Source organism: Mesorhizobium sp. dw_380 (assembly GCF_018588885.1).
In the GTDB taxonomy this organism is placed as follows: Bacteria; Pseudomonadota; Alphaproteobacteria; order Rhizobiales; family Rhizobiaceae; genus Mesorhizobium.
Map to the genome: position 1 here is coordinate 1 of NZ_JAFFIW010000040.1, position 54,941 is coordinate 54,941.

Consider the following 54,941-nt stretch of genomic DNA (forward strand, 5'->3'; position numbering starts at 1 on the left):
GCGGGGGGCGGACGCGCGGTGGAGGGGCGGCCTGGGGGCGGAGGGGGGGCGGGGGCGACCGGATGTCAGGGAGGGGTACTGGGGAGGGGCGCGGGTCGCAGCGGACGGCGGAGTCGGCGGGAGTGTGGACTGTGCGCGGCGCGGGGAGGGGGGGGTCGATCACGGAGGCGGAGGGGGGTGGGGGAGCGGTGCAGCCCCCACCCCGTCTCGCGAATTTTGCTACGCAAAAATCGTTCGCCGACCCTCCCCACGAGGGGGAGGGTAAAGTGCTCAATGCCTGAAGTGCCTGACGCCCGTGAACACCATGGCGATGCCGTGCGCATCGGCGGCGGCGATGACATCGTCGTCGCGCATCGAGCCGCCCGGCTGGATGACGGCGGTGGCGCCGGCTTCGATGGCCGACAGCAAGCCGTCAGCGAAGGGGAAGAACGCGTCGGAGGCGACGACCGAACCCTTGGTGAGCGGTTCGGCAAGGCCCGCCGCCTCTGCTGCGTCGAGCGCCTTGCGGGCGGCGATGCGCGAGGAATCGACGCGGCTCATCTGGCCGGCGCCAATGCCGACGGTGGCACCATCCCTGGCATAGACGATGGCGTTCGACTTGACGTGCTTGGCGACGCGGAAGGCGAATTTGAGGTCGGCCATCTCGGCCGGCGTCGGTGCACGCTTGGTCACGACTTTCAGCTCGAGGTCGTCGACCACGGCATTGTCCCTGCCCTGGACGAGGAGGCCGCCGGCGACGGATTTGACCGTCGTGCCGGGCGAACGCGGATCCGGCAAGCCGCCTGTGACCAGCAGGCGCAGGTTCTTTTTGGCCGCGACGATTGCCGCCGCCTCGTCAGTCGCGCCGGGCGCGATGATGACCTCGGTGAAGGTCTTCACGATCTCCTCGGCCGCCTCGGCATCGAGGGTGCGATTGAGAGCAACGATGCCGCCGAAGGCCGAGACCGGGTCGCAGGCGAGCGCCTTGGCGTAGGCTGATTTCAGCGAGGTGCCCTCGGCAACACCGCACGGGTTGGCGTGCTTGATGATGGCGACAGCGGCGGAGCGGGCAGGATCGAACTCGCCGGCCAGTTCGAAGGCGGCGTCGGTGTCGTTGATGTTGTTGTAGGACAGCTGCTTGCCCTGCAGCTGGCGCGCCGTGGCGACGCCCGGCCGCTTGTCGCCATTGACATAGAAGCCGGCGCCCTGATGAGGGTTTTCGCCGTAGCGCATCACCTCGGCCAGCCTGCCGCCGAAGGCGCGCCAGGTCGGATGCTCGACCTCCAGCGCCTCGGCGAACCAGCCGGAGATCGCCGCGTCATAGGTGGCGGTGCGGGCAAAGGCCTTGGCCGCCAGCTTCTTGCGGAAATCCAGCGACAGCGAGCCGATGTTCATCTCCAGCGCGTTGAGCACCGAGGCGTAGTCGCTTGGATCTGTGACGATGGCGACATAGGCGTGGTTCTTGGCCGAGGCGCGGATCATCGCCGGGCCACCGATGTCGATGTTCTCGACGATCGCGGCATAGTCGGCGCCGGATCGGCGGACTTCCTCGAACGGATAGAGATTGGAGACGACCAGATCGATCGGCTCAATGCCGTATTTGCGCATCGCCTCCGCATGTTCGGGGTCGTCGCGCACGCCAAGCAGCGCGCCATGCACCGATGGATGCAGCGTCTTGACACGGCCGTCCATGATCTCGGGAAAGCCGGTGAGCTCGGAAACATCACGCACCTCCATGCCGGCCTCGGCGATCGCCTTGGCGGTGCCGCCGGTCGAGACCAGTTCGACGCCGGCGGCGGCCAATGCCCTGGCGAAGTCGATCAGGCCGGTCTTGTCGAAAACGGAGAGCAGGGCACGGCGGACGGGAACGAGGTCCGGGGCGGGAATGTTCTTGGCGGCGACGGCCATGGGCTGGCGGCCTTTCACGGCTGGTGTGATGGATGCCCGCGCCGTAGCACATGAGGCCCGGAAATCAAGCGCCGCGCAGCATTCGGCGGTTTGATATGCAATTGACGGCATCCAGTATAGGCTCATCTCCTCGCGATGGAGGAAAACCGATGGCATTTGTCCGTATTGGCCAATTCAGGGCGTTGCCGGATACGACGGAGCGGTTACGGGCTGTCTACGAAGCCGAGGCGATCCCCGCCATCCGCGCCGCAAACGGCAATATCAGCGCTGTGCTGCTGCAGCAGCACCAGGCGCGCGACACGTTCATGGCGATCACCGTCTGGGGCACGGCCGAGGACGCAGAGCGCTATGACCGCAGCGGCGAGGCGGCGGCGATGGTCGGCAAGATCCGCTTCGCCTTCGCCGGTCCGCCGACGCTCAGCACCTATGACGCCTTCGGTATCCCGCAGCAGGCTTGAGCGGGCCGACTGGCTTCGCGGCGGCTCAGTTGTTTTCCGGATAGCCGGCGATGCTGGTGCGCGTCAGCTGCCAATGGACTTCGGACACGTCGGAGGCCTTGAAGGCGAGCACGATCTGACGGCTGCGGCGCGGGCCGCCAAGACCGGCGAAATAGATCGATTCCTCGACCTCGGGCACCACTTCGCTTGACGTGAACACCCAGCTGTCGGCCTGATCGGCGGCCAGTACCAGGCGGTCGTGCTCGTCCTGCAAAAGGTTGATGTCGGGATGGACGTGGAAGCGAACGGTGATGAAGTCCCGCCCATTGTTGCGGATCGCGGCATTGCCGGGCCGCTGGAACCGGTCCCTGCCGGCCAGCACATTGCCGTTCGACGACAGCTTCAGCTCGCGCTCATGCAGGAAGCCGAAACGCTGGATATAGCCGTCATGGCGGGCGATGAAGCCCTGGATGCCCTTCTGGTCGATGCGCTTGCACTGGACATGCTGCGGGCCGCCGATCAGCGGCGAGCCGAGCAGATCGTTGACCCGCAGCGAGTGGCTGAACCGTGCCGACGAGGTGTCGTTGATGGTAGCGGTCGAGTGCGCGGCGGTGGCGCGGGCCAGCGGCCGGAACTCGGCGGCGCCATAGGTGTCGATGCCGGCGTTGACGATGTAGTGCTGGCGGCCGGACGACAGTTCGAAGGCGAGGCAGCCGGCGTGCGCGGCGTTGGAAACATCGACCGGCGGCGGCAGGCCGGTGTCGGCGATGACGGTGACGCCGCCCATGGACAGGCGCTCATAACCCGAATGCGGCGCGTGCAGCAGCGGCGCGCCAGCCGTGTCGTCATGGCGCAGGATGGTGGCGATGCGGTCGTGGATGGTGGCGCCCATGCCGTTGAAGCGGGCGAGGCTGCCGTCCTGGTGGCGGAAGAAGCGCAGCGCCGGCAGCATGCGGTCGATGGCGCCGATCAGCGCCTGTGGCGGGGCTTCCGCCTGGTTGGCGTAGGTCTGGCGCAGCGGCAACAGGTCGGCGAGGATTTCCAGCACCGTCATCGGATTGCGCGAGATATGGCCGCCGTCGGCGAGGATCTGTCGGTTGAGCTCCTCGGCAAGGCTGCGGGTGGCGCCGCGCAGCGCCGAGGCCGTCGCCGGCAAAGAGAGTGCCGCGAAGGCCAGCGCGATGCGGGCCCGCAGCCGGTCCTTGCCGTCGGGCATCTCGCGCGCCATCGACCTGAGGTAGCGGATCTGCATGGCGAGCGATTTCAGGAAGGCGCGATAGAAGGGAAACTCGGCGCCCTGCAGCACGATGGAAGAATGCTGCAGCCAGGCGATGATGCGCTTGGCCGCCGTGCCTGGTTCCCAGGCGATGCCCGAAATATGGCTGCCATGCATGACGATCCAGTCGGAAACCAGGGCGCGGGCATTGGCGGCGGCAAGCTCGGTGCCGGCGGCGCGCATGTGGCGCAGCCAGCGGAAGCCATGCAACGTCTTTTGCCAGCCGTGATTGGGGACATTGATCTGGAAAGGCGACTTGCCGCCGGTCTCGACCAGGTGTCCCGACAGGGGATAGCGGCCGTAATAGATTTCGAGCGCGATCTGCGGATCGGCGAGGCGCAGGTCCGGCGGCGCGATCAGGACGCGTTCGGGCGTGCGGCCGGAATAGCGCCAGCGATAGACCGGGCCGGCGCGCAGGCGCCGGCGCGTCTTGCGCCAAAACTCCTTCGCGACCAGCGTCCACAGACGCGTCGTGCTGCTGGCAGCCAGTGCCAAAACCCCTCCTGGTCGTCCTCTACCCCAGCATAAGTTTATATGATTCAAGAACTTATGCGAAGGCGAATTCCTTAGAACGGCGCCGAGTCCCCTGCTTTTGGACCGGGTCCTCCCTAAAAAAGTCTGCAAATCCCTGTGGTTAGGTCCTGGTTCGACGCATACGCGCGGCGAAGAAGCCGTCCAGCCCCGAACGCTCCGGCGCACCGAGATCGAGGTCGGCGGGTGTTGTGCGCAGCGTGCCTTGCGCCGTCAGGAACGAATCGACCCCGGCGATCTCGCCTTGCCGCAGCGGATCATCGACGACCGCCGCGGTGTCCTTGAGAAAAGCGCGATGCAGGTCTTCGCCTTCGAGCGGGTCGAGCGAGCAATTGGAAAAGACGATCCGGCCGCCGAGCCTGACCAGCGTGACGGCGCGGGCGAGCAGCCGGCGCTGCAGGTCGGCGAGTTTTTCGACATCGGCCGCGGTCTTGGTCCAGGGCACGTCGGGATGCCGGCGCACCGTGCCGGTCGACGAGCAGGGCGCGTCAAGCAGCACGGCGTCGAACAGGTCCGCCGGCTCGTATTTGAGCAGGTCGGCCTGGACGATTTCGGCGGAGAGGCCGAGCCGGTCGAGATTCTGCGCCAGCCGCGCCAGCCGGTTCTTCGAGGTGTCGACCGCGGTGACCTTGGCGCCGGCCAGGATCAGCTGAGCGGTCTTGCCGCCGGGCGCGGCACAGAGATCGGCGACGCGCAGTCCGCTGACATCGCCAAACAGCCGGGCGGGAAGGCTGGCCGCCGCATCCTGGACCCACCAGGCGCCCTCCGCGAAGCCGGGCAGTTCGGTGACGGCGCCGGCAAGCTTCTCCACGCGCACCGTACCGGTCGGCAGGACAATGCCGCCGAGCTTTTCGGCCCAGAGTTCGGGATCGGCCTTGACCGAAAAGTCGACCGGCGCTTCATGCCGATGCGCGGCGAGGATCTGCCTGGCCTTGTCCGCGCCGTAGGCGGCCTTCAGCCGGTCGGAAAACCATTTTGGCGCTTCGTCGGTGGTAGCGAGGACGGCCGGCAGTTCCGTGTCCTTGGCACGCGCCAATGTGCGCAGCACGCCGTTGACCAGGCCCGAGAAACGCTGCGTGCGCGGATCGGATTTGGCATGGGTCACCGCCAGGTCGACGGCGGCGCTGTCGGGAACGTCGAGGAACAGGATCTGCGCTGCTGCCACATGCAAGATATGGGACAGAGCGGTGGCGTTGGGCGGCAGCGGTTTTTCCAGGCGCCGGGCCAACAAACCCGTGATGGTCATGCGATAGCGCAGCGCGGTGACCAGGATGGCGCGCACCAGGCCACGGTCGCGCAGATCGAGCGCCTTGTATTGCGGGTGGCCGTTCTCGTGGTCGGTCAGGCCGTCGAGCGGCGTTCTTGCATCGATGACGGCGGCAAGCAAACGCGCCGCCGCCTTGCGGGCGGCGAGGCCGGCGACGAATTCGCCGCCGTCATTGGATTGCTGATCGCCTGAGCCTGTGCGTCGAGGTGTTTTGTCCGCCACGCTCACGACCACCGGCCTTTGGGCCCGGTCGGGTTGCGACCCCACGGATTGGGCTTCGGCCTGGCCGGCTCCGCCGGCTGTTCCGGCTGCGGGGCCGGGCCCCATGGCCCGGACGGCCGATGTTCGTCCGCCTGCCGCGGCGCGGGAGCCTGGCGCGGGGCAGGCTGCGTGCTGCCGCTCCGTTGAGCCATCGCCTGCAAGGCAGCGATGCGGTTTTCGGTGCTCGGATGGGTGGAGAACAGATTGTCCATGCGCTCGCCGTGCAGGGGATTGATGATGAAGAGATGTGCCATCGCCGGATTGCGCTCGGCATCGGGGTTGGGAATGCGTTCGGCGCCGCGGGCGATCTTGTCAAGTGCGGATGCCAGCCAGAGCGGGTGTCCACAGATTTCGGCGCCTCGCCGGTCGGCTTCGTATTCGCGGGTGCGGCTGACCGCCATCTGCACGATCATCGCGGCGAAGGGTGCCACGATCATCGCAGCCAGCACGCCGACAAAGCCGAACGGGTTGTTGTCGCGGTTGCCGCCAAGGAAAAAGGCGAAATTGCCGAGCATCGAGATGGCGCCGGCAAAGGTGGCGACGATGGTCATTGTCAGCGTGTCGCGGTGCTGGACATGGGCGAGTTCGTGCGCCATGACGGCCGCGACCTCTTCGTGGGTCAGCCGCTGCAGCAGGCCGGTGGAAGCGGCAACGGCCGCATTCTGGGGGTTGCGGCCGGTGGCGAAGGCATTCGGCTGCGGATTGTCGATCAGATAGGTCTTGGGCATTGGCAGCCCCGCCTGCTTGGCCAGCGCCTGGACGATGGCGTAATATTCCGGCGCGTTCTTCTCGTCGACCTCGACGGCGCGGTTCATCGACAGCACCATCTTGTCGGCGTTCCAGTAGCTGAACAGGTTGGTGCCGGCGGCGATCAGCAGCGCGATCATCATGCCGCCCGAACCGCCGATCAGGAAGCCGACGCCCATGAACAGCGCCGTCATCGCGGCAAGAAGCATGGCGGTGCGAATGGTGTTCATCGTCTGCTCCTGTCAAAACGCGGTGAAAGGGGGTCGATCCCCGTGAGCTCATCGCTATATGATGGGAAACGCCTGCCCCTGTTTCAATCCGCCTGAGATATCGCATGAACGACGAAACCAGTAAAACGTCCACCGACCCGGACGACCAAGTGCCGCAAAGGGAGCTGTCGCCCGCCGCCCGCCGCGCGCTGGCTGAAGCCGAGGCAAGGCGGCAAGATTATCGCCGCAAGGAAGCCGCGCTACCCCGCGAAATCGGCGGCCGTGGTGGCAAGGAACCCGGGCGCTACGGCGACTGGGAAATCAAGGGTCTGACCAGCGACTTCTAAGGAACACACCTTTGGACGGCGTGCATTGCATTTTCAGGCGGCGTTGCGCTGCGGTTCGAATGCAAGCCAGCCATGTTCGTCGACGGTGATGCCGACCGCGTCGTAGCCTGCAATGGCGGCATGCTGCGTCGGCAATGGATGCTGGTGCGTGGCGCTGATCACCATGACTGGAGCCCCGGCCGCCTCGGCTGCCCTTATGCCGGCCGGAGCGTCCTCGAACACAAGGCAATCGCGCGCATCGACGCCCAGCCGTTCCGCGCCAAGCCGGAAGCAGTCAGGCGCAGGCTTGCCGCGCGAAACATCTTCCGCCGCGACGAGAACGGCAGGAACCGGTATTCCGGCAGCCTTCATGCGCAAGAGCGCCAGTTCGCGTGGCGCGGAGGTCACGATCGCCCAGCGCTCCGGCGGCAGCGCATTGAGGAACGCCACGGCGCCGGCGATCGGGACAATGCCATCGAGATCGGCGGCCTCGGCCTTCAGCAGCAGGTCGGCCTCATGCGCCGGGTCGACGCCTGGAAGGGCGAGGCCGGCGATGGTCTCGATCGCCCGCACGCCGTGGATGGTCGGCAGGAAGGCCGCGACGTCGAGGCCCTGGCGACGTGCCCAATCGCTCCAGACCCGCTCCGCCGAGGCGATGGAATTGATGAGGGTGCCGTCCATGTCGAAGAGGAAGGCGGCGAATTTTCTGCCAGCAAACATGATTTTCCTTGAAGTCCGGGAGGGGGTCGAGGGAGGGCGCGCAACCGTAACGTCGCGGTGCTGATATGGGAAGGCGCGAGGGTGTCTTTTCGGACGGTCCAGGGAACCACGGCACCCCTGCGACGTTTCAACGACACCTGCTTTCCATGACGATCGAAGGGGACCTGCGATGCTGATCCGGCTCGGCTACGAGATTGCCATTGAATGCGCCGAGCCCACTCCGGTGATTTCGCTGCTCGAGATCCATAGGGACAGGCAGGCCGACATCAAGCGGCAGACGCGTGTCTTGACCTCGCCTTCGGTTCCGACCAGGCGCTATCATGATCTGCACGGCAATGGCTGCCGCCGGTTCACCGCGCCTGGCGGCACCTTCCGTATCCTCTACGATGCGGTTGTCGAAGACAGCGGAGAGACGGACGAGGTCAATCCGCTGGCCAGGGAAGTGCCGGTGGCCGAATTGCCCGACGAGGTGCTCATCTATCTCCTTGGCAGCCGCTATTGCGAAACGGATCACCTCAGCGATCTCGCCTGGCAGCTTTTTGGTCGGGGTCCGCCGGGCTGGGCGCGGGTGCAGGCGATCGTCGACTATGTCCATGATAGGCTGTCATTCAGCTATGGCTATGCGCGCTCGACCCGCACGGCGGCACAGGCACACGAGGAGCGGGTCGGGGTCTGCCGCGACTACGCCCATCTGGCGATCACGCTCTGCCGCTGCATGAACATTCCGGCGCGGTATGTGAACGGCTACCTCGGCGACATCGGGGTGCCGGCCGATCCGGCGCCGATGGACTTCTCGGCCTGGATGGAGGTGTTCCTCGAGGGCAAGTGGTACACGTTCGATCCGCGCCATAACCGGCCTCGCACCGGCCGCGTCGTCATCGCGCGCGGCCGCGACGCCACCGACGTGCCGCTGCTGCACAGTTTCGGCCCGCACCGGCTTACCTTGTTCAAGGTATGGACCTACGAACAGGAAGGCAGGCTGTTCAATCCGCCCTACCACGGCATCGACAGGACGGTCAGCGCGCAGATGCTGGCCTAGTCCCTCGCACGTTCGCCTCCAGCAGTCTCGGGACAGTTGGTCCGCTTCGGCACAGGAGGCCTGTGCCGCAACAGGACGTCGCCCCGCATTCCGTGATTGCTTCGCTTTGAGCATGGTAAGCCGTCGGTTAACGCAGCTGTGGCGGTGTCCGCCTGTTTACCGATCATTCACCTTCGCAATGGCCGAAAGTAAACAAAAACAATAGCTTGATGGCTTGCAGCGTGTGCTCTGGCGCATCGCGGCATCGTCCGGCCGGAATCCTGCATTGCCCTTGGTGCGGCGACGAGGCCGAGGCATGCGGAGGCTGTTGGATGCGGAATTACGGGGGTCTTGTTCACGCGGTCGGCGGGTTAGCCAGAGATCGCGGTGGAAATCTCGCGGTCCTGTTCGGCTTTGCTGCCTCGGTCTTGGCGCTAGCCGCAGGCTTCTCGGTCAACATTTCGCAGCTCTACAATACCAGATCGAGCCTGCAAGGCGTGGTCGACGCCGCGGTGACGTCGACGGCACGCGACATCACGACCGGTGCCATCAAGGAAGCCGATGCCAACAAGTCGGTGCAAGCCTTTCTTGCTGCCAACGAGGCCGCGGGAATTCTGCAGGCCGGTCAGGTCGTGCTCGACAGGCTGATCGTCGACAAGATCGCGAAAACGGTCCAGGTGGACGCCCATGTCGACGTCGCCTTGTTCTTTCCGATTTTCGGCGTGGGCGAGACGAAACGCGTAACTGCGTCAACGACGGCACTTTATTCGGACAAGACCATCGAAGTGGCGATGATGCTCGATGTGACCGGATCGATGGCCGGTCAGAAGATCAAGGACCTGAAGACAGCCGCTGCCAATGCGGTGGACAGTTTCCTGGGCAACCAGGATCCGAGCAAACCGCGGGTGCGCGTTTCTATCGTGCCCTATGCCAATTCGGTCAATGCCGGTCAGCTTGCGGCCAGCAGCGTTTACCTCGAAGCCAACGCCAGCGAGCGCAAGCAGGCGCCGGGCAATGCAAGCGCTCGGCTTGCTTCGGTTTCGCCGCGACCGGATAATTGCGCCACCGAGCGCAAGGGTATCGATCAGTATTCGGACGCGGGTCCCGACTCGAGCATGGTCAATCGCGACTATCTGTTGTCGGGCTTTGCCACGAACACACGCACCGCCGCTTGCCCAGTCGCCGCGCTCGTCCCTTTGACGGCCGACGCCGCGACGCTCAAGAATGTCATTAAGGATCTTGTCGCTTCGGGCGGCACCGCCGGCCATATCGGCGTCCAGTGGACCTGGTACATGCTCTCGGAAAGCTGGGGCAGCGTGCTCAATGCTTCGCAGCGGCCAGCCAAGGCCGATCCGAAGAAAGTCGGCAAATACGTGATCCTGATGACGGACGGCGAGTTCAACCTGTCCTATTTCGACGCCACCAGCGTTGACGGAGTTTACAACGATGCCGGCAAGGAAACGACCCGCACGGCGGCGACAAAGCTCTGCGCCGCCATGCGCGACAAAGGCATAGAGATCTTCACGATCGGCTTCAAACTCGATGAGGTAAACGCAGCCGCGACATTGCAGGCTTGTGCCAGCCCCGATACGGGTTCGGTCAAGCACTTCTACCAGGCCGCTGACGGCACTGAATTGGATACCGCATTTCAGACAATCGCCCGCAACATCGAAACGCTTGCGTTGACGAAATAGGACGTTGGCCCAAAAGGAAAAGGCCGCCGCTTCTTTCGAAGCCGGCGGCCTTCCGTGTTTCCGTCCGTGGCGCGGCCCATGGCGGCAACCCAGGGGTCACCCGCCGCGCATCTCGCGCCTTAACGGGAAGACTGCTTCCCGAAAGTGCAATCCTGCGAGGCCACGTTCTGGAAAACGAAATCACTCGACATCGGATCACCTCCTTTCGATTTGTTGAACACATCTTCATGATGGGGTGCATTGCAGCAAATGGCAAGGTGCAGTGCCGAAAAAGTCACCCCGCGGAAAAACGCCGCCAGGCCAAATCCGCGTGCTCCGGCTTGCGATCCACGTCTCAAACAGACAAGATCGCGCCATCGGGCCGTGGGGAACGAGCATGGACGCCACCGAAAGAGCCGCGCGCATCGTTCGAACGGTGATCGAAGCGCTGAAGCCGGGTTTTGCCGTCAGGCTGTGGACCGGCGAGCGGATCGGCCCCGCCGACGGGCCGGTTCTCGCCATCAACGATCAGGACATCGTCTGGCAATTGGTCCGCCGGCCGAATTTCTCGACCCTGATCGAGATGTGGATTTCCAAGGCGGTCGATATCGAAGACGGATCGCTGTTCGATTTCTATGCCCTGCCTTCGCAGGGCAAGCTCAGGTCGAAACTCAAGGCATTGCCGAAACTGGCAATCCTGCGTGACCTGCCCGCCGTTCTGTTTTCGAGAAAGCAGATGACGGCGCGGGTCGAGCTTGCCGGACGAAACCCTTTCGTCAGCGGATCGAGCAAGGAGGCGATCCAGCATCATTATGACATCTCGAACGCCTTCTACCGGCTCTTCCTCGACGAGCGCATGGTCTATAGCTGCGGCTACTTCAAGGATTTCGCCAATGGCATCGATGAAGCGCAGGCCGACAAGCTCGACCACATCTGCCGCAAGCTGCGTCTGAAGCCCGGCGAAAGGCTGCTCGACATCGGCTGCGGCTGGGGAGCGATGCTGATCCATGCCGCGAAAAATTACGGCGTCACCGGCCACGGCGTCTCGCTGTCGGAAGCCCAGACGAAACTCGCCCGTGAGCGCATTCGCGCCGAGGGTCTGGAGGACAAGATCACCATCGAGATAAAGTCCTATGCCGAGCTCACCGGAACCTTCGACAAGATATCGTCGATCGGCATGTTCGAGCATCTGGGTATCGCCAATCACGCCGCCTACTTTTCCACCGTCCACCGGCTGCTGAAGCCGGGCGGCGTCTATCTGCATCATGCCATCACCAGGCGCAGCAAGGGCGACATGAAGAAGACCCTGCGCAAGGGGCCGGAATACAAGGCGCTGATCAAATACATCTTTCCCGGCGGTGAACTCGACACGATCGGCATGACGCTCGGCAATCTCGAGGCGCACGGCTTTCTCGTCTACGATGTCGAGAACCTGCGCGAGCATTATGCCCGCACCTGCAGGCTGTGGGCCGAGCGCCTGCATGCCCGCTTCGATGAGGCGATCGCCGAGGTCGGCGAGGCCAAGGCGCGGCTGTGGCTGCTCTACCTGACGGGTTGCTCGATCACCTTCGAGCGCGCCTCGGCCCAGATATTCCAAACCGTCGCCACCAAACGCGCACGCGGCCCGAGCGGGCTGCCGCCAACGCGGGCGGACCTGTATCGGGAGTGAGGTGTCTGATCCAGCGCCGGAACCCCCACGCTTCGTCATCCTCGGGCTTGACCCGAGGATCCATGCCGCGACATCAGCCGGGGAATGCAGCGGAAGAAATTTCTGAACTGTTGCAACGCGTTGGCGTCACGGCATGGATTCTAGGGTCTGCGCCGCGTCGCTTCGCACCTTGCTTCGCCCTAGAATGACGAAATCACATCCTACACGAACCGCATCGTGTCGCCGACAGCGACACGTGCCGGCCGGTCGACCGTGCAATACACCCCGAGATTATGCGCGTTGTGGCGGACCAGATTGCGCAGGATCCCGGGATCGTGGTCGAAACCATCCTGGGCGATGATGGTGAAGCCGCAGCGGCGGCATGGTTCGGAGATCGTCAGCATCAATTCGCCGACCGCGAGCTTGCGGCCGATCCACTCCGTCTCCGGAAACGAACCTTCGATCGCCGCCATGTCGACCACGATATTGGGGCGGAAGCGGCGCGGGTCGGCGGCGCCTTCCGGATGCAACGCCTTCAGGCGCGCCAGCGAAGCGGTGGTCAAGAGATGGATCGGCGCCTTGCGATAGCGCGCCTGCGTGAGCGGACCGGCATAGGCCGACGGTGCATTCTCCCGGCCGAACGGCCGGATCGAGGCCGCGAAGCCGAGATGGGCTGATACTGCGCGGTCGCATTCGGCGCCGGGTGCGCTCAGCCAGTCACCGCCAGGCACGGCGATCTCCAGTTCACGACCATTGGCCAGCCGGGTGCGGATCAACGGCACCTTGTGCCATTTCGCTTCGCGGTCGGGCCGTGCGATCTCATTGTCTAAGGTATCGACGAGGCCGAACATGCGATCGCCCTCGATGCTTTCGAGCGCGACCGAGATCGCGTCCAGGCGTTCTCCGGCAAGCGAGCTTGCCGGATAGCGCCAGAGTTCGCTGACAGTGCCGAGCAAAGCCTCGTCCCGCATCAGCCCTTCTTGTTCTGCCGGTTGGCGATCAGGTCGTCGACAACAGCCGGATCGGCGAGCGTCGAGGTATCGCCCAAGGCGGCAAAGTCGTCCTCGGCGATCTTGCGCAGGATGCGGCGCATGATCTTGCCCGAGCGTGTCTTGGGCAGGCCTGGTGAGAACTGGATCTTGTCGGGCGATGCGATGGCGCCGATCTCCTTGCGGACATGGGCGATGAGGTCCTTGCGCAAATCCTCGGTCGGCTCGGCGCCTTTCATCAGGGTGACGTAGCTGTAGATGCCCTGGCCCTTGATGTCATGGGGATAGCCGACGACGGCGGCCTCGGAGACCTTGTCATGGCTGACCAATGCCGATTCGACTTCGGCCGTGCCCATGCGGTGCCCCGAGACGTTGATGACGTCGTCGACGCGGCCGGTGATCCAGTAATAGCCGTCGGCGTCGCGGCGGCAGCCGTCGCCGGTGAAATACTTGCCCTTGTAGGTGGAAAAATAGGTCTGCACGAAGCGGTCGTGATCGCCATAGACGGTGCGCATCTGGCCAGGCCAGGAATCGGTGATGCAGAGGTTGCCGTCGGCGGCACCTTCCAGCACCTTGCCTTCACCGTCGACCAGCTGCGGCGTGACGCCGAAGAAGGGCCTTGTCGCCGAGCCTGGCTTGAGATCGGTGGCGCCCGGCAGCGGCGTGATCAAGATGCCACCGGTCTCGGTCTGCCACCAGGTGTCGACGATCGGCACCTTGCCGTTGCCGACGACGTTGAAATACCACTCCCAGGCTTCCGGGTTGATCGGTTCGCCGACCGTGCCGAGCACGCGCAGCGATTTGCGCGATGTCTTCTTCACCGGGGCGTCGCCGGCGCCCATCAGCGCGCGCAGCGCCGTCGGCGCGGTGTAGAAGATGTTGACCTTGTGCTTGTCGATGACTTCCCAGAAGCGCGATTGCGAGGGATAGTTGGGCACGCCTTCGAACATCAGCGTGGTGGCGCCATTGGCGAGCGGGCCATAGACGATGTAGCTATGGCCGGTGACCCAGCCGACATCGGCGGTGCACCAGTAGATGTCGCCGTCATGATAGTCGAAGACATATTGGTGGGTCATCGAGGCGTAGACCAGATAGCCGGCCGTGGTGTGCAGCACGCCCTTTGGCTGGCCGGTCGAGCCCGACGTGTAGAGGATGAACAGCGGATCCTCCGCCTTCATCTTCTCGGGCTTGCACTCGGCCTTAACTGAAGCGATCTCGTCGTGGTACCAGACATCGCGGCCCGGAGCCCAGCCGACCTTGCCGCCGGTGCGGCGCACGACGACGACGTTCTTGACCATCACATGATGCCTGGCGGCGATGTCGATCGCCTTGTCGGTGTTGTCCTTCAGCGGGATCGGCTTGCCGCCGCGCAGGCCCTCATCTGATGTGATGACGAAGGTCGATTCGCAGTCGACGATGCGGCCGGCCAGCGCATCCGGCGAGAAGCCGCCGAAGACGATCGAATGGATGGCGCCGATGCGCGTGCAGGCCAGCATCGCATAGGCGGCCTCCGGGATCATCGGCATGTAGATGGTGACGCGGTCGCCCTTCTTGACGCCGTGCTTCTTCATCACATTGGCGAGCCGGCAGACATGCTCATGAAGCTCGTTATAGGTGATCTTCTTGTCGTCGTAGGGATTGTCGCCTTCCCAGATGATGGCGGTCTGGTTGCCCCGCTTCTTCAGGTGGCGGTCGATGCAGTTGTAGGAAACGTTAGTCAGCCCGTCCTCGAACCATTTGATCGAGACCTTGCCGTCGAAGGAGGTGTTCTTGACCTTGCTGAAGGGCTTGAACCAGTCGATACGCTTGCCGTGCTTGCCCCAGAACTTGTCCGGGTTCTTGATGCTGTCGGCATACCATTTGAGATAGGTTTCGTTGTCGATCAGCGCATTCTTCTTCCACGCCGGCTGGACGCGATGGACATTAACCTCGGACATTCCTGACTTTCCTCCCGAACCAATCCGCCGGCTTGAACCGCCGGCGGGATCGCGGCAAAGCGGCCGCGAATTCGGCGGCATTATTACCAGTTCCGCCGCAACGGCAACATTAGACGTTGGATTTGCGTGGCGGGATGCCGCAGGGGGGCTTTCCGGGCCTGTCAGCACTCGAACGGGTTCGCTGCTAACTGCATGTTTTCGCGCAGAAAACCCGGATATGATGAGGAAAAATCAATAGACAGTTAAATAACAAAGCGCACAATGTGATGTCGGGAGGAAGGAGAATCGACCTAGGGGGCTGCAATGCATGACCATTCCGAAATGGACTTGATGCTCAAAGGCTATGGCTTGACCACGGCCAAGATTCTTTATCACTTTCCCGATCATCCGCATCTGCTGCAGAGCTATATCTGGCAGGACTACGACATCGCGCCGACGTTCCCGGTGCTGATCAAGTTCATCGAGTTCTGGAAGACCAGGCTCGATGGGCCGTTGCATTCGGTCAGCTACACGCACCAGAAGCTGATCGCGCCGAATGAATGGCGCAAGGTGGACGGCGAATTCGTGCTGCACTGAAGAGCTCGGAGTGATTGGCGGAACACGCCGTCGTTTCGTCATCCACGGGCGGAGCAAGGAGCGTAGCGACGCAGCGCAGACCCGAGGATCCATGCCGCGACCTCAAGGCGTCGCAACTGTGCAGTATCATGCTCCGTTGCATCTGAGATCGAAGTCGCGGCATGGATCCTAGGGTCTCCGCGACGGAGCTGCGCTCCTGCTTCGCCCTAGGATGACGAACCTCTGAGACCGCGGCCAACTACAAGCGTCTGAGCTGAATCAGCCATCGCTCACACCGTCGGCGGGTTCAGCCGGGCGAAGGCTTCCTGGCGGCGATAGGGGAAATACGGGTAGGGCGCGGTGACTTCGCTTGCGGCGTCCAGTCTCCCGATCTGCTCCGGCGTCAGCGTCCAACCAATGGCGCCGAGATTCTGGCGCAATTGCTCCTCGTTGCGCGCGCCGATGATGACCGATGAAACAGTCGGGCGCTGCAACAGCCAGTTGATGGCGATCTGCGGCACGGTCTTGCCGGTTTCCTGCGCCACCGCGTCGAGCGCGTCCATCACCCGGTAAAGATGTTCGTCCTCGACCGGCGGGCCGAAGCTTGCCGTGTCGTGCAGCCGGCTCTTTTCCGGCAGAGGCTGGCCACGGCGGATCTTGCCGGTCAAGCGGCCCCAGCCGAGCGGGCTCCAGACCAGCGCGCCGACGCCCTGGTCGAGGCCGAGCGGCATCAGCTCCCATTCATAGTCGCGCCCGACCAGCGAGTAGTAGACCTGGTGCGCGACATAGCGCGGGTAGCCGTGCTTGTCGGCCTGCGCCAGCGATTTCATCACTTGCCAGCCGGAGAAATTGGAGACGCCGATATAGCGCAGCTTGCCGGCACGCACGAGTTCGTCCAGCGTCGACAGAACCTCCTCGATCGGCGTGCCTGCGTCGAAGGCATGCAGCTGCAACAGGTCGATGTAGTCGGTGCCGAGGCGCTTCAGCGCGGCCTCCACGGATTTGATCAGCCTTGAACGCGACGAGCCGTAGTCCTCGGGTCCATCGCCCATCGGGAGCGCGGTCTTGGTCGAGATCAGCACGGCATCGCGGCGGCCTTTGATCGCGTCGCCGAGCACCTCTTCCGAGGCGCCGTTCGAATAGACGTCGGCGGTGTCGAACAGATTGACGCCGGCCTCGAGGCAGATGTCGATCAGCCGCCGTGCTTCGACGGCATCGCTGTTGCCCCAGGCGCCGAACAGCGGACCGGAGCCGCCGAAGGTTCCTGCTCCAAATGAGAGTGCGGGCACTTTCAGGCCTGATGCGCCGAGACGTCGATAGTCCATCTTTTACTCCTGATGACGTCGAAAACGGATTTGCGGGAGAGCTTACGAGCAGATAGAGGCCGGCTCGCCGAGCGCCGGGCTGCGATCGAGGCGCAGCGCCAGCCCGGCCACGCCGAGGGCCGCGACCGGCAGCAGGGCGGCGACCCAGGTGAGCGAACCCAAGCCGAGGCCGTGGGCGATGACCGTGCCGCCGAGCCAGGCGCCGGCGGCATTGCCGAGATTGAAGGCGGCGATGTTGAAGGAAGAGGCGAGGCTCTGGCCGGCGCCTTGCGCCTTTTCCAGCACCCACATCTGCAGCGGCGCCACGGTGGCAAAAGCGGCGGCGCCAAGCAGGCCGACATAGATCACGGCCATGACCTGGCTGTGGATGGCGAAGCTCATCGTAGCGAGCACCAGGGCGAGCACCACGAGACTGCTGAGCACCGCCGGCACCAGCCAGCGGTCGGCGACCTTGCCGCCAAGCAAATTGCCGGCGATGAGGCCGCCGCCGAAGACGAGTAGGATCGGCGATACGGCCGCTTCCTTGAAGCCGCTGATCTGGGTCAGCAACGGCGCGATGTAGGTGAAGACGGCGAAGACGCCGGCATAGCCAAGCACGGTGGTGGCGAGGCCGAGCAGCACAGGCGTGCGGCGCAGCACGGCGAGGTCGGCGCGCAGGTCGCTCTTCTCAGGAGCCGCTTGGCTGCGCGGCACCAGTGTCAGGATGACGGCGAAGGCCGCCAGGCCGACCGCGGTCACCGCCCAGAAGCTCGCGCGCCAGCTGAAGGCCTGGCCAAGCCATGTGCCGAAGGGCACGCCGAGGATGTTGGCGACGGTCAGGCCAGTGAACATCAGCGCGATCGCCGAAGCCTTCCTGTTGGGCGCGACCAGACCTGTGGCGACCACCGAGCCGACGCCGAAGAAAGTGCCGTGGGCAAAGGCGGTGATGATGCGGGCGCCCATCAGCGTCCAGTAGTCGGGAGCCAGGGCACAAGCGAGATTGCCAATCGTGAAGATCGCCATCAGTGCCAGAAGCACGGTCTTGCGCGGCCAGTTGCCGGTAGCGATGGTGAGCAGCGGCGCGCCGATGACGACGCCCAGCGCATAGCCTGAAATGAGCTGGCCGGCGGACGAGATCGAGACGCCGAGATCCTTACTGACATCGAGCAGCAGACCCATGATGACGAATTCGGTGACGCCGATGCCGAAGGCCCCGGCAGCGAGGGCGTAGAGAGCAAGAGGCATGGCGGTTTCCACTTTCCAGACGGGCCTAAGGCGATGGGCGCCTTGTCCAACCCCGCGCCCCGACAGGGAAGATCGTGTCGCCATGCACTGTGAACCAGACTTGCGTCGGGCACATTGTCTGTGAAATAGATTCACAAATGGCGAGACCTGACATCAACCGCTCCGGCGAGATCGAAGTGTTTGTCCGCGTCGTCGAGGCGGGCAGCTTTTCCGCCGCGGCGCGCGGCTTGCGCATGGCGCCGTCGGCGGTGAGCAAGCTGATCGCGCGGCTGGAGGCGCGGCTCGGCGCGCGGCTCATCAGCCGCTCGACGCGCAAATTGCAGCTCACGCCGGAGGGGACGGTTTTTTTCGACAGCGGGGTGCGCATTCTCGCCGACATGGACGCAGCCGAGCGCGAAGCGGCGGCTGGGGCGGCGCCGCGCGGCAGGCTGAGGGTCAACAGCTACGTGCCGTTCGGCCAACACAGGCTGATGTCGCTGCTGCCGCGGTTTCTGGAGCGCTATCCCGAGATTTCCGTGGAGGCCATGCTGACCGACAGCGTGATCGACCTTCTGGAGGAGCGCGCCGACGTCGCCATACGCGCCGGGCCACTTCGCGAATCACGGCTGGTGGCGCGCAAGCTTGGTCAGAGCCGGATGGTGCTGGTCGCGGCGCCTTCCTATCTCGAAGCGCGCGGGACACCGCGCACTCTGTCCGATCTCGGGCGCCACAACATGCTGGCCTTCGGCTTCGCGCGGCATATCGACGGCTGGCCCTTTGTGGACGCGGCAGGCGCGTCGATCCTTGTCCCGGTTGTCGGCAACCTGACGCTGACCGATGGCGAGGCGATGCGGCAGACGACGGTGGCCGGGGCCGGCATCGCCCGGCTGGCGCTTTGGCATGTAGAGCCTGACATTGCCGCCGGCCGTCTTGTGCCGTTGCTGGAAGACTTCAACCCTGGCGATCTGGAAGCAACGCATGCCGTCTATGTCGGCCAGGGCAAGCATTTGCCGGCCCGGGTACGGGCCTTTCTGGATTTTCTCTCTGAAACAGTTCGTCTCTAAAGCGCGTCGCGTTGAAACGGAATCATGCGACGCGCTTTAGGCATTTGTTTCTATGCATGTCGTTCTCCCAAAACCGAGGTCACTTTTGGGCGACATGCGTTGAGAAACATCGAAAGCCGCGTGTCGGCGACACGCGGCTTTCGAAGCAGTTCGAAGACGATCAGGCCTTCGGCGTGAACGGCGCCGGCCGGCGGCCAGCCGCCTGGCGCTCGACCATCCAGCCGGGATATTCGGCCGGCAGCGCGCTGACCTCGTCGAGACGGACAAGATCGTCGGTGTCCAGTTTCACTTCGGTCGCGGCAAGGTTCTGTTCGAGCTGGTCCATGCGGCTGGCGCCGATGATGACACTCATCACGAAGGGCTTGGCCAGGACATAGCCGAGCGCCACCGTGGCAACGCTGACATCATGCTTTTTGGCGATCTCGCGCATGACGGCGACGGCCGCCCAGGCACGATCCTCGTTGACCGGCGGGAAGTTGAAGGACGCGCGGCGGCCCTCGCCATTGCCGGGCGCGCCGGGGCCGTATTTGCCGGAGAGCAGGCCGCCGGCCATCGGCGACCACACCATCAGGCCGAGCTTTTCCTCGTTGATCAGCGGCACGATCTCGCGTTCGAGGTCGCGGCCGGCGATCGAGTAATAGGACTGGATGGTCTCGAAGCGGGCAAAGCCCTTGCGGTCGGCGATGCCGAGCGCCTTGGCGATGCGCCAGGCTTGCCAGTTGGAGACGCCGACGTAGCGGACCTTGCCGCTGGCAACCAGATCATCGAGCGCCCGCAGCGTCTCGTCGATCGGCGTCACCGCGTCGGTGCCGTGCAACTGGTAGAGATCGATGTGATCGAGCTGCAGCCGTTCGAGGCTGGCATCGACCGAGTCCATGATGTGGCCGCGCGAGGAGCCGCGCTGGTTCGGGCCGTCGCCCATCGCGCCATGCACCTTGGTGGCGATGACCACGCTCGATCTGGCAACGCCGAGGTCCCTGAGCGACTGGCCGAGCAAGCGCTCGGATTGACCGAAGGAATAGACGTCGGCCGTGTCGAAGAAATTGACGCCGGCGGCAATCGAGCGGCCGACGATCTCGTTGACGCCCTTCTGGTCGAGGCTGGCGATCAGGCCCCATTGGGCATTTTCGCCGGCGGCGCCGAAGGTCATGGTGCCGAGACACAGTTCGGAGACGAACATCCCCGTATTTCCAAGCTGATTGTAACGCATGGCGAAGCTCCAGAAGAATGTGATGACAAGGAGCAAATAGGAACGGTGCGTTTCGTTTCCAGCGCTGGCGTAATGAACTTGCGGAACTGGCCCATCTGTCGTTGCCGGCTCAGGCACCCAGTTTGGAAATGCCGCCGCACATACTGAACGATGTTCATGTCGCGATGTGTATCAAAGATCCACGGTTCGGATGATCGTCTCTGAGCGGCGATTGACCTCCTCGGCGAAGTCATCATCCCACCCGGGACCGAAAAGGAGATACTCCGCAACCGAAGGTTTCGCGCTGACCAGTCGTTCATAGTCTTCCGGAGTCAGTACGACGGCAATCGGCTTCCCACGCGAGGTGATGGTTTGTGGTCCCCGTTCGCGCGCCTGTCGCACCAGCTTCGATAGATTGTTCTTCGCGTCCCGAAGGTGCCAGTTCAAGAAGATTGCTCCTCGCTAACTCCGCCAGATGTGCTCGAGACACCTGAACATGATACCCGAAAAACTAGGGAGCTACAGGAACCCGGCGAAGCAGATAGGACATTACCGGCTGCCAAAAATCGCCGAACCGATCCGAACACTGGTGGCACCGAAGGCGATCGCCGTCTCATAATCGCCGGACATGCCCATCGACAGCTTTTCGACTCCGGCCTCACGCGCCAGTTTTTCCAGCAAAGCGAAATGCGGACCGGGGTTCTCGTCGGCCGGGGGGATGCACATCAGGCCTTCGATGGCGAGGCCGTGCACGTCACGGCAGCGGGCGACGAAGGCCACCGCCTCGCGCGGCTTGATGCCGGCCTTCTGTGGCTCGGAGCCGGTGTTGACCTGGACATAGAGTTTTGGCGCGCGGCCCTGCCTGGCGATCTCCTTGGCCAGTTCGGCGGCGATCTTCTCGCGGTCGACCGTCTCGATGACGTCGAACAGCGCCACCGCCTCTTTCGCCTTGTTCGACTGCAGCGGGCCGATCAGGTGCAGTTCGATGTCCGCAAATGCCTGCTTCAGATCAGGCCATTTGCCTTGCGCTTCCTGGACGCGGTTCTCGCCGAAGACGCGCTGGCCGGCCTCGATGACCGGCCTTATCTCGGCGGCGTCGAAAGTCTTGGAGACGGCCACCAGGGTCACCGCGCCGGCCTCGCGGCGAGCTTCCTGCTCAGCGGCGGCGATCTTCGCCTTGACCGCGAAAAACTGATGAACGGTGTCACCCATATGCAAATCCCGCTGTTTTGACCCGCGTTTTTAGCCGCCGCGATGCCCATATGGTTGACGGGTTTGCCAAACCATGGTGAACACCCGGACCACATCAAATGAACCGCCGAGCCAGTCGCCCGCGGTTCGCGCCTGCTTTTAAGTGAAAAACGTCCCATGGCAACCGAACGATACAATCCGCGCGCGTCAGAGCCCAAATGGCAGAAGGCCTGGGCCGCCAAGAAGCTTTTCGAAGCGCACAATGACGATCCGCGCCCGAAATACTACGTGCTGGAGATGTTCCCCTATCCGTCGGGGCGCATCCATATCGGCCACACCCGCAATTACACGATGGGCGACGTGGTGGCGCGCTACAAGCGGGCCAAGGGCTTCAACGTGCTGCATCCGATGGGCTGGGACGCCTTCGGCATGCCGGCCGAAAACGCGGCGATGCAGAACAAGGTCCATCCCAAGGAATGGACCTACCAGAACATCGCCACCATGCGCGAGCAGCTTAAGGTCATGGGCCTGTCGCTGGACTGGGCGCGCGAATTCGCCACCTGCGACGTCGACTACTACCACCGCCAGCAGATGCTGTTCCTCGATTTCGTCGAGAAGGGGCTGGTGACGCGCAAATCCTCCAAGGTCAACTGGGATCCGGAGGACATGACCGTGCTCGCCAACGAGCAGGTCATCGACGGGCGCGGCTGGCGCTCGGGCGCGCTGGTCGAACAGCGCGAACTGACGCAATGGTTCTTCAAGATCACCGATTACGCGCAGGACCTGCTGGACTCGCTCGACGGCCTCGACGAGTGGCCCGAAAAAGTGAAGCTGATGCAGCAGAACTGGATCGGCCGTTCGGAAGGCCTGCTGATCCGCTGGCCGCTGGCCTCGGACATTGCCGGCGAGCATGAGCTGGAAGTCTACACGACGCGGCCCGACACCATTTTCGGCGCTTCCTTCATGGCGATCGCCGCCGATCATCCGCTGGCCAGGAAGGCCGCCGAGACCAATCCGGCGCTGGCGAAGTTCATCGAAGAAGTCCGCCATATGGGGACTTCGGTGGCGGCGCTGGAGACGGCCGAGAAGAAGGGTTTCGACACCGGCATCCGCGTCGTTCATCCGTTCGACGACAGCTGGACCCTGCCAGTCTACGTGGCCAATTTCGTGCTGATGGAATACGGCACCGGCGCAATCTTCGGCTGCCCGGCGCACGATCAGCGCGACCTCGACTTTGCCAACAAATACAGCCTGCCGGTGGTGCCGGTGGTGATGCCGGAGGGTGAGAACCCGGCGACGTTCCAGGTTATCGACGTGGCCTATGGCGATGACGGCGCGATGATCAATTCGCGCTTCCTCGACGGGATGAAGCCGGACCAGGCTTTCGACGAGGTGGCGAAGCTCTTGGAGCAGAAGACGATCGGCAACCGGCCGATGGCCGAGCGCAAGGTGAATTTCCGCCTGCGTGACTGGGGCATTTCGCGCCAGCGCTACTGGGGCTGCCCGATCCCGATGATCCATTGCGAGCATTGTGGCGTGGTGCCGGTGCCGAAGGCCGACCTGCCGGTCAAGCTGCCCGACGACGTCGATTTCGACCGGCCAGGCAATCCGCTCGACCGGCATCCGACCTGGCGCCACGTGAACTGCCCGCAATGCGGTGGGGACGCGCGGCGCGAAACCGACACGATGGACACGTTCGTCGATTCGTCCTGGTATTTCGCCCGCTTCACCGCGCCCTGGGCGCATGAGCCGACCGATCCGAGGGCAGCCAATGAATGGCTGGCTGTCGACCAGTATATTGGTGGCATCGAGCACGCGATCCTGCACCTGCTCTATTCGCGCTTCTTCACCCGTGCCATGCGCGAGACCGGCCATGTCGATCTGGCCGAGCCGTTCAAGGGCCTGTTCACGCAAGGCATGGTGGTGCACGAAACCTATCGTGTGGGTTCCGCATCGCATGGCCGCTGGCTGGCGCCCACCGAGGTGCGGCTGGAGGACGTCGACGGCAAGCGTCGCGCCATCGAGATCGCCACCGGCGAGGACGCGACGATCGGCCCGCTGGAAAAGATGTCGAAGTCGAAGAAGAACACGGTGAGCCCGGAAGACATCACCGACGGCTACGGCGCCGACACGGCGCGCTGGTTCATGCTGTCGGATTCGCCGCCCGAGCGCGACGTCGAATGGACCGACGAAGGCGCCGCCGGCGCACACCGCTTCATGCAGCGCATCTGGCGGCTGGTATCGACCGCGGCCGAGACGCTGGCAGGAGTAAAGCCCGCGGCGGCCGACGCCGGTGAGGCGGGCGTGGTCTCGAAGGCCACGCACAAGATCCTGAAGGCGGTCGGCGAGGACATCGAGAAGCTCGCCTTCAACCGCGCCATCGCCCGCATCTATGAACTGGCCAATGTGCTGACGGCGCCGCTCAACGAGGTTGCGGAAGGCGAGGCCGATCCGGCACTGCAGGGCGCCTGCCGCCAGGCGGTGGAGATCCTGGTGCATCTGATCGCGCCCGTCATGCCGCATCTGGCCGAGGAGTGCTGGGAGGCGCTTGGCGGTGCCGAATTGGTTGCCGAACGGCCGTGGCCGGTCTTCGATCCGGCGCTGGTCGTCGACAACGAAGTCACCTATCCGGTGCAGGTCAACGGCAAGAAGCGAGGGGATTTGACAATTGCCCGCGACGCGGACCAAGGTGCGGTCGAAAAAGCGGTATTGGCTCTCGACTTCGTGCAGAAAGCACTTGAAGGGAAGGCTCCGCGCAAGGTGATCATCGTGCCGCAGAGGATCGTCAATGTCGTTGCCTGATCTGGAAAAGACAGAGCTAAGCCGTCTGCTGCGCCGCATCGCGCTTGCCGGTCTTCTCGGCTCGCTCGCGCTGGTCTCTGCCTGCCAGGTTCGGCCTCTCTATTCCAACGCGCCGTTGTCGACCGGCTCAACCGCCAATGCCGAACTGGCGTCGATCGCCGTCAAGCCAGTCAGAACGCGTTACGCCCAGCAGGTGCGCGACAATCTGATCTTCGGATTTGGGCGCGGCGCCGGCGAACCGGCCTCGCCGCTCTATTCGCTCGACCTCGGCGTGACCGAAGCCGTTGAATCCTCGGCACTCGTACAGGTCGGAACCGATGAGGACGAGCCGACTGCCGGTTCGGTGACGCTGACCGCAGGCTACACGCTGACCGATGCGAAAACCGGCGCCGTGATCGCGGTCGGCAAACGGGCGATCACCTCGTCCTTCGACAGGCCGCGCCAGGAATTTGCGTCCTACCGGGCGCAGATCGACGCCGAAAACCGAGCCGCGCGCGAACTGGCCGAAGCCCTGCAATTGTCCATCGCCCAGGACCTGGCCCGACACGGCAAGACAGCTGGCTAGCGCCAGTATTCGCTTCACGGAACCGCCGTCTCAAGCCTGATGCTCGGGCCACGTCGCGGCGGCAAGGCGCCCGACCTTCAGCTGATTTTTTAATCCGACGGATGGGGCGAGCGGAGGATCGTGGGATGGCGATCAGCCGTCGAATCCTGCCCGTCCGCCATCGCTGCAAAAGTTACGCTTCGGCCGCTCCAGCGGCGCCGACGGGAAGCAACTGTTAACCACTCGCTCCCTATTGCTCATGAGACGTTTCACAGTGAGTCTTGAGCATGGAATCCAGGCGTTTTCCTCGGGTCAATTCATTGAAGGCAGCTTCGCCCGATGATCCCGGGACAGAGCGTTTCAACGGCATGAGCGACAAGGCCGATGGCCAGCAGACCGGTGCAGCCAGGGCCGGCAATTCCCCGCCGTTTGTTGATCTCGGCGGCAACGAAAGCCCCGCCTGGCAGGACTATTTCTTCCTGGCGCCGAATGTGCGGTTTACGCGCACGCCAGACTATGAAGCCAATCCGCGCCGTTCGCCGCGCGACCAGCACAGTGAGCCACTGGCGCCAACGCGGCAGGCAGCTGCACAGCCCGCTGCGGCTTCGGGCGCGGTACCCGTTCCGCCGCGGCATGCTGGCGAAAAGGGGCGCACTGTTGCGCCGGCAGGTCCGAGGACGACTGCGGCACGTGCATCCGCACCGCCAGCGGCTGCCCAGGCAACGGCAGCGCCGGCAAAAACACCGCGCCGCGAAACTGTGCAGTGGCCCTATCTGTCGGATCATGTCTTCTTCGAGGTCATGGCGCCCTACATGGTCGAACGGCCGTCATCGCCGCCGCGGGCCGTCCCAACTCCCCGGGCAGCCGTCCCGGTTGCCGCCAGACGGGTTGACGTCCGCTCCGCGTCCGATGCCGATCCCACATCCGCGTTCCGCGTCATCGAATGCCTTCCAGGCCTGCAAGCTGCATCGGCGTCGCCGGATGTCCGTCCGGCCAACTCGAACGAAGCCGCGGTTCAGTCGGTGACGAGCGCACCGCAGGAGGCCCGGGCAATTCCCGCCGTTGCGGCGCAGGTCGCGCAGGAGAAGACCGTGCGGGCTCCAACCATGCGCGTATCTTCGCCGCTGCCCGTGGTCGGCAAGATTGTGCCGTCCACGACAGGCGAGGGATACGAACTTCCCTCGGAAGAGCTGCTGCAGCAGCCGCCGGAAGGGCAGGGCTTCTACATGTCGCAGGAGCGGCTCGAGCAGAATGCCGACCTTCTGGAAAGCGTGCTCGAGGATTTCGGCGTGCGCGGCGAGATCATCCACGTTCGCCCGGGTCCGGTCGTGACACTCTATGAATTCGAGCCGGCGCCGGGCGTCAAATCCTCCCGCGTCATCGGTCTCGCCGACGATATTGCCCGTTCCATGTCGGCGGTTTCGGCGCGCGTCGCCGTCGTGCCAGGCCGCAACGTCATCGGCATCGAGCTTCCGAACGAGACGCGCGAGACCGTCTATTTCCGCGAACTGATCGAATCGCAGGGTTTTCGCAAGACCAGCTGCAAGCTGGCGCTTTGTCTCGGCAAGACGATCGGCGGCGAGCCGGTCATCGCCGAACTGGCGAAGATGCCGCATCTGCTCGTTGCCGGCACCACCGGCTCCGGCAAGTCGGTCGCCATCAACACCATGATACTGTCGCTGCTCTACCGGCTGAAGCCGGAAGAGTGCCGGCTGATCATGGTCGATCCCAAGATGCTCGAACTCTCCGTCTATGACGGTATCCCGCATCTTCTGACCCCTGTCGTCACGGACCCCAAGAAGGCGGTCACCGCGCTCAAATGGGCGGTGCGCGAGATGGAGGACCGCTATCGCAAGATGGCGCGGCTCGGCGTGCGCAACATAGACGGCTACAACGAGCGCGCCGCCACTGCCCGCGACAAGGGCGAGGCGGTCGTCATGACGGTGCAGGCCGGCTTCGAAAAAGGCACCGGCGAGCCGCTGTTCGAGCAGCAGCAAATCGATCTCGCGCCGATGCCCTACATCGTCGTCATCGTCGACGAGATGGCCGACCTGATGATGGTCGCCGGCAAGGAGATCGAGGGCGCCATCCAGCGCCTGGCGCAGATGGCGCGCGCTGCCGGCATCCACCTGATCATGGCGACGCAGCGCCCGTCGGTCGATGTCATCACCGGCACGATCAAGGCCAACTTCCCGACACGCATCTCCTTCCAGGTCACCTCCAAGATCGACAGCCGCACCATCCTGGGCGAGCAGGGCGCCGAACAGCTGCTTGGCCAGGGCGACATGCTGCACATGATGGGTGGAGGGCGCATTTCGCGCGTGCACGGCCCCTTTGTTTCCGATGCGGAGGTCGAGCATGTCGTGGCGCATCTGAAGGCGCAGGGCCGCCCCGAATATCTGGAAACCGTGACGGCCGACGAGGATGAGGAAGAGGTCGAAGACGATCAGGGCGCGGTCTTCGATAAGGGATCGGTTGCGGCCGAAGAAGGCGATTCCAGCTATGACGAGGCGGTCAAAGTGGTGTTGCGCGACAAGAAGTGTTCGACGTCCTACATCCAGCGCCGCCTCGGCATCGGCTACAATCGTGCCGCTTCCCTGGTCGAGCGCATGGAAAAGGAAGGGCTGGTCGGCGCGCCCAACCATGTCGGCAAGCGCGAGATCATCATGGGCCGGCGCCCGCCGGCAACCGCACCTGACGACGACAGCGCGGATTGATCGGCAGGTCCACGAGACGTCGATAAAAAAGGGCGGTTGCCCGGCCTTTTTTCGTATCGGATATCGGATCGCTCAGCTGATCTTCTGGCCGGTCTTGGCCCAGTCGGCGAGGAAGGCGGCGAGGCCCTTGTCGGTCAGCGGATGGTTGACCAGCGCCTTCAGCGTCGCCGGCGGCGCGGTAATGACATCGGCGCCGATCAGGGCCGCCTGCTTGACGTGATTCACCGTGCGCACCGAAGCGGTCAGGATCTCGGTCTGGTAATCGTAATTGTCGTAGATCTGGCGGATCTCCTGGATCAGCTCCATGCCGTCCGAGCCGGTGTCGTCGATCCGGCCGACGAAGGGCGAGATGAAGGATGCGCCGGCCTTGGCGGCGAGCAGCGCCTGGTTGGCCGAGAAGCACAGGGTGACGTTGACCATGCGGTTCATCTGGGTGCGGATCGTCTTGCAGGCCTTCAGCCCATCGAGCGTCAACGGCACCTTGATGCAGACATTGGGCGCGATCTTGGCCAGCACTTCGGCCTCCGCCATCATGTTCTTGTATTCGGTGGCCACCACTTCGGCCGAAACCGGGCCTTCTACGATATCGCAGATCTGCTTGGTGACCTCGGAGATCTTGCCTCCCGATTTGAGAATGAGAGACGGATTGGTGGTGACGCCGTCGAGCAGCCCCAGATCGTTCAGCTCACGGATATCCTTGATGTCGGCGGTATCGACAAAAAATTTCATGGCGGGTCTCCTGAAGATTTTCATGTGCATGCCATGCACATTCGGGGTCGGCCTTTGATCTAGACCAAAGTCAGGGCAAGGTCACGCCTCATGATTGAAGATTCGCCCTTTGTCGCAGCCGCACCGGTGCTGGTGCCGATGCCTGCCGAACGCCCCTACACCTATGCCGTGCCAGCCGGCATGCGCGTGGTGCCGGGCTCGATCGTACGCGTGCCGCTCGGGCCGCGCCAGGTCGCCGGCATCGTCTGGGATGGCGCGGTCGAGACGGTCGACGCGAAAAAACTGCGCCCGATCGAACAGGTCTTCGACTGCCCGCCGATCGACCGCGCCATGCGCCGTTTCGTCGACTGGGTGGCACAGTACACGCTGTCGGCGCCGGGCATGGTGGCGCGCATGCTGCTCCGTGCGCCGGAGGCCTTTGACCCGGAACCCTGGATCGAGGGGCTGCTGCGGACGCCCGTTATGCCCGACCGGATGACGGATGCGCGGACGCGTGTGCTGGAAACGGCCGAGGGCGGACTTGCCTGGACGCGATCAGGCCTTGCCCACGCTGCCGGCGTGTCGTCGACGGTGATCGAGGGGCTCAAGGCGCAAGGCGTGTTCGAGACGGTGATGATCCCGCCGCGTCCGGTGGTGGCCGCGCCCGACCCAAGCTATGCCGTGCCCGAATTGATGGCGGACCAGAATGATGCGGCGCAGATGCTGCGCGCCAATGTCGCGGCCGGTGCGTTCAATGTCGCGCTGCTCGACGGCGTCACCGGTTCGGGCAAGACGGAGGTTTATTTCGAAGCGGTGGCGGCCGCGCTCGACCAGGGCAAGCAGGTGTTGATCCTGCTGCCGGAAATCGCGCTGACCCACGCTTTCCTCGAACGCTTCCAGCGCCGCTTCGGCGCCAAGCCGGGCGAATGGCATTCCGACCTGCCGCCAAGGATGCGCGAACGGGTCTGGCGGCAAGTGGCGGAAGGCGGCGTGCGCGTGGTCGCCGGCGCGCGCTCGGCGCTGTTCCTGCCGTTCAAGGAGCTTGGCCTGATCGTCGTCGACGAAGAGCACGACCCCGCCTACAAGCAGGAAGACCGCGTCTTCTACAATGCGCGCGACATGGCGGTGGTGCGCGGCCATATTGGCAGTTTTCCGGTGGTGCTGGCCTCGGCGACGCCATCGGTCGAAAGCCGCGTCAATGCCCAGCAAGGTCGATACAACAGGGCTGTTCTCTCCGCTCGCTTCGCAGAAGCGGCTCTCCCCCATCTCAAGGCGATCGATATGCGCCGGGCGCCGCCGGCGCGTGGCGGGTTCCTTTCGCCGGTGCTGCTCGACCATATGCGCCGGACGCTGGAGAGGAAGGAACAATCGCTCCTGTTCCTCAACCGGCGCGGCTATGCGCCGCTGACGCTGTGCCGCGTCTGCGGCCACCGTTTCGGCTGTCCGGTCTGTTCGGCCTGGCTGGTCGAGCACCGGTTTCGCGGCCAGTTGGTCTGCCACCATTGCGGTCACAATGAGCGCCGCCCCGAAGCTTGCCCGGAATGTGGCACGCTCGATCATCTGGTCGCCTGCGGACCAGGCGTCGAGCGCATCGCCGAGGAGGTGGTCACGCATTTCCCCGACGCGCGCACCATCGTTTTGTCGTCCGACCTGATGGGCGGCGTGCGCCGGCTGCGATTGGAGCTAGAGGCGATCGTCGATGGCGAGGCCGACATCGTCATCGGCACGCAGCTTGTCGCCAAGGGGCACAACTTTCCCAATATGACGCTGGTCGGCGTCGTCGATGCCGATCTCGGCCTTGCCAATGGCGATCCGCGCGCCGCCGAACGCACGTTCCAGCTGCTCAGCCAGGTGACCGGCCGCGCCGGCCGCACCGGCAAGAAGAGCCTCGGCCTGCTGCAGACCTTCCAGCCTGAGCACCCGGTGATGCGGGCGATCGTTTCTGGTGATGCCGAGGCGTTTTACGAGCGCGAGATCGCCGAGCGTGAGCGGGCGGCCTTGCCGCCCTTCGGCCGGCTGGCCGGCGTCATCGTCAGCGCTGTGACACGAGCGGAAGCCGAGGGCCACGCGCGCGGCCTGCGCCGCGCCGCGCCAGAGGCCAATGATCTGTTCGTGCTCGGGCCAGCCGAGGCGCCATTGTCCCTGCTCGGCGGCCGCCATCGCTTCCGCCTGCTGATCCAGGGCGAACGGCGCGCCGACATGCAAGGCTTCATCCGGGCCATGCTGGCCAACGGGCCGAAGCAGCGTGGCTCGGTGAGGGTGCAGGTCGACATCGATCCGCAGAGCTTTTTGTAAGGCCGCGTTTTTAGCGATAGGCTGCCTCCAGCGAGAAACGGAAGATCACATGAAAACCCTCGGCCTTCTGGGCGGCATGAGTTGGGAATCGACCGCCATCTACTATCGCCTGCTCAACGAGATCGTGCGCGAGCGGCTGGGCGGGCTGCATTCGGCGAAACTGCTGCTCTGGTCGTTCGACTTTGCCGAGATCGCCGAGCGGCAGCATCATGGCGACTGGGAAGGTGCGGGCATGCTTCTCGTCGAGGCTGCGCGCAGGCTCGAGGCAGGCGGCGCGGACGGGCTGCTTCTGTGCACCAACACCATGCACAAGCTGGCCGACCAGGTGCAGGGCGCGGTGTCGATCCCGTTGATCCACATCGCCGACGCCACGGCGGTGGCGATCAAGCGCGCCGGCATGCAGCGCCCGGCGCTGCTGGCGACGCGCTTCACCATGGAGCAGGATTTCTACAAGGGCCGGCTCGCCGACAAACATGGCCTTTCACCAGTGGTGCCCGATGCCGCGGGGCGCGACATGATGCACCGCGTCATCTATGAGGAACTGTGCCAGGGCATCGTCACCGAGGCCTCGAAGACAGCCTACATCGCCGAGGCCGAACGCCTGCGCCGCGAAGAGGATGCCGACAGTATCATCATGGGCTGCACCGAGATCACCATGCTGATCGGACAGCGCGATTTCGACATTCCGGTCTTCGACACGACGCGCATCCATGCCGAGGCGGCAGTGGAATTCGCGCTCGGTTGATGTGCCTCCTGTCCTGACGCAATTCCCAAGGGAAAGCGCGCTTTTCCCGGGGAAAACTGTTTCAGACTTTTCCTCGCATCGCTTTGAAAGTGCCGGCAGCCATCTGGCGCGGCGTTTTTCCTCCGCTAGAATGCCCGCAATTTCAAAACAGGCATTTCGAGGGACAAGATGGATTTTGCGTTTCCATGGCCGGCGAGCCAAGGCGAATGGCTGGCATGGTCGAGCGCCGCCGTCACCGTGCTGCTCGGGCTGGTGTTCTTCCTGGCGCCTGGGCTCGCCTTCCGCATCCTGCGCCTGCAGGCCAGGCCGGAGAAAGCGGCGGCGATTGCCGAAGCGCGCGGCCGGATGTCGGGCTTCTATCTCGGCGTCGGCCTGTGCTGCATCCTCCTGGCGCAGCCGCTGGTCTACATGGCGCTCGGCTTCTCCTGGCTGTTCACCGCCTTCGGCCGGCTGCTGTCAATGATGTCGGACGGCGCAAACACACCTTTCAATTGGGCTTCCATTGTGGTGGAATTGGCCTTGGCGGCGTTGCCGCTCGCCTTTGCCTTCGGCTTTGTGCCCTGAATCCAAGGGTATTCCGGCGCGCAGGACCCGAGTCTTTCGCCGGATGCGACAATAGTGCCTGAAAACCATGCGGAACGACGCATTGCGGTCTTAAAATGCCTGTGCTAGACGGCAATCGACTTTCGGCCGGGGATAGCGGAAGCCGCGTCTCCGTGCTTGGAAAAATGCAGTAAGGTCAAAGATTTAGCCAGAGTTTTTGCTCGCGCCAACAATCTGCGGCCTGTCAGACAAGAGAAAAGACGGTCCGTGGCTCAATCGTCATCGCCAATCTCAGGTGTCGCAGAACGCTATGCGGGTTCGCTGTTCGAACTCGCCCTGCAGGCAAATTCCGTGGCCAAGGTCGAGGCCGACCTCAGCAGTTTCGAGGCCATGCTCGCGGGCAGCGCCGACCTCACCCGGCTGATCAACAGCCCGGTGTTTTCCAGCGAGGACCAGGCCAAGGCCATCGCGGCGATCGCCGACAAGGCCGGCATCACTGGGCTGACCGGCAACTTCCTGCGCGTCGTCGCCCGCAACCGCCGGCTGTTCGCCGTGCCCGGCATGATCAAGGCGTTCCGCCAGATCGCCGCCGAGCACCGTGGCGAGACCGCTGCCGAGGTGACGTCGGCTCATGAGCTGACGGCGGCCCAGCAGACCGAACTCAAGGCGGCGCTGAAAAGCGTTGCCGGCAAGGACGTGGCCATCTCCGTCACCGTCGATCCGTCGCTGCTCGGCGGGCTGGTGGTCAAGATGGGCTCGCGCCAGATCGATACGTCGCTCAAAACCAAACTCAATTCGCTCAAGCTTGCACTGAAAGAGGTCGGCTGATGGACATCCGCGCCGCGGAAATTTCCGCAATTCTGAAAGACCAGATCAAGAATTTCGGCAAGGAGGCCGAGGTCTCCGAAGTCGGACAGGTGCTGTCCGTCGGTGACGGTATCGCCCGCGTCTATGGCCTCGACAACGTCCAGGCCGGCGAGATGGTCGAATTCCCCGGCGGCATCCGCGGCATGGCGCTGAACCTCGAAGCCGACAATGTCGGCGTCGTCATCTTCGGCGCCGACCGCGACATCAAGGAAGGCGACACCGTCAAGCGGACCGGCGCCATCGTCGACGTTCCGGTCGGTCCGGGCCTGCTCGGCCGCGTCGTCGACGCGCTCGGCAACCCGATCGACGGCAAGGGTCCGATCAAGGCAGTCGAACGCAAGCGCGTCGACGTCAAGGCGCCCGGCATCATTCCGCGCAAGTCGGTGCACGAGCCGATGTCGACCGGCCTCAAGGCCATCGACGCGCTGATCCCGGTCGGCCGCGGCCAGCGCGAGCTCGTCATCGGCGACCGTCAGACCGGCAAGACCGCCATCATCCTCGACACGATGCTCAACCAGAAGTCGGTGCACGACAACGGCCCGGAGAAGGAAAAGCTCTACTGCGTCTACGTCGCCGTCGGCCAGAAGCGCTCGACCGTCGCGCAGTTCGTCAAGGTGCTGGAAGAGCGCGGCGCGCTCGAATATTCGATCATTGTCGCCGCCACCGCTTCCGATCCGGCGCCGATGCAGTTCCTGGCGCCGTTCGCCGGCTGCACCATGGGCGAATATTTCCGCGACAACGGCATGCATGCGCTGATCAGCTACGACGATCTGTCGAAGCAGGCCGTCGCCTATCGCCAGATGTCGCTGCTCTTGCGCCGCCCGCCGGGCCGCGAAGCCTATCCGGGCGACGTCTTCTACCTGCACTCGCGCCTGCTCGAGCGCGCCGCCAAGCTCAATGACGATCTGGGCAACGGCTCGCTGACCGCCCTGCCGGTCATCGAAACGCAGGCCAACGACGTGTCGGCCTACATCCCGACCAACGTGATTTCGATCACCGACGGCCAGATCTTCCTCGAAACCAACCTGTTCTTCCAGGGCATCCGCCCGGCCGTCAACGTCGGCCTGTCGGTGTCACGCGTCGGCTCCTCGGCGCAGGTCAAGGCGATGAAGCAGGTTGCCGGTTCGATCAAGGGCGAGCTCGCGCAGTACCGCGAAATGGCGGCCTTCGCGCAGTTCGGCTCGGATCTCGACGCTGCCACGCAGCGCCTGCTGAACCGCGGATCGCGCCTGACCGAACTCCTGAAGCAGCCGCAGTTCTCGCCGCTGAAGACGGAAGAGCAGGTCGCAGTGATCTTCGCCGGCGTCAACGGCTATCTCGACAAGCTGCCGGTCAACCAGGTCGGCAAGTTCGAGCATGGCCTGCTCAGCCACATGCGCTCGGCCGGCAAGGACGTTCTCGACGCCATCCGCAAGGAAAAGGCGCTGTCGGACGATCTGCGCGCCAAGCTGAAGGCCGAGATCGACGCTTTCGCCAAGACCTTCGCCTGAGCGAAGCGCCAGTCCGGATGAGACAAGACGGGATCAGGTTTGAAGCATGCCTTCATTAAAAGACCTTCGTAACCGTATCGCCTCGGTCAAGGCGACGCAGAAGATCACCAAGGCGATGCAGATGGTCGCCGCGGCGAAGCTGCGCCGTGCTCAAGAGGCCGCGGAAGCGGCGCGCCCCTATTCGGAGCGCATGGGTTCCGTGCTGGCCAACATCACCCAGGCGATCGGCGGCGGCGGCGATGCCCCGGCGCTGATGACCGGCACCGGCAAGGACGACGTGCATCTGCTGGTCGTCTGCACCGCCGAGCGCGGCCTGTGCGGCGGCTTCAACTCGCAGATCGCCCGTCACGCCCGCGACCATATCCGCAGGCTGCTGGCCGACGGCAAGCAGGTCAAGATCATCTGCGTCGGCAAGAAGGGTTTCGATATCCTGCGCCGCGACTATGCCTCGATGATCCTCGAGCGCATCGACCTGCGCGAGGTCAAGACGCTCGGCTTCGTCAATGCCGATGCCATCGCCAAAAAGGTCATCCACCTCTTCGACGAAGGCGCCTTCGACGTCTGCACGCTGTTCTATTCGCAGTTCAAGTCGGTGATCAGCCAGATCCCGACCGCGCAGCAGATCATCCCGGCCGGTGTGGCTTCGACTCCAGCCGAGGCGATGGAGGGCGGCAATGCCGTCTATGAATATGAGCCGGAGCCGGGCGAGATCCTCTCCGACCTCATCCCGCGCAACATCGCGGTGCAGATCTTCCGCGCGCTGCTCGAAAACGCGGCCGGCGAAATGGGTGCCAAGATGAGCGCCATGGACAATGCGACGCGCAACGCCGGCGATATGATCAACAAGCTGTCGATCACCTATAACCGCCAGCGGCAGGCGCAGATCACCAAGGAACTGATCGAAATCATTTCGGGCGCCGAGGCGCTCTAGGCGCGGTCGGGGGGCCATCGGCCCACGACCGGACCGCGTGAGAAACAAAGGACGAAAAGGGTAAAGACGATGGCGAAAGCAGCGACCCCGCAGAAGGCAACCCCCAAGGCAGCCGCCGCGAAGACCGCGGCCCCCGCGAAGGCGGCCAAGGCTCCGGCAGCGGCCGCAAAGGCGGCTCCGGCCAAGACGGCGGCAGCGCCCGCCAAGGCCGCGGCGGCAAAGGCGTCGGCGGTGGCAACCAAGGCAACGGGCGCTGTCGGCAAGGTCCGCCAGGTCATCGGCGCCGTCGTCGACGTGCAGTTCGGCGATCACCTGCCGGCGATCCTGAACGCGCTCGAAACCACCAATGTCGGCAACCGCCTCGTGCTCGAAGTTGCCCAGCATCTGGGTGAAAACACCGTGCGCTGCATCGCCATGGACTCCACCGAAGGTCTGGTGCGCGGCCAGGAAGTGCGCGACACCGGCGCTCCCATCACCGTGCCGGTCGGCCCGGGCATGCTCGGCCGCATCATCAACGTCATCGGCGAGCCGGTCGACGAAGCGGGCCCGGTCGACGGGATCGAGATGCGCTCCATCCACCAACCGGCTCCGACCTATGTCGAGCAGTCGACGGAGGCCCAGATCCTGATCACCGGCATCAAGGTGCTCGACCTCTTGGCGCCTTACGCCAAGGGCGGCAAGATCGGCCTGTTCGGCGGCGCCGGCGTCGGCAAGACCGTGCTGATCCAGGAACTGATCAACAACATCGCCAAGGCGCATGGCGGCTATTCGGTGTTCGCCGGCGTCGGCGAGCGCACCCGCGAGGGCAATGATCTCTATCACGAGTTCATCGAATCCGGCGTCAACAAGAAGGGCGGCGGCGAAGGCTCCAAGGCCGCGCTCGTCTACGGCCAGATGAACGAGCCGCCGGGCGCGCGCGCCCGTGTCGGCCTGACCGGCCTGACGGTGGCGGAATATTTCCGCGACCAGGGCCAGGACGTGCTGTTCTTCGTCGACAACATCTTCCGCTTCACCCAGGCGGGTTCGGAAGTGTCGGCTCTGCTCGGCCGTATTCCTTCGGCCGTGGGCTATCAGCCGACGCTCGCCACCGACATGGGCGCCCTGCAGGAACGCATCACCACCACCACCAAGGGTTCGATCACCTCGGTGCAGGCCATCTACGTGCCCGCCGACGACTTGACCGACCCAGCACCGGCGACCTCGTTCGCCCACCTTGATGCGACGACGACGCTGAACCGCGCCATCGCCGAAAAGGGCATCTATCCGGCGGTCGATCCGCTGGATTCGACCTCGCGCATGCTCGACCCGATGGTTGTCGGCGAAGAGCATTATGGCGTCGCCCGCCAGGTGCAGTCGATCCTCCAGCGCTACAAGTCGCTGCAGGACATCATCGCCATCCTGGGCATGGACGAGCTGTCGGAAGAGGACAAGCAGACGGTGGCCCGCGCCCGCAAGATCGAGCGCTTCCTGTCGCAGCCGTTCTTCGTCGCCGAAGTGTTCACCGGCGCGCCGGGCAAGCTGGTCGATCTCGCCGACACCATCAAGGGCTTCAAGGGCCTCTGCAACGGCGACTACGATCATCTGCCGGAAGCCGCCTTCTACATGGTCGGCGGCATCGAGGAAGCGGTCGAGAAGGCACAGCGCCTCGCGGCTGAAGCAGCGTAAGAAGCGAATAGCGAATAGCGAATAGGGAGTAGCGAATAGGGCAAGGTGGGCCGAGCGAGTTTCTTCTCTACTCGCTACTCACTATTCCCTACTCGCTAAGTAATCATGGCTGAAGCTTTCAAGTTCGAACTGGTTTCTCCGGAACGCCTGCTGGTTTCCGCCGAGGTCGAATCCGTCGTCATTCCGGGCGCCGAAGGCGAGATGACGGTGATGGCGCATCACGCGCCGGTCATGACCACGATCAAGCCGGGCGTCGTCACGGTGAAAAACGCGTCTGGCGGCGAAGAGCGCTATGTCGTGTTCGGCGGTTTTGCCGACATCGTTGCGGCCGGCTGCACGCTGCTGGCGGAATCGGCTGTCGCGGTGAAAGATGTCGACCGCGCCGATCTCGCGCGCCGCATCCAGGAAGCTAAAGAGGACGCCGCCGACGCCAAGGACGACCAGGCGCGCAGCAAGGCGGAACAGTTCCTCAGCCAGCTCACCACGCTGGAAGGCGCTATCCTGCCGGCGTGAAATTCGCTTCAGATGACTTGATGAAAAGCGGGGCCTTGCCTCGCTTTTTTATTCAGACGCCAAGCCTGCAAAGGCAGCTGCTGGCCCGCCACGGCGCAACTGTTCGAGATGGCCAGCTGTGAGATCCATCAATCTTTCGCGCCCTGTCTCGCCATCGGCATAGCCGGCCAGATCAAAAACCGCTGTGGTGGTTTCTGCGGCAGACAGGCGTCTGTCGCCGATCGCCGTTATCGGCGCGTCGAGCGGATCAGTGAAATGGCTTTCGGGCAAGGTCTTGCCGCGCGCCTCGCACGCCGCGATCCAGGCGGCGATCACCAGCGTCAAGTGCTTGGGCAATGCGCCCGCACGGAGGCATTCGACGGCCGAAGCGATGATGCGCTGCGGTAGTTTCTGGCTGCCGTCATTGGCGATTTGCGCCGTGCGGTGGGCGAGCGCTGTGTTGGAGAAACGCTCGGCAAGTTCGGCCGTGTAGGCTGATGTGTCGAGCCCGGCATCCCTGGGCAATGTTGGAATGGCCTCTTCCCACAGCGCGTCGACGAACTGTCTTATCGCCGGATCGGCAAAGGCGCGGTCGACGGTTGCGTGGCCGCTGAGCAGGCCGAGATAGGCGATGCCCGAATGCGCACCGTTGAGCAGCCGCAGCTTCATGTCCTCGTAGGGGGCGACATCCCTGACCATGGTGACGCCGAATTTTTCCCAGGCCGGGCGGCCCGTCGGGAAATTGTCTTCGATCACCCACTGGCGGAAGGGTTCGGTCATAACAGGCCAGGCATCCTGTATACCGAGTTCACCGGCGATCCGGGTCCGGTCGGCATCGGTGGTCGCCGGCACGATGCGGTCGACCATGCTGGAGGGAAACGCGACCTGGTCGGCGATGTGGCTGAAGAGGCTGGCATCGCCCGTCGCGCCGAGCTTGGCATCGCGCAATTTTGCGAATTCGGTCAGCAGCCGGTGCAGCGTGGCGCCGTTGGCCGGCAGGTTGTCGCAACAGAGCACGGTGAAGGGCGGGGTGCCGGCGATGCGCCGCCGGTCTAGCGCCTCGGCCAGAAAACCATGCGCCGTCTTCGGTATCAGCGGATTTGCCAGATCATGAACGATGTCGGGATGGACGCTGTCCAGTCCGCCGCCCGCTGCCCTGAGATAGGCCTTTTCGGTAATGGTCAGCGTGACCATGCGCGTGCGCGGATCGATCAGCGCGGCCAGCACCGCGCCCGGATCTTCCGGCGCCACCAGCATCGAGCCGATGGAGCCGATGACGCGGAGTTCCTCCTCGCCACTGCTGCGGATCGCCAGCGTGTAGAGTCCGTCCTGCGGCGCCAGCGCGTCGCGCGTATCGGGACTGCGCAAGGAGACACCGATGATGCCCCAGTCCGTCTCGCCGGCCGTCAGGCAGTCGTCGACATAGGCGGCCTGGTGGGCACGGTGGAAGGCGCCGACGCCAAGATGCACAATGCCCGGGCTGATGTGGCCGCGGTCATAGGCGGGCACAGTGACCGCGGCCGGCAGTGCCTGAACCGTGTCGTTGGAGAGGCGTCTGTTTGTCATGGCTCTTCGTGTCGGCTGGATAGGTATCGGTCAGCGGCGTAACATCCGCCTTCCTGCCGCACAATGGCGCAGGCGCATACGAAAGTCATCATACAACAATCCATTTTTTGTATGTTGACATTATTTCTTGCCGATCCTACCGATAGCCGCTCTGGGAGGATCACGGTGGCACTGACCAATGCGGATTTGCTGTTTCCCGCCGAGGCGCATCCGCGCTCGATCGCTCGTGATCTGCATGCCGGAATCAAGGACCTGCCGATCGTCAGCCCGCATGGTCACACCGATCCGCGCTGGTATGCGCTGAACGAGCCGTTCCCGGATCCGGCGCAGCTGCTCATCGTGCCCGACCACTACATCTTCCGCATGCTGTTCAGCCAGGGCGTGCGACTGGAGGATCTCGGCGTGGCGACCCTGGACGGTGCGCCGGTCGAGACGGATGGCAGGACGATCTGGCGGCGCTTTGCCGAGCACTATTACCTGTTTCGCGGAACGCCGACGCGGCTGTGGTTCGACCATGTGCTGGCGCATCTGTTCGCTATCGACGAACCGCTGACGGCCGCAACCGCCGACCGCCACTACGATACGATCGCGACGGTGCTGCAGTGGGAGAACTTCCGCCCGCGCGCGCTGTTCGAGCGCTTCAACATCGAGGTGATCGCGACGACCGAAGGCGCGCTCGACGATCTCAAATGGCACCAGATGATCCGCGACAGTGGCTGGGAGGGCCGCGTCATCACCGCCTATCGGCCGGATGCCGTGGTCGATCCGGACTTCGAGGGATTTTCGGCCAATCTGGACCGGCTCGGCGAGATCACCGGCTGCGACACCGGAACATGGGCCGGCTATCTCGATGCGCATCGCCAGCGGCGCGCCTTCTTCAAGAGCTTTGGCGCGACTTCATCCGACCACGGCCACCCGACAGCGGAGACCGCCAATCTCTCCGGCGCGGCGTCGCAGGAGCTGTTCAACCGCATCCGACACGGCTCGGATGATGAGCGCGAGCGAAAATTGTTCCGTGCCCAGATGCTGACCGAAATGGCCAAGATGAGCCGGGATGACGGGCTGGTGCTGCAGATCCATCCCGGCTCCTGGCGCAACCATTCACCTGGCATCTTCCAGCAGTTCGGCAGGGACAAGGGTTTCGATATCCCGACCCGGACCGATTATGTGACGGCGCTGAAGCCGCTGCTCGATTGCGTCGGGCTGGAGCGCGACCTGACAGTCATCCTCTTCACGCTCGACGAGAGCAGCTATGCGCGCGAGCTGGCGCCGCTGGCCGGTGTCTATCCGGCGCTGAAGCTCGGGCCGGCCTGGTGGTTCCACGACAGCCCGGAAGGCATGCGCCGCTTCCGCGAGATGACGACGGAGACGGCCGGCTTCTACAACACCGTCGGCTTCAACGACGACACCCGCGCTTTTCCGTCGATCCCTGCCCGTCACGATGTGGCGCGGCGGGTCGATTGCGCATTCCTGGCGCGCCTCGTCGCCGAGCACCGGCTGCGCGAGGACGAGGCGCATGAGCTGGCCAGGGAGCTTGCCTACACGCTTGCCAAGAAGGCGTACCGGCTCTGAGCCGGTGCTTCGATTTTCAAGGGAGGAAGTCATGTTGCATTTTTCGAAATTGACGGCAGCCACATTCGCCTTCGGCTCATTGCTGGTCGGCATCGCCAACGCCGAAACCGTGCTGCGCTCGGCCGACACGCACCCGGACGGCTACCCGACGGTCGAGGCGGTGAAATATATGGGCGAGCTGATCAAGCAGCGCACCGACGGCCGCTATTCGGTCGAGGTCTATCATTCGGCGCAGCTTGGTGAGGAGAAGGACACGATCGAACAGACGCAGACCGGCGTCATAGATCTCAACCGTGTCTCGATGGGTCCGTTCAACGGCATCGTGCCGGAGACCGCGGTGCCGTCGCTGCCCTACATGTTTCGCTCGGTCGAACAGATGCGCCATGTCATGGACGGGCCGATCGGCGACGAGATCCTGAAGGCCTTCGAAGCGCATGACCTCATCGGTCTGGCCTTCTACGATTCCGGCGCACGCTCCTTCTACAACACCAAGAAGGACATCGCCTCGATAACCGACATGAAGGGCATGAAGTTCCGCGTCATCCAGTCCGACGTCTTCGTCGACATGGTCAATGCGTTGGGCGCCAACGCCACGCCGATGGCCTATGGCGAGGTTTATTCGGCCTTGCAGACCGGCGTCATTGATGGCGCCGAGAACAACTGGCCAAGCTTCGAATCAGCCAAGCACTACGAGGTCGCCAAGCATTATACGATGGACCAGCACCAGATCGTTCCGGAAGTGCTGGTCATGGCGAAAGCGAGCTGGGACAAGCTCTCGCCGGAGGACCAGGCGATCGTGCGGCAAGCGGCCAAGGACAGTGTCGTCAAGATGCGCGAACTGTGGGACGCGCAGGAAAAGAAGTCGCGCGACATCGTCGAGAAAGCCGGCGTCAAGGTCAGCGAGATCGACAAGCAGCCGCTGATCGACGCGATGAAGCCGGTCTATGACAAATATCTATCGACGCCGGCCTTGAAAGACCTCGCCACACGCATCCAGGCGACGAAATAATGGAAGCGGGCGGACCGGACGTGGCGCGGGCTTCCGCGCCGCCGTCGAGCGAGGGTGGCTTGAAAGCATTCTGGCTGGGCACGGAACGGGTGCTGGCGCAGCTGGCGCGGTTTGCGCTGTGGGTCAGCGGCGCCGGACTGACCCTGATGACTGTGATCATCTTCTGGCAGGTCTTCTCGCGCTATCTCCTGAACAGCTCGCCAAGCTGGACCGAATCCTTCTCGGTGCTGCTGATGGGCTGGTTCATCTTCCTCGGTGCGGCGGTGGGTGTTCGCGAGCGCACGCATCTGGGTTTCGACGTGCTGCTCTATTTCCTGCCGGCTTCGGCCAAGGCCGTGCTGCGCAGCATTTCGGATGTCGTCGTGCTCGCCTTCGGCTTCGGCATGATCGTCTATGGCGTCCAGCTTGCCAGGCTGACCTGGAACACGGTGATGCCGTCGCTCGAGCTGCCCGGTGGTGTCGGCTTCTTGCCGGTCGTCCTGGGTGGAGCGCTTGTCTGCCTGTTTTCGCTGGAGCGGCTGGCCGGGCGCTTTGCCGGCCTGCCTGTCGATGCCGACCAGTACGCCACGGGCGAGGAGGATCTCTAATGGCCCTGACCGTCCTCTTCGGCACCTTCGTCTTCCTGCTCGTCATCGGCACGCCGATCGCGTTCTGCCTCGGTGTCGCCAGCTTCGCCACGGTGCTGGTGCTCGGCCTGCCGCCGCTGGTGGTGTTCCAGCGCCTCAACTCCGGCGTCAGCGTGTTCTCGCTGATGGCCATCCCGTTCTTCATCTTCGCCGGCGATTTGATGGTGCGCGGCGGCATCGCCGCCAGGCTGGTGGCGCTGGCCGGTTCGCTGGTCGGCCACCTGCGCGGCGGGTTGGGCCAGGTCAACATCGCCGCCTCCACCATGTTTGGCGGTATTTCCGGTTCGGCGGTGGCCGATGCTTCGGCGGTCGGCGGGCTGATGATCCCGCAGATGAAAGCGCGCGGCTATGGCATCGACTATGCCGTCAACATCACCTCGGTCGGGGCCATCATCGCGCTCTTGATCCCGCCTTCGCACAACATGATCATCTATTCGATTTCGGCCGGCGGCCGTATCTCGATCGCCGACCTGTTCACGGCCGGCGTTATACCCGGCCTGCTGCTTGCGCTGTCGCTGATGATCACGGCCTATTGGGTCGCGAGCCGGCGGGGCTATCCGACCGAGCCCTTCGCCGGCTTCGGCCGGGCGCTGCAATTGCTGGTCGCCGCCATACCCGGCCTGGTCCTGATCGGCATCATCTTCGGTGGCGTCCGGTCCGGCATATTCACCGCCACTGAAAGCTCCTGCATCGCCATCGTCTATGCCTTCCTGGTGACGCTCATCATCTACCGTTCGATGAGCTGGAACGACTTTGTCGCCGCCACCACCGCTGCGGTACGCACCACGGCGATGGTGCTGATGATCATCGGCTGCGCCGCCGCCTTCGGCTGGCTGCTCGCCTATCTCAGGGTGCCGGCGGCGCTGGTCGCCTTCCTGCAGTCCGTGTCCGACAACAAGCTGGTCATCCTGCTGTTGATCAACATTGTCCTGCTCATCCTCGGCACGTTCATGGACATGTCGCCGCTGATCATCATCACCACGCCGATCTTCCTTCCCGTGGTCATGGCCTATGGCGTCGACCCCGTGCATTTCGGCGTCATCCTGATCCTCAATCTCGGCATCGGGCTCTGCACGCCGCCGGTGGGCGCGGTGCTGTTCGTCAGTTGCGCCATCGGGCGCATCCCGATCTGGACGGCGATGCGCTCGATCTGGCCCTTCTACGGGGCGGCCTTCGTCGTGCTGATGCTTGTCACCTACATTCCGGAAATCTCATTGTGGCTGCCAAGTCTTTTCCACTAAGGGGCCTGTTCCACTAAGGGGCCTTCCACCAGGAGTTTTGCCACGTGTCCGCTGCCGCAACCGACCTCAGGGTCGAGAGAAAACCGAAACTGTCGGAGACCGTCGTCGTGGCGATCCGCAAGCAGTTGCAGGCGGGCGAAATCCTGCCCGGCCACAAACTGCCGACCGAAGGCCAGCTAACCGAAACCTTCGGCGTCAGCCGCACCGTCATCCGCGAGGCGCTGGCCAAGCTTGCCGCGGACGGCCTTGTCGAACCGCGGCAGGGCGCCGGCGTCTTCGTCACCGAGCACATCTCGACCATGTTCGGGGCGCTGGCCGCCGACATGGGAGCCAAGGATTCCATCGCCCTCAACGTGCTCGAAGTGCGCCTCGCCATCGAGATCGAATCGGCCGGGCTCGCGGCGACCCGCCGCAACGCCGCGCAGGAGGCGGCGATCCAGGAAGCCTTCTTCGAGTTCGAGAGGCTGCTGCTTGCCAGCGAGCCGACCGGGCCGGCCGACCTTGCCTTCCACCGCGCCATCGCCAGCGCCACCAACAATCCGTTCTATGTCGAGATGCTCGACGTGCTCGGCCGGCGCGCCATTCCGTGCGACGTGACCTCGCCCTGGTCGACCGAACTGGTGCAGTCCGACAGCTACCAGCGCGGACTGCAGCGCGAGCACCTGGTGATCCTGAATGCGATCACCTCGGGCGACGCCGAAGCCGCGCGCGAGGCAATGCGCACGCACCTCGCCGCCAGCCAGCAGCGCTACCGCGAACGCCTGCATGCAAGGCAGGTTTTTTATGCCGATTCGGTCAAGGCCGGCGGCGAATGACCATCCCGAGTCAGGACTGCCCATCTCGAGCCAGGACAAAATGAGCCAGAGCCATACCGACTTCACCTCGCGCTTCGCCATCGATCCGGTTGCGGCCGCGGCAATGGGAACCGATGAGCTTCGGCACAATTTCCATATCGAAAACCTGTTCCAGCTCGGCCGCGTCAGCCTGACCTACACCCATTACGACCGCATGATCGTCGGCGGCGCCGTGCCGACCGGAGTGCCCTTGCCGCTGGAAGCGATCAAGCCGACGGGGACGAAAAACTTTCTCGACCGGCGTGAGCTGATCGCCGTCAACATCGGGGGTGCCGGCAGCGTGACAGCCGACGGCCAATCGTTCGAATTGCAGGCGCGCGACATGCTGTATCTCGGCATGGGCACGCAGCAGGTGTCGTTTGCCTCGGCAAATTCCAGTGAGCCGGCCAAGTTCTATCTGCTCAGCGCGCCGGCACATCAGGCTCATCCCAGCCGGCTGATCCGCCTCGACGACGCCAAGCGTCTTGACCTCGGCGGCAAGGAAGCCTGCAACGAGCGCTCGATCTTCCAGTTCATCCATGCCAACGGTGCGAAAACCTGCCAGCTTGTCGTCGGCATGACGCAGCTGGCGCCAGGCTCGATCTGGAACACCATGCCGTGCCATGTGCATGACCGGCGCATGGAGGCCTATCTCTACTTTGACTTGCCGCAGACGGCCCGCGTCTTCCACTTCATGGGCGAGCCGGATGAAACGCGCCATATCGTGATGCGTAACGAGGAAGCGGTGCTGTCGCCTGGATGGTCGATCCATTCAGGCGCCGGCACGTCGAACTATGCCTTCATCTGGGCGATGGCCGGCGACAATGTCGACTACACCGATGTCGATCCGGTGGCGATGGACGAGTTGCGGTGAGCGATTTCTCCGCCTTCAGCCTGGCCGGCAAACGCATTCTCGTCACCGGCGCCAACACTGGCATCGGCCAGGGCATCGCGATTTCGATCGCACGCGCCGGCGGCGTGGTGGTTGGTGTCGGCCGTTCTTCCATGGATGACACGGCGAGCAAGGTCGCGGCCGTCGGTGGCCGGTTCGAGGCGGTGAGCGCCGACCTTGCCGACACGTCCGCCGCCGGGCCCTTGCTTGACAAGGTGTGGGACGAGAGCGGGCCGCTCGACGGGCTGGTCAACAATGCGGGGATCATCCGGCGCGCCGATGCCGTCGATCTCAGCGAGAGCGACTGGGACGACGTCATGGACGTCAATTTGAAGACGGTCTTCCTGCTCTGCCAGTCCTTTGCCCGGCGTGTCCTTGCCCGTGGAGGCCAAGGTAAGATCGTCAACATCGCCTCGGTGCTGAGTTTCCAGGGCGGCATCCGCGTCGCGTCCTATACCGCCTCCAAACATGGCGTGCTCGGTATCACCCGGCTGCTCGCCTGCGAATGGGCATCGAAGGGCATCAACGTCAACGCCATCGCGCCGGGCTATATCGAGACCAACAATACGCAAGCGCTGCGTGCCGATCCCGACCGTAGTGCCGCCATATTGGGCCGCATCCCGGCCGGCCGGTGGGGCCAAGCCGGAGACATTGGCGATGCCGCCGTCTTCCTGCTGGCGCCGGCGTCGAACTACATGCATGGCGCCGTGGTGCCAGTGGATGGCGGCTGGCTGGCGCGATGAGGAGAACAACGATGACGAAGATTTTCGCTCATGCCGGTGACAGTGCCTGGACGGCGACGCCTGACGGCAACAGGCGGCGTGTTCTCCTGCACACCGACGAACTGATGCTGGTCGAATTCGGTTTCGACGCGGGCGGTGTCGGCGCCTTGCACTCACACCCGCATGTCCAGGCAAGCTACGTCGCCGAAGGTCGCTTCGAGGTGACCATCGACGGCCGGACCGAAATCCTCGCGGCCGGCGGCAGCTTCATCGTGCCGTCCGGTCTGCTGCATGGCGTCAAGGCGCTGGAAGCGGGGCGGCTGGTCGACAGTTTTACGCCGCACCGGGCTGATTTTCTCGCCTGAGCACAAGCCTCCGGTTTCGCGACCACTTCCGAAGATGAAAACCCGCGCCTTGGGAGGCGCGGGTTTGTTGCCTGGGCGCTTGTGGCGCCGCGGTACTCAAAACATCACCGCAGGATCGGAAACCTGCCGGATGATGGTGAAGATAAGCTTAACGCCGATGGCTGCGTCCGCTCAGGTGATGTGCCTGAGCAGGCCGAAAAGCCGCTCGAAGGTCTTGCCGTAGGGCGGGCGCAGCAGGGCGCCGGCGCTCAAGCGCGACTGCAGGAAAACCGGCTTGTCCTTGCTGAAGGTGCGGAACCCCCATTGCCCGTGATAGGCGCCCATGCCGCTGGCGCCGACACCGCCGAAGGGCTGGTTCTCCTGCACCAGGTGCAGCATGCAGTCGTTGATGGTGACGCCGCCGGCGACGGTCTCGCGCAGGATGCGCTGGCGGTTGCCGCTGTCGCGCCCGAACCAGTAGAGCGCCAGGGGCCGATCCGCCCGGTTCACATGGTCGATCGCCTCGTCGACGGTGGCGTATTCGACGATCGGCAGCACCGGCCCGAAAATCTCTTCGCGCATCAGGCGCAGGTCCGGGCCGGCATTGCTGACCAGGGTCGGCGGAAGCTTCCGGCTCGCGGTGCCGAATTCTTCGCCGGCCGGATTGATTTCGGTGACCTTGGCGCCGGCGTCGCGAGCTTCCGCGATCATGACGCGCAGGCGCTGGTAATGCCGGTCGCTGATGATGGCGGTATAGTCGGGGTTGTCGCGCAGGCTCGGATAGAGCTTCGCGACCGCTGTTGCGAGCTTGGCTGCGACCGTGCCTGCCTGTCCCTTGGGCACCAGCAAATAGTCCGGTGCGATGCAGGTCTGCCCGGCATTGAGCAGCTTGCCGTAGGCGATGCTGGCTGCTGCCGCATCGAGGTCGCAGGAGGGATCGAAGATTGCCGGAGACTTGCCGCCGAGTTCGAGCGTGACCGGGGTCAGATTGGCGGCGGCCGCGATCGCCACCTGGCGGCCGACCGCGGTCGAGCCGGTGAACAGCAGATGATCGAACGGCATCGACACGAAGGCCTTGCCCATTTCGGCATCGCCAGTGATGACGCTGAGCTCGTCCGGGGCGAAATGTTCACCGGTCAGTCTGGCCAGCAGCTCCGAGAAAGCGGGTGTCAATTCGGAAGGCTTGACCAGGACGCGGTTGCCGGCGGCAAGGGCTGCGGTAACCGGCGCGACGGCGAGCTGGAAGGGATAGTTCCAGGGCGAGACGATGCCGACGACACCAAGCGGCTGCGGCAGCAGGCGGTTCTTGCCCGGCAGGAACGGCAAGGTGGTGGCGACACGACGCTCCCGCATCCAGCCCTTCAGATGGGACAGCGCATGGCGGATACCGGCGCGCACGACAAAGAGCTCGGCAAGACGGGTCTCATGCGCCGAGCGGCCGCCAAAGTCGGCGTCGATCGCTGCGCAGATGTCGGCTTCGTGCCGCTCGGTCAGCGCCAGCAGGCGTTTCAGGCGATCCTTTCGCACGGCAAGCTCCGGAAAGGGCTGCGCCTCGAAGGCCGCGCGCTGCAACTGGAGCCGCTCGCCGAGAGCATCCTGTCTCACCTGCAGCATCGTGCCCTCCCTGGCTCGCCTGGCCAAGCTTACATCGCAGCGCGGAGGAATCCAGCGGGGTGAGGATGCCGTAGGGGAAGGCGCTCGCCAGGCACGCACATCGGTCGGCTGGCTTCGGCGTTCCCACCGCCAGGCGATCCCGGTGCGGGCTTGTATCGGTTGTGGTCCGATGACAGCTGCGCTAAGGCAAGGTGCCTGCGCGGAGAGTCTCTTGATCGGTTTCCACTTCCTCTCCAATCCACGAAAAATCGCTTCCGCCCCGGTGTCCGTCTGATGCCGGCACAGGCAGCGAGCATTGCCGTCGAGGATCCCAAGCGGCGCGTTCTAAAGGACGTGTTCGGTTTCGACGATTTCCGTCCGGGCCAGGCCGATGTCATGGACGCGCTGCTCAGCAGGCGCCATGTGCTGGCCGTGATGCCGACGGGGGCGGGCAAGTCGCTCTGCTACCAGGTTCCGGCGCTGGTCCTGGGCGGTCTCACCCTCGTCGTTTCGCCGCTGGTGGCGCTGATGCAGGACCAGGTCGCGGCCTTGCGGCTGGCCGGAGTGGCGGCCGACACGATCAATTCCTCGCTTGATCGCGAGGCCAATGTCGCCGCCTGGCGCCGTGTCGCTTCCGGCCAGACGCGGCTGCTTTATCTGGCGCCGGAGCGGCTGATGACCGAGCGCATGCTCGAGGCGCTCGCGAGGCTCGACGTCAGCCTGATCGCGGTCGACGAGGCGCATTGCATATCGCAGTGGGGACCGGCGTTCCGGCCCGAATATGAAGACCTGTCGCGCCTCCGGCACATATTTCCCGACGCGCCGATTATTGCGGTGACGGCGACGGCGGACGAGGCGACGCGCACCGACATCGCCGCCCGGCTGTTCGCCGAGCGTGTCGAAACCCTGGTGCTGGGTTTCGACCGGCCGAACATCAAGCTGGCGATCGAGTCCAAGCAGGACAGCAAGCGGCAGTTGCTGCGTTTCATCGAGCGCCACGCTGGCAAGAGCGGCATCGTCTACTGCCTGTCGCGCAAGAAGACCGAAGAGATGGCGGCCTTTCTCGAGAAGAACGGCGTCACCGCGCTTGCCTATCATGCCGGCATGAGCAAGGACGCGCGTGAGGCCAATCAAAACGCTTTCATGACGCTCTCCGGCGTCGTCATGGTGGCGACCATCGCCTTCGGCATGGGCATCGACAAGCCTGATGTCGCCTATGTCTTCCATACCGACATGCCGGGCAGCCTGGAGGCCTATTATCAGGAGATCGGCCGCGCCGGCCGTGATGGACGCAATGCCGAGGCGCACATGCTTTATGGGCTTGGCGATATCCGCATGCGGCGGCTTTTCATCGACGACGAGGACGCATCGGTCGAGCACAAGAAGCGGGCGCATCGCCGGCTCGACACGCTGATCGGCTATTGCGAGACGGCGCAGTGCCGGCGCCAGGTGCTGCTTGGCTATTTCGGCGAAGAGGCGCAGCCTTGCGGCAATTGCGACAACTGCCTCGACCAGGTGCCGCGCGCCGATGGCGGCGCGGAGGCGCGTATCATCCTGGCGGCTGTCGCGCAGAGCGGCGAGCGCTTCGGCGCCGCCCATGTGATCGACATCCTGCTCGGCCATGAGACCGAGAAAATCCTCGCCCGGGGTCACCAAAGGCTGGCCGGGTTCGGCAGCGGACTGGCGCACAAAAGGGATTTCTGGCTGTCGTTGATCCGCCAGCTTGTCGCCGGCGGTTTCCTGGAGCCGGATCCAAGCGGCCATGGCGGTCTCGCCATCGCCGAAAAGGGTCACGCGCTTGGCCGCGGCGAGATCGCCTTCCACTACCGTGTCGAGGTGCGCGGCCGCGCCTTGCGCAAGATGCGAGCGGCCGAGGGTTCTGGTATGAACGCCGAGGGCATCGACGCATCATTGCTGGCCACGCTCAAATCCCTGCGGCTGCGGTTGGCGAAAGAGCGCCAGGTGCCGGCCTATGTGGTGTTCTCCGACCGCACGCTGATCGACATGGCTGAACGCCGCCCTTCCGACCTCGACGCCTTCGCCGAAGTGAATGGCGTGGGAGCGGCGAAGCTCAAGGAGTTCGGGGAGATTTTTCTCGCAGCGATTGCCGGGCATTAATCCGAATTGAGCTGAAGCGGTCGGCACGTCGCGCTCAGTCTACAGCGGGCCATCCAGGCAGCATTTTTTGAATTTCAGGCCGCTGCCACAGGGGCACGGATCGTTGCGCCCGACATCGCGCCAGGGATTGACCACCGGTTCCGTCGGGCTCGCCCACGCCAGCGGCAAAGGCGGCTGCCAGTCCTCGTTTTCGTGGTTGTCATCTTCTTCCCCATGGCGGCACCAATCGAACGCTTCAAGGACATCGTCGATATAGCCGAGATTGTTGCGCTTCAACCGCGCGATGTCGTTCGGCGCCTGCTCAGCCGCCCGCAGGTCCTCTTCGAAATGTCGGCGTTCAAGAACCCATGAGGGAATGCGGCCTTCATCCCAGGCGGCGTAGACGAGTGGCGCCAGGTCGCGCCACCCCAGCATGGCGATCGAATCGAGCCAACCGACCCAAGCCTGGTCGTCAGCCAGTCTGTCAACGTGGAATTGCCGTAGGAAGAGGCGCATCCGGTTCTGTTCGATGCGGCCATCCCAGGTCAGAAAGGTTGCAGCCCCGAACAGCGCTTCGCGGATGAATTCGTCGACAGAGCGATCGGCGATGACGCCGAACAGCGCCTCTGCATCGCCATCGAATACGCCCGCGGCGATTTGCGAGAGGCTTTCGGTGATAACGTCACCAAGCAGACGATCCACTTCGTTTGCCGGGCGCCGCAGCAGGCGCAGCAAGGGCTGGCACGCTTGGCTATCCCGAGCGGCGCCTAGAATGTACAGGCCTCTGAAGAGCAGCATCTGCTCGTCGTCCGACAAAGCCGCACCATCAGCCGCCCTTGCAAGGACCGCGCGCAACGCGGAACCGGATTCTTCGATCCTGATCGTGCACAGCCCGATTGCGAGATCCGGCACCTGCCGCTCGGTCGCTACAGCATGAAGGTAGTCTTCTATCGGGAACAGTTCGAAGTCGTCGCTGCCATTGCCGAGGAGTTTTTCCAAGTCTTCTTTCTTCATGGTGCCTCGATCGTCAAAACTCACCGAAAATTCTACCCGAAACCATCCAGCTTTCAACGAAACTGTCCGGCTTTCAACAGCGGACGCTAATATTCATGGTGCGTAAGCTTTAGTTACCTTCCGGTGACTGTTGCCTGCAGGCAACATGCTTGATGAAAAGCAGAATGGGGCGGGGACAACTCTTGCCCTCCATCATGGTTGGCCTCTCTATTGCTGGTGGCGCACGGATTCTCGTTCAAAGCCTTCATAATCATGATGAGACACGCCTTGGGTCGTTGCAGTCGGCGCACCTTGCCGATGTTGTTGTGCCGATAGGGCGCGCGACGGTCATTTCGTGAGGGCAAGGCATGTCTGGCGTGACATTTCCGGGCGCGGCTCGTCGATCGGGCCGTGCGAAAGTTCTTCTTGCCACAACCTCCATGGCGGCTGTGCTGACGGCCTCACTGCCGGCGGCAGCCGACAGTACCTGGACTACCACCAATGGAAACTGGGGCGATTCGGCGAACTGGACTTCCGCCACGGTTCCCAATGCGGTCGGCGCAACCGCGACTTTCAACGCGGTCGTTCCCAACTGGAACTACGCCGCTGTACTGACCGGCGGTCCGTACACGGTCGGTACGCTAAACCTCGATAGTTCCATCGCCAACAGCGGTTATAACTTGCAATCGGGCACACTGATCATGGAGGTCAGTTCAGGGTCGGCGGCGATCAATGTGCAGAGCATCAATTTCGCAGCCGACTTTGCGACCACGGCAATACTGCAACTGAATTCCAATACGACGGTCACCACTGCCAGCTCCGCGGCACATCTGACGGTCGACGGCCTGGTCACTGGCACCGGCGCACTGACCGTGGCGGGTCCCGGTTCTGTCGTTCTCAATCACACCAACACCTACACCGGCGGAACCAATATCGCTGCCGGCGCGCTGCGTATCGGCGCCAGCGGGGCGCTCGGAACCGGCGATGTGACCTTCACCGGCAGCGGCACGCTCGGCGCGGATGCCACGGCGACGTTGGCGAACGACATCGTGATAAACGATGGCGTGACCGCGACGTTCGGCGCGGCGGCGGGAAAGACGCTGACGCTGGATGGCTCTCTTGGCATCGGCGGCAGCGCGGGCATGAAGATCGGCTCCGCGACGGACACCGGCACGGTGGTGTTCGCGCCGACGTCGGTGGGCTTCGGCCAACTTTTTAGCAATACCTATGAGGTGGCCGGCGGCACCTTACGCGTGGGTAGTCTCGCATTTAGCACCGGATTCCTCGCCGACGGAGTCTCGACGACGGTCGACAGCGGCGCCACGCTCGACCTAAACGGCTTCAATACCAGCGTGAACACTCTCTTCGGCGGCGGCACGATCACAACCGGGGGTGCCACACTGAACCTGAGCGGAGGGAGCAACTTCGCTGGCGCCATCACCGGAGCCGGCGCGCTCCGCGTGTTTTGGGGCACGCAGATACTCACGGGCGCCAACACCTACACCGGCGGCACCACGATCGACACCCCGGGGACACTGCAGCTCGGCAACGGCGGCGCGGGCGGGTCGATCCTCGGCGACGTCAGCGATAATGGGGCGCTGATCTTCAACCGGTCGGACAGCTATACGTTCGCCGGCACTATTACCGGCACCGGCACAGTTTCGCAAAACGGCACCGGCACGACGATTCTCACCGGTACCAACACCTATTCGGGCGGGACGACGATCGCAGCCGGTGCACTGCAACTCGGCAATGGCGGCGCCGGCGGTTCGATCCTCGGCGACGTCACCGACAATGGGACGCTGATCTTCAACCGGTCGGACAGCTATACCTTCGCCGGCACCATCACCGGCACCGGCACGCTCGCGCAAAACGGCGCCGGCACGACGACCCTCACCGGTGCCAACACCTATTCGGGCGGGACGACGATCGCTGCCGGCGCGCTGCGCATCGGCGCCGGCGGGGCGCTCGGAACCGGCAATGTGACCTTCACCGGCAACGGCACGCTCGGGGCGGATGCCACCGCGACATTGACCAACAAGGTCGCGATAAACGATGGCGTGACCGCGACGTTTGGCGCGGCGGCGGGACAGACACTGACGCTGAATACGCCGGATTTTGCCATCGGCAACGGCTCGGGCATCAAGTTCGGTTCCGTAACGGACACGGGCACCGTGGTGTTCGCGCCGGCAGCGGGAACGTTCACCGGCGCTCTTTTCACCCAGACCTTTGAAGTGGTCGGCGGCACCTTGCGCGGCGGCAGTTCCGCCTTGGGCGGCTTGCTTGATGCCGGAGCCTCGACGACGATCAATGGCGGCGCCACGCTCGACATCAACGGCTTCAACACACGCGTGAACACGCTGCTTGGCAGCGGCACGGTCGCAACCGGCGGTGCGACACTGGGCCTGAGGGGGGCGAGCAACTTCGCCGGCGCCATCACGGGGACCGGCGCGCTCGATGTGGTTAGCGGCACCACGACACTTTCGGGCACCAACGCCTATACCGGCGGCACCACGATCGATGCCGGGGCCGCACTGCAGCTTGGCAATGGCGGGGCCGGCGGATTGATTGTCGGCGACGTGCTCGACAACGGCCTGCTGGCGTTCAACCGGTCTGACGCCTCCACCTTCGCCGGCGCGATCTCGGGAACCGGTTCTGTTGCGCAAAACGGCACCGGCACCACGATCCTTACCGGGGCCAGCACCTATACCGGCGGCACGGCAATCAATGGCGGAACGCTGCAGCTCGGCAATGGCGGGGCCGGCGGGTCGATCGTCGGCGACGTTGTCGACAACGGCCTGCTGGCGTTCAACCGGTCTGACGCCTACACCTTCGCCGGTGCGATCTCGGGAACCGGTTCTGTTGCGCAAAATGGCACCGGCATCACAATCCTTACCGGGACCAGCGCCTACACCGGCGGCACGACGATCTCAGCCGGCAGCCTGCAGCTCGGCGACACCGGCAATACCGGCAAAATCGTCGGCGCCGTGGTCAACAATGCCATTTTCGAAATCGTCAATGCGGACACGACAGGCATCACTTCGATCGCCAACAACGGCGCGACGAGCTTCTTCAACGCAACAAGCGCCGGCAGCGCCCACATCACCAACGATGGCGGCCTCGCCTTCTTCGACACCAGCACGGCCGGCGGCGCCCACATCACCAACAATGGCGGCCTCGCCTTCACCAGCACCAGCACGGCCGGTAGCGCCAGCATCATCACCAACAGCGGCGGCCAGACCTATATAGCCGAGAGTGCCAGCGGCGGGACTGCCCGCTTCATCCTGAACGGCAGCGGGTTGCTGGATATTTCAGGGCTCACGACCGGCGGCACCACAGTCGGTTCGATCGAAGGTGACGGCAGTGTCTTTCTCGGCGCGAAGGATTTCGCGGTCGGCGGCAACAATCTCTCGACCATTTTTTCCGGCGTGATCCAGGACGGTGGTTTCTCTGGCGGCGCCGGCGGCTCGCTGACCAAGACCGGCACCGGCACGCTCGTTCTCTCCGGCACCAACACCTATACCGGCGCGACCACGATCGACGGCGGCGTGTTGGAGGTCGATGGCGCGATCACCAACTCATCGAGCGTGACCGTGAACGCCGGCGGCACCCTGACCGGCACCGGCCTTGTCGATCCTCCCAACACCGTGACCATCGCGTCCGGCGGCATGCTGGCGCCAGGCAATGGTACGCCGGGCACGTCGATGACGATATCGGGCGATCTCGCGTTCCAGTCCGGTGCGCAATATCTGGTGCAGCTCAATCCCGCGACCTCGTCGTTCGCCAACGTCACCGGCACGGCGACGCTCGGCGGCGCGACGGTGAATGCCGTCTACGCCAATGGCGGCTATGTCGCCAAGCAATACACCATATTGACCGCAGCCAGTGTCGATGGGCCCTTTGGCTCGCTGGTCAACACCAACCTGCCGTCCGGTTTCACGGCGGATTTGAGCTACGACAAAACGCACGCCTATCTCGATCTGTCGCTGGCGTTCATTCCGCCGCCAGGCGCGGGGCTTTCCGGCAACCAGCAAGCCGTCGGTGACGCCATCATCAACGCCTTCGACACCAATGGTAGCGTTCCGCTGGTGTTCGGCGGCCTGACGGCGGCGGGGCTTTCCCAGCTCTCCGGCGAGGTGGCGGCCGGTGCTGTCAATGCCGGCATCGACAGCGCCGACCAGTTCATCAACGCGCTCGATAT

Annotated in this window: 44 protein-coding genes; 28 read left to right on the forward strand and 16 right to left on the reverse strand. The window is 64.1% G+C overall.

Translation table 11 applies throughout. The features are described from left to right. Window positions 1–270: 270 nt before the first annotated feature. Window positions 271–1,887 (reverse strand): bifunctional phosphoribosylaminoimidazolecarboxamide formyltransferase/IMP cyclohydrolase, encoded by a 1,617-nt coding sequence (gene purH, locus JT360_RS26925; protein WP_214475465.1) that lies wholly within the window; start codon window positions 1,885–1,887, stop codon window positions 271–273. A 149-nt stretch (window positions 1,888–2,036) separates the two neighbouring features. Here purH and JT360_RS26930 point away from each other — a divergent pair, with 149 nt between their 5' ends. Then, a complete protein-coding gene (locus tag JT360_RS26930) occupies window positions 2,037–2,345 on the forward strand; it encodes a putative quinol monooxygenase (RefSeq protein WP_214475467.1) in 309 nt (102 codons plus the stop codon). A 25-nt stretch (window positions 2,346–2,370) separates the two neighbouring features. Here the strand turns inward: JT360_RS26930 and JT360_RS26935 are convergent, their stop codons facing one another. The 3 genes from JT360_RS26935 to htpX all read right to left on the reverse strand — a co-directional run bounded on the left by JT360_RS26935 (window position 2,371) and on the right by htpX (window position 6,636). Continuing rightward, entirely contained in the window at window positions 2,371–4,095 is a 1,725-nt protein-coding gene (locus JT360_RS26935; RefSeq protein WP_214475469.1) for a heparinase II/III family protein, read from the reverse strand. Between the two features lie 139 nt (window positions 4,096–4,234). Beyond that, window positions 4,235–5,626: an RsmB/NOP family class I SAM-dependent RNA methyltransferase gene (locus tag JT360_RS26940; protein ID WP_214475471.1), complete on the reverse strand. Its 1,392-nt coding sequence runs from the start codon at window positions 5,624–5,626 to the stop codon at window positions 4,235–4,237. Then, entirely contained in the window at window positions 5,623–6,636 is a 1,014-nt protein-coding gene (htpX, locus tag JT360_RS26945) for a zinc metalloprotease HtpX (protein ID WP_214475473.1), read from the reverse strand. Before htpX ends, JT360_RS26940 begins: the two co-directional genes overlap by 4 nt. Window positions 6,637–6,740: 104 nt before the next feature. Here htpX and JT360_RS26950 point away from each other — a divergent pair, with 104 nt between their 5' ends. After that, window positions 6,741–6,962: a DUF1674 domain-containing protein gene (locus tag JT360_RS26950; RefSeq protein WP_214475475.1), complete on the forward strand. Its 222-nt coding sequence runs from the start codon at window positions 6,741–6,743 to the stop codon at window positions 6,960–6,962. Between the two features lie 33 nt (window positions 6,963–6,995). Here JT360_RS26950 and JT360_RS26955 read toward each other — a convergent pair whose 3' ends face one another. Next, complete coding sequence (locus JT360_RS26955) at window positions 6,996–7,661, reverse strand: HAD-IA family hydrolase (RefSeq protein ID WP_214475476.1); 666 nt, start codon at window positions 7,659–7,661, stop codon at window positions 6,996–6,998. 169 nt (window positions 7,662–7,830) lie between these two features. On the opposite strand from JT360_RS26955, the gene JT360_RS26960 reads away from it, so the two are divergent. From JT360_RS26960 to JT360_RS26970, 3 genes are all read left to right on the forward strand, one after another. Then, complete coding sequence (locus JT360_RS26960) at window positions 7,831–8,700, forward strand: transglutaminase-like domain-containing protein (RefSeq protein ID WP_214475479.1); 870 nt, start codon at window positions 7,831–7,833, stop codon at window positions 8,698–8,700. Window positions 8,701–9,011: 311 nt separating this feature from the next. After that, window positions 9,012–10,373: a pilus assembly protein gene (locus JT360_RS26965; RefSeq protein ID WP_214475481.1), complete on the forward strand. Its 1,362-nt coding sequence runs from the start codon at window positions 9,012–9,014 to the stop codon at window positions 10,371–10,373. Window positions 10,374–10,749: 376 nt separating this feature from the next. After that, on the forward strand, window positions 10,750–12,021 hold the full coding sequence (locus tag JT360_RS26970) for a class I SAM-dependent methyltransferase (RefSeq protein ID WP_214475483.1): 1,272 nt from the start codon (window positions 10,750–10,752) through the stop codon (window positions 12,019–12,021). A 200-nt stretch (window positions 12,022–12,221) separates the two neighbouring features. On the opposite strand, the gene JT360_RS26975 is transcribed toward JT360_RS26970, so the two are convergent. After that, on the reverse strand, window positions 12,222–12,971 hold the full coding sequence (locus JT360_RS26975; protein ID WP_214475485.1) for an MOSC domain-containing protein: 750 nt from the start codon (window positions 12,969–12,971) through the stop codon (window positions 12,222–12,224). Further along, window positions 12,971–14,926, reverse strand: coding sequence for an acetate--CoA ligase (gene acs / locus JT360_RS26980; RefSeq protein WP_214475487.1), 1,956 nt, complete (start codon window positions 14,924–14,926; stop codon window positions 12,971–12,973). Before acs ends, JT360_RS26975 begins: the two co-directional genes overlap by 1 nt. A 303-nt stretch (window positions 14,927–15,229) precedes the next feature. Between acs and JT360_RS26985 the strand changes: the two genes are divergently transcribed. Next, window positions 15,230–15,502 carry an usg protein gene (locus JT360_RS26985; protein ID WP_214475489.1) on the forward strand — a complete coding sequence of 91 codons (273 nt, stop codon included), beginning with the start codon at window positions 15,230–15,232 and terminating at the stop codon, window positions 15,500–15,502. A gap of 269 nt (window positions 15,503–15,771) precedes the next feature. On the opposite strand, the gene JT360_RS26990 is transcribed toward JT360_RS26985, so the two are convergent. Then, a complete protein-coding gene (locus JT360_RS26990) occupies window positions 15,772–16,806 on the reverse strand; it encodes an aldo/keto reductase (protein WP_214475491.1) in 1,035 nt (344 codons plus the stop codon). Window positions 16,807–16,848: 42 nt separating this feature from the next. Then, complete coding sequence (locus JT360_RS26995) at window positions 16,849–18,030, reverse strand: MFS transporter (RefSeq protein ID WP_214475492.1); 1,182 nt, start codon at window positions 18,028–18,030, stop codon at window positions 16,849–16,851. A gap of 137 nt (window positions 18,031–18,167) precedes the next feature. On the opposite strand from JT360_RS26995, the gene JT360_RS27000 reads away from it, so the two are divergent. Beyond that, window positions 18,168–19,073, forward strand: coding sequence for a LysR family transcriptional regulator (locus tag JT360_RS27000; RefSeq protein ID WP_214475494.1), 906 nt, complete (start codon window positions 18,168–18,170; stop codon window positions 19,071–19,073). Between the two features lie 160 nt (window positions 19,074–19,233). Here JT360_RS27000 and JT360_RS27005 read toward each other — a convergent pair whose 3' ends face one another. From JT360_RS27005 to JT360_RS27015, 3 genes are all read right to left on the reverse strand, one after another. Next, the gene (locus JT360_RS27005; RefSeq protein WP_214475496.1) at window positions 19,234–20,283 is read right to left on the reverse strand and encodes an aldo/keto reductase; all 1,050 of its coding nucleotides are present in this window, start codon (window positions 20,281–20,283) and stop codon (window positions 19,234–19,236) included. Between the two features lie 171 nt (window positions 20,284–20,454). Beyond that, window positions 20,455–20,709: a type II toxin-antitoxin system Phd/YefM family antitoxin gene (locus tag JT360_RS27010; RefSeq protein ID WP_214475498.1), complete on the reverse strand. Its 255-nt coding sequence runs from the start codon at window positions 20,707–20,709 to the stop codon at window positions 20,455–20,457. Between the two features lie 102 nt (window positions 20,710–20,811). Then, entirely contained in the window at window positions 20,812–21,474 is a 663-nt protein-coding gene (locus tag JT360_RS27015; protein WP_214475500.1) for a YggS family pyridoxal phosphate-dependent enzyme, read from the reverse strand. Window positions 21,475–21,630: 156 nt separating this feature from the next. On the opposite strand from JT360_RS27015, the gene leuS reads away from it, so the two are divergent. From leuS to JT360_RS27030, 3 genes are all read left to right on the forward strand, one after another. Continuing rightward, the gene (leuS, locus tag JT360_RS27020; protein ID WP_214475502.1) at window positions 21,631–24,255 is read left to right on the forward strand and encodes a leucine--tRNA ligase; all 2,625 of its coding nucleotides are present in this window, start codon (window positions 21,631–21,633) and stop codon (window positions 24,253–24,255) included. Further along, a complete protein-coding gene (locus tag JT360_RS27025; protein ID WP_214475504.1) occupies window positions 24,242–24,820 on the forward strand; it encodes an LPS assembly lipoprotein LptE in 579 nt (192 codons plus the stop codon). Before leuS ends, JT360_RS27025 begins: the two co-directional genes overlap by 14 nt. A 266-nt stretch (window positions 24,821–25,086) precedes the next feature. Continuing rightward, window positions 25,087–27,516 carry a DNA translocase FtsK gene (locus JT360_RS27030; RefSeq protein ID WP_214475506.1) on the forward strand — a complete coding sequence of 810 codons (2,430 nt, stop codon included), beginning with the start codon at window positions 25,087–25,089 and terminating at the stop codon, window positions 27,514–27,516. Window positions 27,517–27,588: 72 nt separating this feature from the next. On the opposite strand, the gene fsa is transcribed toward JT360_RS27030, so the two are convergent. Then, entirely contained in the window at window positions 27,589–28,245 is a 657-nt protein-coding gene (gene fsa, locus JT360_RS27035; protein WP_214475508.1) for a fructose-6-phosphate aldolase, read from the reverse strand. 90 nt (window positions 28,246–28,335) lie between these two features. On the opposite strand from fsa, the gene JT360_RS27040 reads away from it, so the two are divergent. From JT360_RS27040 to JT360_RS27075, 8 genes are all read left to right on the forward strand, one after another. Next, window positions 28,336–30,519: a primosomal protein N' gene (locus JT360_RS27040; protein ID WP_214475510.1), complete on the forward strand. Its 2,184-nt coding sequence runs from the start codon at window positions 28,336–28,338 to the stop codon at window positions 30,517–30,519. Window positions 30,520–30,568: 49 nt separating this feature from the next. Continuing rightward, entirely contained in the window at window positions 30,569–31,264 is a 696-nt protein-coding gene (locus JT360_RS27045) for an aspartate/glutamate racemase family protein (protein WP_214475512.1), read from the forward strand. A gap of 168 nt (window positions 31,265–31,432) precedes the next feature. After that, a complete protein-coding gene (locus JT360_RS27050) occupies window positions 31,433–31,828 on the forward strand; it encodes an AGROH133_08824 family phage infection protein (RefSeq protein ID WP_214475514.1) in 396 nt (131 codons plus the stop codon). 246 nt (window positions 31,829–32,074) lie between these two features. Then, window positions 32,075–32,635, forward strand: a complete 561-nt coding sequence (locus JT360_RS27055; protein WP_214475516.1) for a F0F1 ATP synthase subunit delta — start codon at window positions 32,075–32,077, stop codon at window positions 32,633–32,635. Next, on the forward strand, window positions 32,635–34,164 hold the full coding sequence (atpA, locus tag JT360_RS27060; RefSeq protein WP_214475517.1) for a F0F1 ATP synthase subunit alpha: 1,530 nt from the start codon (window positions 32,635–32,637) through the stop codon (window positions 34,162–34,164). Before JT360_RS27055 ends, atpA begins: the two co-directional genes overlap by 1 nt. Window positions 34,165–34,210: 46 nt before the next feature. Further along, window positions 34,211–35,095, forward strand: a complete 885-nt coding sequence (locus tag JT360_RS27065; RefSeq protein ID WP_214475519.1) for a F0F1 ATP synthase subunit gamma — start codon at window positions 34,211–34,213, stop codon at window positions 35,093–35,095. 69 nt (window positions 35,096–35,164) lie between these two features. Next, entirely contained in the window at window positions 35,165–36,760 is a 1,596-nt protein-coding gene (gene atpD / locus JT360_RS27070; RefSeq protein ID WP_214475521.1) for a F0F1 ATP synthase subunit beta, read from the forward strand. Between the two features lie 105 nt (window positions 36,761–36,865). Continuing rightward, window positions 36,866–37,273 carry a F0F1 ATP synthase subunit epsilon gene (locus JT360_RS27075; protein WP_214475522.1) on the forward strand — a complete coding sequence of 136 codons (408 nt, stop codon included), beginning with the start codon at window positions 36,866–36,868 and terminating at the stop codon, window positions 37,271–37,273. A 48-nt stretch (window positions 37,274–37,321) separates the two neighbouring features. Here JT360_RS27075 and JT360_RS27080 read toward each other — a convergent pair whose 3' ends face one another. Continuing rightward, on the reverse strand, window positions 37,322–38,818 hold the full coding sequence (locus JT360_RS27080) for a mannitol dehydrogenase family protein (RefSeq protein ID WP_214475524.1): 1,497 nt from the start codon (window positions 38,816–38,818) through the stop codon (window positions 37,322–37,324). Window positions 38,819–38,929: 111 nt separating this feature from the next. Between JT360_RS27080 and uxaC the strand changes: the two genes are divergently transcribed. The 8 genes from uxaC to JT360_RS27120 are packed head-to-tail and all read left to right on the forward strand — an operon-like array spanning window position 38,930 to window position 46,078. Further along, window positions 38,930–40,390, forward strand: a complete 1,461-nt coding sequence (gene uxaC, locus JT360_RS27085) for a glucuronate isomerase (RefSeq protein WP_214475525.1) — start codon at window positions 38,930–38,932, stop codon at window positions 40,388–40,390. A 31-nt stretch (window positions 40,391–40,421) separates the two neighbouring features. Beyond that, entirely contained in the window at window positions 40,422–41,399 is a 978-nt protein-coding gene (locus tag JT360_RS27090) for a TRAP transporter substrate-binding protein (protein WP_214475526.1), read from the forward strand. Beyond that, on the forward strand, window positions 41,399–41,986 hold the full coding sequence (locus JT360_RS27095; RefSeq protein ID WP_214475528.1) for a TRAP transporter small permease: 588 nt from the start codon (window positions 41,399–41,401) through the stop codon (window positions 41,984–41,986). The genes JT360_RS27090 and JT360_RS27095 overlap by 1 nt, the downstream gene beginning before the upstream one ends. Continuing rightward, window positions 41,986–43,266 carry a TRAP transporter large permease gene (locus JT360_RS27100; protein ID WP_214475531.1) on the forward strand — a complete coding sequence of 427 codons (1,281 nt, stop codon included), beginning with the start codon at window positions 41,986–41,988 and terminating at the stop codon, window positions 43,264–43,266. Before JT360_RS27095 ends, JT360_RS27100 begins: the two co-directional genes overlap by 1 nt. Before the next feature lie 44 nt (window positions 43,267–43,310). After that, complete coding sequence (locus tag JT360_RS27105; RefSeq protein ID WP_214475533.1) at window positions 43,311–44,081, forward strand: FadR/GntR family transcriptional regulator; 771 nt, start codon at window positions 43,311–43,313, stop codon at window positions 44,079–44,081. A 40-nt stretch (window positions 44,082–44,121) separates the two neighbouring features. Beyond that, the gene (gene kduI / locus JT360_RS27110; RefSeq protein ID WP_214475535.1) at window positions 44,122–44,973 is read left to right on the forward strand and encodes a 5-dehydro-4-deoxy-D-glucuronate isomerase; all 852 of its coding nucleotides are present in this window, start codon (window positions 44,122–44,124) and stop codon (window positions 44,971–44,973) included. Next, a complete protein-coding gene (kduD, locus tag JT360_RS27115) occupies window positions 44,970–45,734 on the forward strand; it encodes a 2-dehydro-3-deoxy-D-gluconate 5-dehydrogenase KduD (protein ID WP_214475536.1) in 765 nt (254 codons plus the stop codon). The genes kduI and kduD overlap by 4 nt, the downstream gene beginning before the upstream one ends. Window positions 45,735–45,745: 11 nt before the next feature. Next, window positions 45,746–46,078, forward strand: coding sequence for a cupin domain-containing protein (locus tag JT360_RS27120; RefSeq protein ID WP_214475538.1), 333 nt, complete (start codon window positions 45,746–45,748; stop codon window positions 46,076–46,078). A gap of 171 nt (window positions 46,079–46,249) precedes the next feature. Here JT360_RS27120 and JT360_RS27125 read toward each other — a convergent pair whose 3' ends face one another. Then, entirely contained in the window at window positions 46,250–47,671 is a 1,422-nt protein-coding gene (locus tag JT360_RS27125; protein WP_214475540.1) for a coniferyl aldehyde dehydrogenase, read from the reverse strand. A 273-nt stretch (window positions 47,672–47,944) separates the two neighbouring features. On the opposite strand from JT360_RS27125, the gene recQ reads away from it, so the two are divergent. Beyond that, complete coding sequence (gene recQ, locus JT360_RS27130; RefSeq protein ID WP_214475541.1) at window positions 47,945–49,768, forward strand: DNA helicase RecQ; 1,824 nt, start codon at window positions 47,945–47,947, stop codon at window positions 49,766–49,768. Between the two features lie 39 nt (window positions 49,769–49,807). Here the strand turns inward: recQ and JT360_RS27135 are convergent, their stop codons facing one another. Then, window positions 49,808–50,761, reverse strand: coding sequence for a DUF1186 domain-containing protein (locus JT360_RS27135; RefSeq protein WP_214475543.1), 954 nt, complete (start codon window positions 50,759–50,761; stop codon window positions 49,808–49,810). Window positions 50,762–51,108: 347 nt separating this feature from the next. On the opposite strand from JT360_RS27135, the gene JT360_RS27140 reads away from it, so the two are divergent. After that, a partial coding sequence (locus JT360_RS27140; protein WP_214475545.1) for a beta strand repeat-containing protein occupies window positions 51,109–54,941 on the forward strand: 3,833 nt, incomplete at its 3' end.

What these genes read in the sequence shown, in the direction of transcription:
- JT360_RS26985 (WP_214475489.1), top strand. Translation starts at nt 15,230, where the DNA reads ATGCATGACCATTCCGAAATGGACTTGATGCTCAAAGGCTATGGCTTG.
- JT360_RS27075 (WP_214475522.1), top strand. Translation starts at nt 36,866, where the DNA reads ATGGCTGAAGCTTTCAAGTTCGAACTGGTTTCTCCGGAACGCCTGCTG.
- JT360_RS26950 (WP_214475475.1), top strand. Translation starts at nt 6,741, where the DNA reads ATGAACGACGAAACCAGTAAAACGTCCACCGACCCGGACGACCAAGTG.
- JT360_RS27135 (WP_214475543.1), bottom strand. Translation starts at nt 50,761, where the DNA reads ATGAAGAAAGAAGACTTGGAAAAACTCCTCGGCAATGGCAGCGACGAC.
- JT360_RS27120 (WP_214475538.1), top strand. Translation starts at nt 45,746, where the DNA reads ATGACGAAGATTTTCGCTCATGCCGGTGACAGTGCCTGGACGGCGACG.
- JT360_RS26975 (WP_214475485.1), bottom strand. Translation starts at nt 12,971, where the DNA reads ATGCGGGACGAGGCTTTGCTCGGCACTGTCAGCGAACTCTGGCGCTAT.
- JT360_RS27095 (WP_214475528.1), top strand. Translation starts at nt 41,399, where the DNA reads ATGGAAGCGGGCGGACCGGACGTGGCGCGGGCTTCCGCGCCGCCGTCG.
- JT360_RS26955 (WP_214475476.1), bottom strand. Translation starts at nt 7,661, where the DNA reads ATGTTTGCTGGCAGAAAATTCGCCGCCTTCCTCTTCGACATGGACGGC.
- purH (WP_214475465.1), bottom strand. Translation starts at nt 1,887, where the DNA reads ATGGCCGTCGCCGCCAAGAACATTCCCGCCCCGGACCTCGTTCCCGTC.
- JT360_RS27005 (WP_214475496.1), bottom strand. Translation starts at nt 20,283, where the DNA reads ATGCGTTACAATCAGCTTGGAAATACGGGGATGTTCGTCTCCGAACTG.
- acs (WP_214475487.1), bottom strand. Translation starts at nt 14,926, where the DNA reads ATGTCCGAGGTTAATGTCCATCGCGTCCAGCCGGCGTGGAAGAAGAAT.
- JT360_RS26970 (WP_214475483.1), top strand. Translation starts at nt 10,750, where the DNA reads ATGGACGCCACCGAAAGAGCCGCGCGCATCGTTCGAACGGTGATCGAA.
- JT360_RS27000 (WP_214475494.1), top strand. Translation starts at nt 18,168, where the DNA reads ATGGCGAGACCTGACATCAACCGCTCCGGCGAGATCGAAGTGTTTGTC.
- JT360_RS27100 (WP_214475531.1), top strand. Translation starts at nt 41,986, where the DNA reads ATGGCCCTGACCGTCCTCTTCGGCACCTTCGTCTTCCTGCTCGTCATC.
- htpX (WP_214475473.1), bottom strand. Translation starts at nt 6,636, where the DNA reads ATGAACACCATTCGCACCGCCATGCTTCTTGCCGCGATGACGGCGCTG.
- kduI (WP_214475535.1), top strand. Translation starts at nt 44,122, where the DNA reads ATGAGCCAGAGCCATACCGACTTCACCTCGCGCTTCGCCATCGATCCG.
- JT360_RS26965 (WP_214475481.1), top strand. Translation starts at nt 9,012, where the DNA reads ATGCGGAATTACGGGGGTCTTGTTCACGCGGTCGGCGGGTTAGCCAGA.
- JT360_RS27045 (WP_214475512.1), top strand. Translation starts at nt 30,569, where the DNA reads ATGAAAACCCTCGGCCTTCTGGGCGGCATGAGTTGGGAATCGACCGCC.
- JT360_RS27125 (WP_214475540.1), bottom strand. Translation starts at nt 47,671, where the DNA reads ATGCTGCAGGTGAGACAGGATGCTCTCGGCGAGCGGCTCCAGTTGCAG.
- recQ (WP_214475541.1), top strand. Translation starts at nt 47,945, where the DNA reads ATGCCGGCACAGGCAGCGAGCATTGCCGTCGAGGATCCCAAGCGGCGC.
- JT360_RS27030 (WP_214475506.1), top strand. Translation starts at nt 25,087, where the DNA reads ATGGAATCCAGGCGTTTTCCTCGGGTCAATTCATTGAAGGCAGCTTCG.
- uxaC (WP_214475525.1), top strand. Translation starts at nt 38,930, where the DNA reads ATGTTGACATTATTTCTTGCCGATCCTACCGATAGCCGCTCTGGGAGG.
- JT360_RS27015 (WP_214475500.1), bottom strand. Translation starts at nt 21,474, where the DNA reads ATGGGTGACACCGTTCATCAGTTTTTCGCGGTCAAGGCGAAGATCGCC.
- atpD (WP_214475521.1), top strand. Translation starts at nt 35,165, where the DNA reads ATGGCGAAAGCAGCGACCCCGCAGAAGGCAACCCCCAAGGCAGCCGCC.
- JT360_RS26960 (WP_214475479.1), top strand. Translation starts at nt 7,831, where the DNA reads ATGCTGATCCGGCTCGGCTACGAGATTGCCATTGAATGCGCCGAGCCC.
- fsa (WP_214475508.1), bottom strand. Translation starts at nt 28,245, where the DNA reads ATGAAATTTTTTGTCGATACCGCCGACATCAAGGATATCCGTGAGCTG.
- JT360_RS27080 (WP_214475524.1), bottom strand. Translation starts at nt 38,818, where the DNA reads ATGACAAACAGACGCCTCTCCAACGACACGGTTCAGGCACTGCCGGCC.
- JT360_RS27090 (WP_214475526.1), top strand. Translation starts at nt 40,422, where the DNA reads ATGTTGCATTTTTCGAAATTGACGGCAGCCACATTCGCCTTCGGCTCA.
- JT360_RS27065 (WP_214475519.1), top strand. Translation starts at nt 34,211, where the DNA reads ATGCCTTCATTAAAAGACCTTCGTAACCGTATCGCCTCGGTCAAGGCG.
- JT360_RS27025 (WP_214475504.1), top strand. Translation starts at nt 24,242, where the DNA reads ATGTCGTTGCCTGATCTGGAAAAGACAGAGCTAAGCCGTCTGCTGCGC.
- JT360_RS26995 (WP_214475492.1), bottom strand. Translation starts at nt 18,030, where the DNA reads ATGCCTCTTGCTCTCTACGCCCTCGCTGCCGGGGCCTTCGGCATCGGC.
- leuS (WP_214475502.1), top strand. Translation starts at nt 21,631, where the DNA reads ATGGCAACCGAACGATACAATCCGCGCGCGTCAGAGCCCAAATGGCAG.
- JT360_RS26990 (WP_214475491.1), bottom strand. Translation starts at nt 16,806, where the DNA reads ATGGACTATCGACGTCTCGGCGCATCAGGCCTGAAAGTGCCCGCACTC.
- JT360_RS27040 (WP_214475510.1), top strand. Translation starts at nt 28,336, where the DNA reads ATGATTGAAGATTCGCCCTTTGTCGCAGCCGCACCGGTGCTGGTGCCG.
- JT360_RS27050 (WP_214475514.1), top strand. Translation starts at nt 31,433, where the DNA reads ATGGATTTTGCGTTTCCATGGCCGGCGAGCCAAGGCGAATGGCTGGCA.
- JT360_RS26930 (WP_214475467.1), top strand. Translation starts at nt 2,037, where the DNA reads ATGGCATTTGTCCGTATTGGCCAATTCAGGGCGTTGCCGGATACGACG.
- atpA (WP_214475517.1), top strand. Translation starts at nt 32,635, where the DNA reads ATGGACATCCGCGCCGCGGAAATTTCCGCAATTCTGAAAGACCAGATC.